The organism is Nocardia tengchongensis (assembly GCF_054781395.1).
Map to the genome: position 1 here is coordinate 453,483 of NZ_BAAGUM010000015.1, position 57,671 is coordinate 511,153.

Here is a 57,671-nt window from a genome sequence, read left to right on the forward strand (position 1 = left end):
CATGCCTGTCGAAATAGGCTGTGGCAGAAGGTATGCGGTGAGGTAGGACCGCAGCGGCAGCAGTCGTGTGAAGAATCCGCTCCGGTCCAGAATTGGGGTCCCGGTGGCGAGGACGACGGTCCCGGCCAGGATCGGGCCGTGCTCGGTCTCGATGAGGTGGTCGCCGGCCGCGGCGGTGTGCACGCCGTGGACAAGGCTGGATTCGTAGATGGGCGCCGTGTGTGATTCCACCTCGGCGGCCAGACTCGCGAGCAGCGACATCGGATTCAACTGAGCCTGCCGCGCCAGCCGCACCGCACCCAGCGCGGGGAACGGTGCATCGATCCGGTCGGTGAATTCCACCGGCATCTCGGCTTCGCGCAGCGCCCCGAATTCCCTTCGGACGAAGGTGAGTTCGCGTTCGGACTGCGCGTATGTGCAGGCGTCTGCGGGCTGCCAGGCGACACCGCGGCGGCCGCAGTACTCCAGAAGCCACTGCTGCCCCGCGTGATTGGCGTCGAGGTACGCGCGCAACACCTCGGCGCTGTGCCGATGCCGAATCCGCTGGGCCCGGATTCCTTGCAGCAGACTGACTTTGGCGGTACTGGCACCGGTGGTTCCGTCGCCGATCCGCCGGGCCTCGACGACGGCGACTTCCACGCCGTTCTGCGCCAGCAGTAGGGCGGTGACCAGGCCGGTGAGCCCGCCGCCGATGACGACCACGTCGTGGCGCTGGCCGGGTGTGACGCGCAGGCGTGCCGGGGCGGTGTTCTCGATCTTCCAGACTGGTGTCATGGTGTTGCTATAGCCCGGTGGCGGCCGCCGAAACGGCCGTGCCACCGCGCAGGGGTAACCCGTACCGTGCGCAACTTCTTGGCCAGGTCTTTCACGCTGAATACGGACCCACCAACTGCCGCCACTGTCATGTTCGCAACCCGCGGTTAGCCGGTATCAGCCCGACCACTCCGTGGCGGGTTGAAAAGAGCCGCGCCGCCGCGTGCGGCCGTGAGGCCGTGCCGGAAATCGACCGAGTCGAGCGAACGCCGACAGACAGCCGGGGCCGGTCAATGGCCTTGCCGAAGCCGGGGCGAGAGGACGCTGCCGCGGTGCCGGCGTCGCCACTCGAGGCCGATAACGGTGATCCCGGCGAGGAACAGTACTGCTGCGGCAATGCCCGAGATCACGGCCCATCCAATGAAGCCGTAACCGCTGGCGACCAAGGTGAGAGCGAGGGCGACGATCGCGAGCAGACTCAGTATCACACCAAGGAAGTTGACCGAATCCTCGATGCCTTCCTCGTCATGTTTGCGGGCGGGCGGGAAGCCGCGTACGGACTGTTTGCGGTGCTGTGTCATAGAGTTCCTCCGTTTCGCTTCGGCCGATTTCCGCCGCCTGTCAGTCGCGGCCGAGCGCGTGCGCGAGCTGGGCCTTCGACATGCTCGAGCGGCCCTTGATATTGCGCTGCTTGGCCTCGTTGTAGAGCTGGTCGCGGGTCAAGCCTTTGGGGCCGCGTCGTCCGGAGCGTTCCCCGCCGCGCTGCTGTGGGGACTTGCCCTGCAGTGAGGTACGGCTGGCGGTCTTGGTCTGGCCGGCCCGCGCACGGTTCTTGTTCACAGTGCGTGCGCCGATCTCCTTGGCGCGCTTCGGGCTTTCGCCGCGGTCCTTCGCTGAATCACGGATGTGCTCGTATTGGCGTTCCTGTTTGTCGGTCCATTCCTTGGGCATGATGGTTCCCTTCTGGCGGGTGATTGACAGCATGGACCCCGGTCAGTGCGTGGTTATCCGGGCGGAGTCCGCACTGCATCGTCGTTACCGGCTACCCACTCACGACCGATTTATCGCTGACCGACGCCACCGATTCGACGTACGGTCCGACGCGACATATCCGGCGACGTCCGCCACGATGCCGGCGGCCTGCAATAGGCAACCTCTGCACGTTGCTGTCCTGATCGCAAATGCCCCAGCGATGACTGAACGGCACTGGCGGCGACGCCATGCTGGGCAACACGTTTGGCAAGCGGTTTCCAGGGAATTCGCGTGCGTATGAGGGATGTACTCGAACGTGAGAGCAAATGGGCGGTCGACCGAGACTTCGCTCTTCCTAGACTCGACGATCTTGTCGAGAACAGCCGCATCGAAGAGGTGCTGGTCGAGCTGACAAGTGTCTACTTCGACACTGCGGAACGAGACCTTCTTTCTCACGACCTGACGTTGCGTCGTCGTGAGGGAGATGACGAATCCGGCTGGCAACTGAAGATTCCGCGTTCGAGCGGTCGCGTCGAGGTCACCGCCCAAGTGTCGGATGAGCTGCCGGACGAACTTGCCCAGATCATTGTCGGTGCAGCGCTGGCGAAGCCTGTGAATGCGGTCGCTAGGATTCACACGCTTCGCCGTCGTCACCGCATCTTCGGTTCGGATGGCGAACTCATCGTCGAGATCGATGATGACCTTGTGGACTCAACCGCAATCGATCGGTCTGCCGAGCTGGTCGCCTGGCGTGAGATCGAGGTCGAACTCGGCCCTCACACCGATAAGTTACCGGCGATATTGCGGGACCGGCTCACTGAGAAAGGCGCGCGTGAGTCGAGCGATCGATCCAAACTGTCCCGCGTGTTGCCGGAGCGATCCGAGCAGTCAACTACTCGTACGCGCGCCGAACGTGCGATGCACGAATACCTCACCACTCAGATCGACCGTATTTTCGTCGGCGACGTCCGGCTGCGGCGAGGTGAGGAACCAATCCACGATACCCGCGTCGCGACGCGGCGACTTCGAAGCACGCTACGCGTCTTCGGCAAGCTGCTGGATCGCGGTGCGGTCGGCGAAATCGACAGCGAGCTGAAGTGGTACGCAGCGCTGCTCGGCGACATCCGTGATTGCCACGTCCAACGTCGACGCCTCGCCGACGAACTCGACGCTCTACCACCCGAACTCGTCCTGGGCCCGGTCGCAGCGCGGATCGACTCGACGCTGCTTGCTCGGCAGTTGCAAAGCCGAAAAGCCCTCGCCGAGGCAATGAACTCACCCCGCTACCTGAGGCTGCTCGCGACGCTGCGGACTTGGAATACAAAGCCGCCGTTCGAGCGACCGATCCGGGGGCGTCAGCTGGTTGTGCGGGCCCACCGGGCCGCCGACAAAGCCGACCGCCGGTTGGCGACCGCGCTCCGCAACCACCGACACGAATTGCTGCACCGCGCGCGTAAGGCCGCCAAACGAGCACGCTACGCCGCCGAACTGCACCAACCCGTTCGAAATCCCGCTCGCGCAAAGTCGGACGTCAAACACTATAAGAAGATTCAGCGCATACTGGGCAGCTACAACGACGGCACCGTCTCGGCCGGATTCCTTTGGCGAACCGCTACGGCCGCCGGCACGACAGGCAACGAGAACGGTTTCACCTACGGCCTGCTCTACGCCAACGCGAGACAAGCCGCCGAGCGTGCGCGCCATAGTGTCGCGGCAATTGCAACCGAAAACCGCTAACACTCGAACGGGTGCAGGTCGATGGTATCGAGAACATGTCTGATGCCGGTGCCGCGCTGATCGTGGCGGAACCACGCGGGCGTGGTGCTGCTGGTGCGGGCGGATGCTGCACCTGGCTTCGATCGGTGGGCGAGTGGTGGGTGCGCGCGGCTGGCTGCGCCCGATGACAGCAGCCGATGGATACGCCGATAGCTTCGCCCAGTGTCTTGTCGGCCGGTGTCCGCGAGTAATCTTCTGGCAATGGACGCGGCCTCGTCGACCGTCGGTGTTGAGGAAGAATTCCTGCTTGTGGATCCGAAGACGGGCGTGCCGGCCCCGAAGAACACCGAGGTGGCGGGCGCTGCTGCCGAGAACGGGCTCGACCTGAAGCTGGAATTCACCCGGTGTCAGGTGGAGACGAACACCCGAGTGCACTCCAAAAGTTCCGAGTTGATCCGGGAATTGCGCCAGCTGCGTCTGGGTGTGTCGTCCTGTGCCGAGCAGAACGGGGCCAGCCTGCTGGCGGTGGCGATTCCTCCGATCACGCCGCACCAGTTCCCGGTCACCGACACGCCCCGCTACCGGCACATCGCGGAAAATTTCGGCCTGCTCGCCCAAGAGCAGGGACTCAACGGCTGCCATGTTCACGTCGGGGTTCCGGATCGGGAAACCGCCCTCCAGGTCAGCAACTATCTGCGACCCTGGCTGCCGCTATTGCTGGCGCTGACGGCGAATTCCGCGATCTACCACAACACCGACAGCGGTTTCGCCAGCTGGCGAAGCATCCTGTGGCACCGCTGGCCCACCGCGGGACCTCCTCCGTATTTCGCGTCAGCCGACGACTACGACGCCATGGTCGAAATGCTGGTGTCCAGCGGCAACATTCTTGACGAAACGATGGTCTACTGGGACGTCCGTCCTTCGTGGAGGTATCCCACCGTCGAGATCCGGGTCAGCGATATTCCCGCCACAACCGAGGAGACGGCGCTGCTCGCCACGCTGGTGCGGGCCGCGGTGATGACCGCCCGAATGTCGTTGGAAGAAGGGATCATCGCGCCCCCGATCCAGGATGAGATCCTGCGCGCGGCGTACTGGAAGGCCGCCCGTACCGGCATCGACGGCGACACTCTCCACCCGGTGGACGGCCGTGTCATCTCTGTTCGCGCGATGCTCACAGAATTCGTTGATCACGTCGGGGCAGCACTCGAGGAATTGGGGGACCGCGCATTTGTCGCCGGTGCCATCAACGCCGTTCTCGCCCGCGGCAACGGCGCACGACGCCAGCTGGAAGCCTTCTGCAAGCATCGAGACATCAACGATGTCGTGACCGCGTTGGCGGCCGCCACCCTCGAGGGCTGCCACCCGCATCCCGCCGGCCTACCGTCATGAAACATGCCGAAGCTGGTCAATGGTTCGCTGCGGCGGACTATTTCGAGTGTAAGTGCCAGTTTCCGGTGCCCGGCCTGGTCTGTCCGGTGGCGGCGAGCCAGGTGGCAACGCTGCACAGGTCGGGCGCTGAGTCCAGAAGCATCCCGCTCCACGCGGCGGCCGGATACGCCAGCACCGGACCTACGGCGGGTTGCGCAGCAGTACATCGAAGGTCCTGCCCGGCAGCACTTTTCGGAAGTCGTCGGGTAGCTTGATGTCGATGCCGCGGAGGCGGCAGTTGAGCCAGGCCGAGGCGAGTGGCGCGGGAGATATCCACTTCGGCGGCGACCGACCTAGCCGCCCGGGCGGCCGCGACAGCGAGCGCGCCGGTCTCCGATTGCAGGTGGAGAACGGCAGGTCGGCCTCGATCAAGTGGGTCAGATGGCCAGCAATCGATCGAGGTATTCGCGGTAGCCGCGCAGCACCATCCTCAGCTCCTCGGTATCCCCGTCTTCACCGCGGGACCACTGATCGTCCAGTTTCTGTTTGCGCTGGGAGAGGGAGGCGGTGAGTCGCTCGAGAGCCTCGGTGACCAGTGAATCGGCCTTCGTGACGGCCTCCTGAGGGCTATCCACAAAGGCACCCTGCAATTCCCTCCACTGCGTATGGAAGCGGTCGAGGTCATGTTGATCGAGCATCGGTGTGGTTTCGTACTCGCCGTCCTCCACCATGTGGGCCGTGCGACCCGCGACCACCGGTCCGGGCCGATTGTCCGTCGGACGGTCCATTCCCGTCTCCGTCGGTGGCGGATCCGAGTCGTAAACTGGCTCTTCGGCATTCACGCTTCGATTTAGCGCCCGGTCTTGTTCGGTACTCATGAGATTGCATCCCTACTTGTGCTGGTTGTGAGCATCACTGTCGAGCAGGTCCCGGAACAATGCCCGGTAGTGCACGAGGGCAGTTCGCCTGTCCTCGGTGGACACGACCGTGCCGGTCGGTCGGGTTGCGATGTGGTGGGCGGCCCGATAGTGGCCGAGGGTCGTCGAATGTTCGACGGATAGGTCAGCGAGCCGTTGGTCGTAGTTCTCGATCGGGTAACCGCGTTCGGCCATGATGGTGGTCACCAGCTGATCCGCCGCTCGAGTGGCATCGGCCGGATCGTCGACGAACTGCTGCTGTACCTCGGCCCACCGCGTTCGGTAGTGCTCCTGGCGATCCGGGGCAAGCTCGCGCAGGTGAAGGTCGGCATGCCTGTGCTCGCGGCCGGTCAGTTCACGTTCGCCAGCGCGGCGGCCGCCGGATTCCTCGACGACACGGTCGTATTCGGGGCCGAACCGGTCACGCAAGCGGCGCCTGCGCAGCATCGGCCGCAAGAACTGAATGGCAACCGCGATCAGCATCGCCACTGCCAAAGCAATAATCGTCCAGCTAACTGTAGACACCGGATCCTCCTTCGACGAGCCTGCCGGGTCACCTCGGTAATGCCACGCTGACATCCGCTCAAACCGTGGCTCAGCTAGGGGCTGGTTGCGACAGGCAGTGCCAGGTCCGCTTCGGAGCGGCGGCCACCGGCATCGCGGGTGAAGACGACCTGCTGGCCTCCGGCAAGGGTTCGGTACCCGCCGCCGATGATGTGGGTGAACTCGATGAACACGGGTCCTGAGCCGTCATTGGGGTGGATGATGCCGAATCCCTTGCGCGCATCGAACCAGGCCACGACGCCGTGGACCCAGCGGACCGGGCCAGCGGTAGCCTGCGATGGCGGAGCGGCGAGCCTGGGGGGCATAGGGTCCTTCCTTTTCGGCGTGCGTGATCCGGATGCCCTGGTGCATCGTTCCGAAACATGATGGCGTCATGCAGGTTTGATCCGAGTAGCCGACCCGGACGTCTGATAAGTGATCCGGTGCGTTTGAACCACCGTCGCGGGGCTATGCGCTGAACATGACGTACACCATCACCCTGCCCAATGTGACGCGCGAATCCGCTACGGCCGTCGAGCGGAGACTACGAGGGCTCAACGGGGTCGAATACGTTGATATCGACGTGCCCTCTGAAACCGTGACCGTGACCGCGACTCTCACCTACAACGAAGTCCTGGCGGCGATCCGAGAAGGCGGTGTCTCGGCAGACTGATCCAATTCTCGACCAGCGCTGATCGATTCAACTTTGGTGGGCGTGAACCCGAAGATCGCTGAGCTCGCCTCACGTGCCGATTGGTTGATCGGTCGCGAGGATGATGGGTCAGGAACGGGCGACCGCCTGCCTCCGTATGTAGGAGTGGAACCGACGGCATTGGTCGCTACCGCTGATCATTGCGCGGTCAGGCAAACACGATAGAAATTGCCGTCGATGCAGGAGCGCCACGCAAAATTCCGACCACGCGACGCATCCGGTCGCGCTGAGGCTCCGAAACCTCTTCAGCTGCAGCATGAACAGCTCGGACAGTCCGGACCCAGCATCGCTCGAGTGCGTCGGTTCCGGTCAACTCGGGTCGGATCGCTTTCTGCTCCTTACCTCGGTCCGCGATGTTCATGCTCGGCGGTCTGTGAGCCTCCGTTTGATTCCCCAGCGGCGGGTACCCCTCGAACAGCAGGCATCGGGTACACCGCCCAGCCAGATATGAGGTACCGACAATGACCAGGGGACAGGCATCGGAGATTCCGCCGCTTGACGGCGCCGCGGACATTTCCCGCGCGACACAGCTGCAACAGGGAGCAGTGCCGGCCGACAACAAGAATTGGGCGGGCTTCGCGTTGGTGCTCTTCGGCGTCCTCGCCACCGCCAGCGCGTTCATCGCTCTGTGGCTGGACCATTCGCGCCTCGGGCTGGTCGCCACGATAGCCGCCGCCGTCGGCCTTCTCGGCGGCACGGTCGTCCTCGCTCTGGAACATCGCGGGCGAACGACCGTGGCGACCGAACCCGATGAGCCGATCGTCTGGAGTTCCGCTGGACCACCTCGGTATTGACGATGACCGATGCGAGGGTGTCAACCCGCGACGGCCGAAGATGCCCCGACATGGAGGACTCGGTGATCGCCGCGTCGTTGGCCCCGACAACTAGCGCTCGTCAACCGACGATCCCGAACAACGCGCCACCGAGCAGAAACCGACACCACCGTCACGATCGCTGGCACCCGGACCCCTCCGCCGATGATTCTGGGCACGAGTACGTAATCTCGAACAACCGCAGCACAATGAAGAAGATGACGGTGTCCACTGTGGCTGGGATCAAATCGAGGACTGCGACCAGTGAAATTGGCCATGAAGTAGCCGGTCGGGATCCGAGCCTGACGCACCGCCGCAACGCGGCCGAACTGCGACTTCGATAAGCAGAGGGCAGGGGTGTACAACCCTGGCCCTGAGGCGTCTACTGGAATACGCAGAAGATCGGGTTGATCGTCGTGGCTTTGTTCTTCCCATGGCAGTGGTCGGGGTGGGCGTACTGAGCGGTGCTGGCCATACGCACATGACGAATACCAGCACCGGAGGGTTTGCCGGGCCCTTCGAACACAGCAGCGAAAAGAATCAGGTAGCCGACCATGATCGTTCTGGGAGTCATCCTCCTTCTGGTTGGGTTCATATTCGGAATCCCGATCCTGTGGACCATCGGGATTGTGGTCCTCGTCATCGGTCTTGTGTTACTGCTGTTGGGGTCCATGGGTCGCGCCGTTGGCGGCCGACGCCACTACTACTGACCACAGTCACATGCGTCGCGGCGACGCGGCGGATTCGCGAACCGAGCTGGACAAGGAATGGGAGCGCGCGATGAAGGTGGCCCGATAGATAGGGCGCCGCCTAGGGTCTCGCATCTTCCGAAATGAGGTGCTTCTTGATCATTCTTGGAGTAGCCCTCCAAATCGCCGGATTCATTTTCGGAATTCCGGCCGTGACGCGATTGCCCGTCGCGGCGACCTGAACAAGGGACGGAAAGGGTTATGCGTCGTCTTGTGCCATTGCTGGTACTCGTGTGGCTGATCATTGGGGTCCTCGCGGTGGGTCAGCGTGGATACTTCACCCACCGGGATGAGAACTGCGCGAGTGCGGGAACCATCGCGGTCACGGTGATCGCCGGGCCCTTGAACTATGCGGGTGTCAACCCCAAGGTCACCAACTGCAACGTTCCGAAGCCCAGCCCCTAGGTCGCCGACCGCACAGCGATCCGCTGATTCCAAGGCCGGCTTCTGGGTACGGTTCCACGCCATGAACGACGGCAACGATCACGGCCGAACCGAGGAGCGCGATACCGCTGAAGGGCCGAGGCCCGGGGAAGCCTTCGCGTTGCAGTGGTCCGACGTGCCCGACCTGAGTGACCAGACGGTCGAGAAGGCTGTCATGCGGGTGGGCGACAGCAGTGAAGCCGTTGTCGGGAGGGCCGGTCTTCAGGCAGAACAAGCGTAAGAAGTGTCGCGAGGGGGAGTGCTACTACATCACATTGCCCAGATGGCTCACAAACGAGCTCAGAGAGTACCGGCGGCTCGTCGCGCCTGAGTCCGAGGCCTCTCCGATGTTCCTGTCTCGGCTGAAGCGAATGGTCGAACCCATGGGGGCTGATCAGAATCTGGCCAAGGCGAAAGCTGATTCGCCAGTGGAGTGGGTGACCTGGGGCAACCTCCGAGACACCGTGGCAACTCATGTGGCGGGCAAGACTGGCGACAAGCGCCGGGCGAGTGCGCAATTGGGACATTCGGACGGTGCCAGCGTTGCGTCGAAGCACTACATTGATCAGGCCGGATACATCCATGTCGTGGTGGATCACGCCGACGAACTCGAGGACCTCGTGCCGGTCAAAGTTGGAGCAAAACTGGAATCCGTGGCGTGGGTGAGCCATTCAGAATGAAACATCGCTGAGTCAACGGTAGTGTGACCAGCTGGAATCCGATTGTTGTCGGATTCGGTACTCGCTCTATTGGGAGATTCATGAAGTACACAAAGTTCGTGGCAACCGCATTCGTCGCCGCGGCCGCGACCGGGATTGCCGCGGGCACCGGTTACGCCGTTCCGCTCGATCAGGCGCCGGTGGTCGAGCAGGCCGCGTCGGGGCTGCACGGGACCCAGCAGGGTGTCGGGTACGACGTCGCGGTGAGCGATGCCAATGACATCGTCACCAAGGTGACCGGCGGGCAGTTCAGCCTGGACGCCACCGGTCAGACCGTGTTCCTGAAGAACGAGGCCGGGGACGTCGTCACCCAGGTGCCGCTGAACGGGGCTCTGGCCGGCAAGCAGTACGGGCTGACCGCGGCCATCGACACCACCGGTACCCAGCTGACGCTGACCTCGGTGTCGGCGCCGCTGGCCACCGCCAAGGACATCGACTCGCAGGGTGACTTCTTCGGGCAGCTGCAGCACGCGGCGCTGGGCGGGATCATCGGCGGGATCCTGGGCGCGTTCCTGTTCGGGATCGGCGCCATCCCGGGCGCGATCATCGGGTTGCTGGTCGTGGGCGGGCAGCCGCTGATCGACTCCGGGTCGGCCTACTTCAGCGGGCAGCCCTGAAAACGTTGATCCTCGGCGGCACCCGGGAAGCCCGGGAACTCGCCGACATCGCGTCCGGTGAGCGAGGATTCGAAATCGTGTCCTCGCTCGCCGGGCGGGTCCGCGCACCCGTGCTGCCGGTCGGCGAGGTACGGGTGGGCGGCTTCGGGGGTGCCGAGGGGCTGCGGGAGTGGCTGGCCGGCAACGGGATCGAGGCCGTGGTGGACGCCACGCATCCGTTCGCGGGCGGCATCACCGCCAACGCGGCGGCCGCGGCGGCCGCGCTCGGACTGCCGGTGCTGCACGTGCGGCGGCCGGGCTGGCTCGAACGCGACGGCGACCGCTGGGTGCGGGTGCCGGATCTGGCGCTGGCCGCGGAAGCGGCTGCGGCGCTGGGGAAACGGGTCTTCCTGACCATCGGCCGCCAAGGTGTGGCGGCGTTCGCGAACTCCGAGGGGTGGTTCCTGATCCGGGCGATCGACCCGCCCGAGGGCGCGGTGCCGCCGCAGCACGAATTGCTGCTCGCCCGTGGACCTTTCAGCGTCGAGGAAGAGATCGCGCTGCTGATCGAGCGGCGCATCGACGTGCTGGTGACCAAGGACAGCGGGGGAGCGCTCACCGAGGCCAAGCTGAGCGCGGCCCGCGAACTCGGGCTGGCGGTGGTGATGATCGACCGGCCGCCGCTGCCCGCGGGCGCGGAGCAGGTGGAAACCGTTGCGGCGGCGCGGGATTGGCTACGCGCCCGGCGCGATTCGGCGATGTGACGCGCAGGCCGGGCGCGGGGTCCGGTCAGGACAGGCGGCTGGTGCGGTCCAGCAGCTCCGGCAGGCGGTCGAACCATTCCAGGACCGCACGCTCGTAGCGGATGCCGAAGTCCAGGGTCGCCCGCTCGTAGGGCGACATCCGTTGCTCGTCGTGGCCGGACAGGTAGCCCGAGAGTCGTTGCTCGTGGACGGTGCGGTTGGCGGCGACGATGCGTTCGAGCCGGCCCGCGTCCACGAACTCCCCGAACGACAGGGTCAGCAGCAGTGGCACGCGGATGGTCTCCGCCCCCGGATCGCGCGCGATCCATTCGGCGAAGGCTTCCCGGCCGTCCTCGGTGATGCGGTAGGGCGTGCGGTCGCGGGCGCCGGCCGCGCCCTTGTCCACCAGGCCGAGCTGGTGCATGGTCGCCAGTTCGCGGTAGACCTGGCTCTGGGTGATGGTCCAGAAGTCACCGATGCGGTCCTGGGCCAGCGCCACCAGATCCCACCCGGACATTTCGCCCGTGTGCAGGAAGCCGAGTAGGGACGCGGCCGTCGAGTTGAGCGGGCGTCGAGCATGGTCTTCTGGCACCGGCACTCCTTCCAGCCTGCAATCACTACGTTCTACATTGGAATATTAGGCTCCGTAGCGGCGGGACGTGAACACCCGGGGTCCACCGGCCGCGTCGAACACGGTCGTGGTGGACGCGCCGACGATCAGCAGCGTGCGCATATCCACCTCGGCGGGGTTCAGCTCGCCCAGCGTCACCACCCGCACCGACTCGGTCGGGCCGCCCACATCGCGGCCGATCACCACCGGCGTCTCCGGCTTACGGTGCTCGAGCGCCAGCTCCCGCATGGCCGCCACCTGCCAGGTGCGCTGCGACGACGCCGGGTTGTACACGGCGAACGCCATGTCCGCCGACGCCACCGCCGAAATCCGTTGCGCCACAGTCTCCCACGGCTTGAGTCGATCCGACAGCGAGATCATCGCGAAATCGTGGCCCAGCGGCGCGCCCATCCGGCTCGCCACCGCGCTGGCGGCGGTCACCCCGGGCAGCACCCGCACCGGCACCTCCCGCCACTGCGGATCCGCCGACTCCTCGACCACCGCCGCCGCCATGGCGAACACGCCCGGATCCCCGGACGACACCACCACGACCTTCGCGCCCTGCTTGGCCATGTCCAAAGCCATACCGGCGCGCTCGGATTCGACCCGATTGTCACTGGCGTGGCGCCGCTGACCCGGCCGCACCGGCACGCGGTTCACATACGTGGTGTAGCCGACGATGTCGGTCGCCTCGGCCAGCGCCTGCGAGACCTCGGGCGTGGTCCACGCTTCGTCGCCGGGGCCGAGCCCGATGACGACGACCTCGCCGACCCGGCCCTCCTGCGCCGCAACCGGATTCGGGGCCGCATGAGCTGCGGGCCCGCCCGTCGACGCTGCGGTGGCGGCCCCCGTCGTGGCCTCCGCACCGGCCGCGACCGAATCCGATCCGGGAAGGACGGCCGCTGCGACGTCGGCCCCGCGTGCGGCAATGCCGTTGGTGGCTGCGGTATTCCGGTCCGTCGTCGCGGCCGGGTCGCTCTGTGCCGTCGCTGTCAGGGCGATACGCGTGGCGGGGGTGGGGCCGGGGACGATCGTGATCGCGAAGTACGGGACGCTCGCCTCCTCCACGTCGGCCGCGCGCAGCACGCGCTGCCGGTCCGAGCTGGCGCGTTCGACGTAGAAGGCGTCGTCGAGGCGGCCGGAATCGGCCAGGGCCTGGCGGACACCCGGGTAGGTGCGGCCGAGCTTCATGATGGCGGCGGCGTCGGTCTCGCGCAGGCGGCGGGTGAGCTCCTCGACAGGCAGGGTGCCGGGCAGGACAGTGAGGACCTGCTTCTCTTCGACCAGCGGCGTGCCCAGGGCGGCCGAGGCGGCGCTGACCGAGGTGACGCCGGGGATGATCTCGGTGTCGAAGCGGTCGGCCAGACGGCGGTGCATGTGCTGGAAAGAGCTGTAGAACAGCGGGTCACCGGCCGCGAGCAGGGCCACGGTGCGGCCCGCCGCGAGGTGTTCGGCCAGGCGCGCGGCGGCCGACTCGTAGAACTCGTCGATCGCGCCCTGGTAGCCGCCGGGATGGTCGGTGGTCTCGGTGGTGACCGGGTAGACCAGGTGCTCCTCGAGCTGACCGGCGCGCATGTAGGGGGCGGCGATGGCGCGCGAGATGCTGCGCCCGTGGCGGGCGCTGTGGAAGGCGATGACATCGGCCTCGCCGATGACGCGGGCGGCCTTCACCGTCACCAGTTCCGGATCGCCGGGTCCGAGCCCGACACCCCAGAGCTTGCTCATTCTTGTTCGCTCGCAATCGCATTGAGGGCGGCGGCGGTGATGGCGCTGCCGCCGCGCCGGCCCCGCACGGTCAGGAATTCGACGCCGCCGTACTCGGCCAGCGCCTGCTTGGACTCCGCGGCCCCGATGAACCCGACCGGAATGCCGAGCACCGCGGCGGGGCGGGGCGCGCCCGCGTCGATGAGGTCGAGCAGGTGGAACAGGGCGGTCGGGGCATTGCCGATCGCCACCACCGCGCCGTCGAGGCGGTCGCTCCAGAGTTCCAGGGCCGCAGCGGATCTGGTGTTGTCCAGCTGGGCGGCCAGGTCGGGCACGCGCGGGTCGTCGAGCAGGCACAGCACGTCGTTGTCGGCGGGCAGCCGCTTGCGGGTGACGCCGGAGGCGACCATCTTGGCGTCGCACAGGATCGGCGCACCGGCCTGCAGCGCGGCCCGCGCCTTGGCGACCACGTCGGTGCTGAATTCCACGTCGCCCGCCAGATCGACCTGCCCGCAGGCGTGGATCATGCGCACCACCACCTGTGACACGTCCGCCGGGAACCGGGCCAGATCGGCCTCGTCCCGAATGGTCGCGAACGAGCGCCGATAGATCTCGGCCCCGTCTTTGAGGTAGCTGGCACGCACGTCGGACATGGCGTCCACCCTAGTTTTCGCCGCCGGAGCGGCGCAGGCCGGGTAGTGCGCCCGGCCACAATGGGTGGTCTCGGTCAGGCGAATCCAGTGGTTTCGGCGCGGGTCAGGTGCGGGGGCGTTCGAGCAGGCGCGACATGACGATATTGCTGCGGGTGCGCCCGACCCGGGCGTTCTCGCGGATCCGCTCGACGGTCGCCTCGATCTCGGCCATATCGGTGGCCATCACGTGGACCAGGGCGTCGGCCTCGCCGGCGATCGTCCACACGCCGACCACCTGCGGGATGGGTTCGAGGCCGCGGCGCAGTTCGGCGGGGGAGATGTTGTCGCGGTAGAAGACTTCGACGTAGGCCTCGGTGCGCCAGCCCAGCGCGGCCGGATTCACCACCGCGGTGAAACCGGTGATCTGACCGCCTGCCACCAGCTTGTCGACGCGGCGTTTGACCGCGGGGGCGGACAGTCCGATCACCGCGCCGATGTCCTGGAACGAGGCGCGCGCGTTCTTCAGCAGATGCGCCAGGATCCGCCGATCGAGATCATCCACGGTCGCTCCCTTCGCGGGGATGCGCGCATCGGCCGCGCTGATGCATGCGCATCGATCGAACGCAACGAATCGCTGGTGGAGAGGCGATCAACGCAACGATTCGCTATTCCTGGCACAACGGTACGCCATTTACCTTCGGGTCAGACCCGTCCGCGCCGCTTCCGAGGGAGTCCCGTTGACGTCCGTAGCCACGCTGCTCGCCCGCGATCCCGCCGCCCGCCGGCCCGTGCCCCGCCGCTACCTGATGTGCCGCCCCGACCACTTCGACGTCACCTACGCCATCAATCCATGGATGGACACCGGTGCCCCCGTGAACCGGGCCCTCGCCCTCGCGCAATGGGATGCGCTGCGCATCGCTTACGAGGTGCGCGGGCATCGGGTCGAGATGATCGAACCGGTGGCGGGGCTGCCGGACATGGTGTTCGCGGCCAACGGCGGACTCGCGATCGGGGACCGGGCGCTCTCGGCGCGCTTCGCCAATCCCGAACGCGCGGACGAAGGCCCGGCCTACCACGACTGGATGGCCGCGCAGCGCTTCACGACCGTGGTGCGTGCCCGCGAAACCAATGAGGGGGAGGGCGATTTCGCGATCGCGTCCGGCCGCATCCTCGCCGGAACCGGTTTCCGCAGCGCTCGCGACTCCCACCAGGAGGTGGCGGATTACTTCGGATTGCCGGTCGTCTCACTGGATCTGGTGGATCCGCGCTTCTACCACCTCGACACCGCGCTCATGGTGCTCGACGACACCATCGCCTACTACCCGGCCGCCTTCAGCGGACCCAGCGCCCGGCTGCTCGCGAGCCTGTACCCCGACGCGATCCTCGCCACCGAGGCGGATGCGAATGTGCTGGGCCTCAACGGCGTCTGCGACGGCTACCACGTCTTTCTCACCGATCAGGCGGTCGACCTGGCTGAGCAGCTGCGCGCCCGCGGCTACGAACCGGTCGGGATCGACCTGTCGGAGCTGCTCAAATCCGGCGGCAGCGTGAAATGCTGCACGATGGAATGGCACGCGGTCAGAACGGCAGCCGGGTCCGGAACGGACTGACGTCGGGATCATTCAGGGGATGGGCCAGGATCAGGAAGCGCAGCAGCATGATCGCGCCGGTGATCTGCAGGACGGCCAACGGGATCTCGCCGATCAGCGCCGTGCCCAGCGAGATCCACACGTCGCTGGCATCGGCGGTGACGATGTCGAACCAGGCGTCCACCAGCAGGAGCAGGCCGGTGCCGAAGGCCGGGAGCAGCAGCACCACGCGCCGCTTCCAGCCGAGGTAGGCGGTGGCCGCCATCATCAGCACCAGTACGATGTCGAAACCGATCCAGGCCAGCGACCAGTTGCGGGCGTGGTATTCGGTCGGCAGTGAGAACCCGAGATACACGATCCACGGAATCAGGCCCAGGCATCCGCCGATCATGAGCGTGAGCCGGACTCGCCGATGCACCCGCACCACTTCAGGGCGGGGCAGGACCCGCTCCGGCGGTGGTTGTAATCGCCGGATCAGCTCGCGGCGCTCCTCGTCGGACATCGCCCCGATCTCTTGATCGCTGAGCTTCGCGATGGTCATGACCGCCTCCCGCCTGCGCTGGTGCCGCCCTGCCCCATCCACTCTGCACCAGCGACCCCGAGGCCTGCACGCCGCACCCGCCGAGGGTCCGGCGACCGCTTCCGCATCCTCGACATCGTCGAAGTCACGGTCTGACTTCACCACGCCGTTCCTGGCTCGCCCCCCGAGAAGTGGGGGCCTCCCGATCTCTTCGAAACGTCTGTATGTCAGATATTGCCGGGCTAGCGTTCAGCGTCCGGCGGACGTCGGGACGATCATGATCAGGGAGTGGATATGACACGGGAAGCGGTTCGCCGAATCGGCTGGGTCGCAACGACAATGGCGCTGGCGGCGACGATTGCCACGGTCACCGCGCCGGTCGGGACGTCCGCCCCCAGCAGCACCTTTCAGGGTGTATGGGTGTTGGACGACAGCGGGTACGTGCCGGCGCATATCTCTGTCGGTGTGCGCTACGTCCTGCACGCCGATGCGGTGGGCCAAACACCCCGCGTGAACTTCTATGACAACTCCGCCTGCCTGGGCAGCACTCTCGCCAAGGTCTTCCGCGACCCGGTCTCGGACGACTACGCGTGGGTGTACTGGGTGCCGACCAGTACCGGAACCCACGTCCTGTCCACCAAACAGGGCGACTGGGAGAACGGTCCGGCCACGGTGCAGGTCGAACCCGCGCCCGCGGGGACTACCCCCGTCGCGCAGCCAAAACTCGATGGTTGCGGCGGGGGCGGCAGCCTCGACCTCAGCAACTACCCCATCGGCTCCGGGAGTTCGACCGCGACTCCCTAGCCGGCGGGGACGATGCGGTAGCCGTCGGTGGTGGCGACGACGTCGGTGACCGCGCCCTTCGGGCGGCCGCAGCGGCGGTCGCAGCCCGACCAGTGCTGCCGGCCCGCGACCACCACGTCGGCGGCGTCGAGGCCCTCGCGCGCGAATCCCGGTGCGCCGGTGGGGAGGACGCGACCGGAGTCGACGGCCTCGGCGACATCGGCGCGGACGTCGGTCAGGGACTTGGCGCAGCCGGGCATGCCCGCGCAGGCGCTGACCTGGAGCCACGGGGAAGCGGCGTCGAAGATCAGGCCCATGGGGGCCAGCACGCGGACCACCTGTTCGGCGGCCCACTCGTCGAGATCGGTGATGACGAGGCTGCGCCAGGGGGTCACGAACACCGGGCGCTCGACGGCTGCGAGGAATTCGGCGGTGCGGGCGGGCAGGGAACCGAGGCGGACGCCCGCGCCGAGGGTGACCCGGTCGTCGGCCTGGGTCATCCAGCCGATCGGAACATCCTGGTGGACAGGCGGTTCCAGGAGGTCGGCGGCGATGTCGAGGCCGGGGTGGCCGGTGCGGAGCCGGTCGGTGAGCCGGGCGGTGCCCTCGGGGATCTCGTGCAGTCGCCAGTGCCCGTCACGCAGGTCGAGGAAGCCGTCGGCCGCGGCGAGCATGAGGTCCACCGCGGTATCGGCGGGCAGGCGCAGGCCGGAGTCCTTGCCCGCCAACAGGAGTGCGTAGGTGTGTTCGCCGAGGGCGTGCACGCCGATGTCGCCGCCGAGGCCGCTGACGTCGCCGCGGCCGTCGTCGAGGGTGAACAGCACCCGGCCCGGCAGTTCCGCCAGGCGTGGTCGCGCGCGCAGGCCCGCGTCGAGGGCGGCGACCAGGGGATGCACGTTGGACCAGCCGCCGACGCGTCCGGACAGCGGCGAGGCGATGATGTTGCGCACCCGTTCGTGGGTGGCGCTGGGCAGCAGCCCGGCGTCGGTGAGCCGTTCGGTAAGGGCGGCCGCGTCGCGCACCTGCCGGAACTGGATGTTTCCGCGCGAGGTGAGTTCGATGTTCCCGTCGCTGAGGTCGGCGGCCGCGCCGGCGAGGGCCTCAAGCTGGGTGGGGGACAGGAGTCCGCCGGGCACCCGGATGCGGGCGAGGGGACCATCGGCTGCTTCGTGCAGGCGCAGCACGCCCGGGCAGGAATCGGGATCGGTTCGCGTCATGACGCCTCCCAGCGTACGGAGGTCGGCGCGGCCGGGCACGAGCTGCCCAGGCGTCGAACCCAGTTCACGTCTATCTGAATCTGTAGATATTGCAATCTAACTATGTGTCGTGGGCATGGCGGAAAGAAGCCGAAAGAAATCCGGGGCCGGGGGAGCCCCGGAATCTCGTTGTCGGATCGGTCGATTCGGCCAGGCCGGTTCAGCCGGCCTGGCGGGGTTCGATGGCCGCGGGGGCGCCGCGGCGGCGGGCGAAGGCGGGACTGACTTCCCAGGTGTCGTTGAGGAGGCTGGGGACGTTGTGGTGGTCGGCGTGGTCACGGTGGACGGTGGTGGTCATGACCGTGAGGCCGAACAGGATGGTCGCCGCGCAGACGACGCCGGCGATGAGTGCCAGCCGCGAGTGACCGGAGCCGGCGGCGGTGAGTGCCATGGCCAGCGTTGCGAAGGCAACCAGTACGCAAAAGTATCCCGACCAGGCAGCAAAGCGGTTCCGCCTGACCCATCCTGGAGTGAGTGGCATACCGGCAGCGTACGCGCCGACCAGTCGGTTCTCTGAGGGGATGAGCCAGGCTTTGCCGCACTGTGATCGGTGCGCGGCCCGGTGATCCGGGCGCGATACCGGTCCGGCGAACGCGGCGCGATAGCATCGGCGAGCTCGTCGAACGGAAGAAAGCCGGTGCAATTCCGGTGCGGTCGCGCCACTGTGACAGTCAGACCTTCCCGGCGGGCGCCGAACCGTGCTGGGCGCGTCACCCTAGGAAGGCCGAACCTGTGATTCTGCTGCTGTCCACCTCCGACACCGATCTGCTGAGCGCGCGCGCCAGCGACGCCGGCTACCGGCTGGCCAATCCGGCCCGCCTGCTGCCGGAGGACCTGCCGGGCCTGCTCGACGGCGCCGAGCTGGTGATCGTGCGCGTGCTGGGCGGCAAGCGCGCCTGGGAGGACGGACTGGAGACGGTGCGCGCCAGCGGAATTCCGCTGGTCGCACTGGGCGGCGAGATCGCGCCCGACGCCGAGCTCATGGAGTGCTCCACGGTGCCGGGCGGCGTGGCCGCCGACGCCCACAACTACCTGGCCGCGGGCGGTCCGCGAAACCTGCTGCAGCTGCACAACTTCCTGTCCGACACGGTGCTCCTCACCGGGCACGGTTTCGAGCCGCCGGTGGAGATGCCGAGCTGGGGCGAACTGGAGCGCGAGGCGCGTCCGGTCGCGGCGGACGCGCCGACCGTGGCGGTCGTCTACTACCGGGCCCAGCACCTGGCGGGCAATACCGCCTACATCGATGCCCTGTGTGCGGCGGTCGAGGACAAGGGCGCGCGGGCGCTGCCGATCTACTGCGCCTCGCTGCGCACCGCGGAACCGGAACTGCTGGCCACGCTGGGTACCGCCGACGCCCTCGTGGTGACGGTGCTGGCGGCGGGTGGCACCAAGCCCGCGACCGCCTCGGCCGGTGGCGACGACGAGGCCTGGGATGTGGGCGCGCTCGCCGACCTGGATGTGCCGATCCTGCAGGGCCTGTGCCTGACCAGCGGCCGCGAGCAGTGGGAGGCCAATGACGACGGCCTGTCCCCGCTGGATGTCGCCACCCAGGTGGCGGTGCCGGAGTTCGACGGGCGCATCATCACGGTTCCGTTCTCGTTCAAGGAGTTCGACGCCGACGGGCTGTCGTCGTATGTGCCCGACGCCGAGCGCGCGGCCCGCGTGGCGGGGATCGCGGTGCGCTACGCGCGACTGCGCCACATTCCGGCCGAGCAGAAGAAGATCGCGATCGTGCTGTCGGCGTACCCGACCAAGCACGCGCGCATCGGCAACGCCGTCGGCCTCGACACCCCGGCCAGCGCCATCCGGCTGCTGACCGAGATGCGTGAGGCCGGATACGATCTCGGCGCGCGCGGGGAGATCCCCGGCCTCGAGACCGCCGACGGCGACGCCCTGATCCACGCGCTCATCGCGGCCGGCGGGCAGGACCCCGACTGGCTGAGCCAGGAACAGTTGGAGGGCAACCCGATTCGCATCGGCGCCGACCTCTACACCCAGTGGTTCGATACGCTGCCCGAGGACCTGCGCGAAGCCGTGATCGAGGCGTGGGGGCCGCCGCCGGGCGAACTCTACGTCGACCGCTCCGCGGACCCGAAGGGCGAAATCGTCATTGCCGCCCTGCGTTTCGGCAATGTGGTGCTGATCGTGCAGCCGCCGCGCGGCTTCGGTGAGAACCCCGTCGCCATCTACCATGACCCCGATCTGCCGCCGAGCCACCACTATCTGGCCGCCTACCGCTGGCTGGCCGCGCCGGAGGGTTTCGCCGCCGACGCCGTGGTGCACCTGGGCAAGCACGGCAACCTGGAGTGGCTGCCCGGCAAGACGCTCGGCATGTCGGCGTCCTGCGGCACCGACGCCGCCCTGGGCGATCTGCCGCTGATCTACCCGTTCCTGGTCAACGACCCGGGCGAGGGCACCCAGGCCAAGCGCCGCGCCCACGCCACCCTGGTCGACCACCTGATCCCGCCCATGGCGCGCGCCGAGACCTACGGCGACATCTCGCGGCTCGAGCAGTTGCTCGACGAGCACGCCAATATCTCCGCGCTGGATCCGGGCAAGCTGCCCGCCATCCGCCAGCAGATCTGGACGCTGATGCGCGCGGCCAAGATGGACCACGATCTCGGGCTGACCGAGCGGCCCGAGGAAGACGTCTTCGACGACATGCTGCTGCATGTCGACGGCTGGCTGTGCGAGATCAAGGACGTGCAGATCCGCGACGGCCTGCACATCCTCGGCCAGGCCCCGGCGGGGGAGGCCGAGGTGGACCTGGTGCTGGCCATGCTGCGCGCCCGGCAGCTGTGGGGCGGCGAGGTCAATGTCCCGGGTCTGCGAGAAGCGCTGGGGCTCAGCGAATCCGGTGACGAGAAGCGCGACCGGGTGGACGCCTTCGAAGAGCTGGCGCGCGAATTGGTCTCGGCCATGCAGGAAGTCGACTGGGCCGCCGACTCCATCGACGCGGTGACCGACGCCGTGTTCGGCGGGGAACTCGCCGCGGCGGCCGGCCTCACCGACGTGGCCGCGCGACTCGACGAGACGCGCCGCGTGCTGGGCTTCGCCGCGACCGAGGTGGTGCCGCGACTGCGGCAGACCGGCGTCGAGATCGCCCGCATCCTGCACGCCCTCAACGGCGGCTTCATTCCGGCAGGTCCCAGCGGCTCGCCGCTGCGCGGCCTGATCAACGTGCTGCCCACCGGGCGCAACTTCTACTCGGTCGATCCCAAGGCGGTACCGTCGCGCCTGGCCTGGGAAACCGGTCAGGCCATGGCGGATTCGCTACTGGCTCGGTATCTGGCCGACCACGGCGAGTATCCGCGTTCGGTGGGTCTGTCGGTGTGGGGCACCTCCGCCATGCGGACCTCCGGCGACGACATCGCCGAGGTGTTCGCGCTGCTGGGCGTGCGGCCGGTGTGGGACGAGGCCAGTCGCCGCGTCACCCGCCTGGAAGCGATCCCGCTCGCGGAGCTGGGTCGTCCGCGTATCGACGTGACCGTACGGATCAGCGGATTCTTCCGCGACGCCTTCCCGCATGTGCTGGCCCTGCTCGACGACGCCGTGCGTCTCGCCGCCGGACTCGACGAGCCCGCCGAATCGAACTACGTGCGCGCCCACGCCCAGGCCGACCTGGCCGAGCACGGTGACGAACGTCGCGCCACCACCAGGATTTTCGGTTCCAAGCCGGGCACCTACGGGGCGGGACTGCTGCAGCTCATCGACTCCAAGAGCTGGCGCACCGACGACGATCTGGCGCAGGTGTACACCGCGTGGGGCGGTTTCGCCTACGGCCGCGACCTGGACGGCGCGCCCGCGGCCGACGACATGCGCACCGCCTACCGGCGAATCGCGGTGGCGGCCAAGAACACCGACACCCGCGAACACGATATCGCCGACTCCGACGACTACTTCCAGTACCACGGCGGCATGGTGGCCGCGGTGCGCGCGTTCACCGGCGCCAACCCCGAGGCCTACATCGGTGACAGCACCCGTCCGGACGCGGTCCGCACCCGCACGCTGTCGGAGGAGACCACCCGGGTGTTCCGGGCGCGCGTGGTGAATCCGCGCTGGCTCGAGGCGATGCGCCGGCACGGCTACAAGGGCGCCTTCGAAATGGCCGCCACCGTCGACTATCTGTTCGGCTACGACGCCACCACGAATGTGGTCGCCGACTGGATGTACGAAAAGCTGGCCGAGTCCTACGTTTTCGACGAGACCAACCGCAAGTTCATGGAGCAGTCGAATCCGTGGGCGCTGCACGGTATCGCGGAGCGTTTGCTGGAGGCGGCGGAGCGGAAGCTCTGGGAACAGCCCGAACGCGAGACGCTGGATCGGCTGCGGCAGGTGTATCTGGAGACCGAAGGCGAACTGGAGTAATCGATTTCGACCGGTCCGTAGGATCGGTGCGGCGTGCCGGGGTGACACACAGGACAAGGGCGGACAACCCCGGCACCTCGGTCTTCCGCGTCCCGAACTCTGAGAGGACCATGAGAATCGTTCCGGACTCGTACTCGGGGGAGGCCCTGATACGTCGGGGAGCACCGGAACACCCGCCGACGTTCCAAAAGCGTTGCGGGGTCTGAAAATTCTATGTGGAATTCTCCGATTCGCCGCGCTGTCGCGCAGGCATCACCGAATTGCGGTGTGCCGGCGTATTCGTGCGGACCCGTCCGCTCGGCCCTGGGGTGAATCGGCACTTCGATCGCAGGGAACCATCATGAGAATCGCCAGAATCGCCACTACCACTTTGTTTTCCATCGCGGCCCTGGCCATCGCCACGGTGACCGCACACGGTGAACCCGCCGTCGCGGCGCCGGGAATCAGCGGCAACGACCGGGGTGTCGACTATTCGATCGCGCTGGCCCAGGATCGCGGCGCGGTCACCACCACGCTCGCCGGGGGTCATTTCGAACTCGCGGGCGGCGCGGTCGACATCGTCTCGCCCACGGGGGAGACCATCGCTTCGCTGCCTTTGCTGTACCAAGCCGCCGATCGCACGGTCACCGTGGTGCCCGAGGTGAACGCCGACGCCACGGAACTGACCGTGCGCCCGGCGAATCCGGCCGATATCGCCGCCCCGAACGCCGAGGTGGCGGCCTTGCAGAATGTCGCCAACGCCGGGTCCATCGTGGCCGGGGCGTTGATCGGCTGCATCGTCGGGGCGGTGATCGGGATCTGGTTCTTCGTGGTCGGCGCGATCATCGGCTGCGGCGTGGGCGGTCTGATCGGCGCGGTCATCGCCGGCGATCAGCCCTGACATCGAGGGCACACCGCGCCGCCGGACCGGTCCCCGCCGGTCCGGCGGCGCGGCGTCGATGAATCGGGTTATGCCGCAGTGATTTCGATGCCGATGGTGCCCGTGCTGCCGCGGCGCACCTTGCTCAGCGTGATGGTGAGCCAGCCCATGATGCCGTACTTGCGCTGCACCAGCCCCCGCGTCCGCTCACTGCCGGCGTCGTCGAGGATCACCGCGCGTCCCTTGACGATCTCCCCGCGGGTCTTGCCCCGCACATCGCAGGCCTGCACCGTCACCTCGGGATTACGGCGGATGCGTTTGACCTTCCAGCTGTCGGTGACGGTCCAGACATACAGCCGGCCCCCGTCGAGTGCGGCCCACAGCGGCGTCCCCACCGGTGTGCCGTCCTTCTTGTAGGTCGTCAGATTCACGTAGTTGGCGGTGCCCACGGGCCCGAACGGGTTGTCCACGCCCGCAGCCTATCCGGTGTGGCCGTCCGCCGCTGCCAGGCGCACGAGCGACCGGGAGGCCGCGAAGTCGGCGACCAGGTCGGCGAACAGCGCGCCGTGGGTGAGCGGCAGATAGTGGCCCGAACGCGGCACGACCAGCAGTCGGGCGTCGGGGGAGGCGCGCAGGAACCGCTGCTCGCCGAGCCGGAAGTGGTCGTGGCCGCCGTTGATCAGGCGTATCGGGCCGGGGTACGCGCGCAGGGCGGCGAGCGGATCGAATGTGGTGAGCGCGGCGGCCACCTCGGGGATCACCTCGGTCGCGATGCCGCCGCGCGCGATGTCGGCGGCCACCCGGGGTGGGAGGACACGGCGGAAGACGCCCTCGCTGAAGGCCTTTCCGCCATCCGGGCGGGCGGACAGCAGCCGGTGCACGAGCAGGAACGGGGTCGCGAGCGGCCGTCCCGAAGTCAGGGTCGCGCCCGCGACCACGAGTCCGGCCACCTGATCCGGATGGGCCGCCGCGGCGGCCATCGCGGTGAACCCGCCCAGTGAATGCCCGACTACCAGTGCTGATCCGCCGAGTTGATCGATACCCGCGCGGACGGTCTCGATCGCGCCCGGCAGTGTGAACCGCTCATCGCGGCGTTCGCCGTGCCCGGGCAGATCGATGGCCAGTACCGGATGCCCGGTTCCGAGCTGTTCGCTCACCTGACCCCAGCAGGCACTGCTCAAACGAATGCCGTGGATCAGCAGGATCGGAGTTGTCGTCATGGTGTGCCTCCCGGTTCAAATGCAACGCTACGTTGCGTTGCAATTGAAGCAGGCATGGCTGTGCAACGCAACGTTGTGTTGTATTTTGGGGTGGTGACGACACCGCAACGGCGATCGACGGGCGGGCCGCGGCAGGCGGCCGCCATCTTCGCGGCCACCCTGGAACTGCTGGCCGACAAGGGATATGACGGCCTGACCATGGAGTCCGTCGCCGCCCGATCCGGGGTGAACAAGACGACCCTGTACCGCTGGTGGCCCGCCAAGGACGCACTGCTGGCCGCGGCGCTCACCGACTCCGACCTGCTGAGCTTCCCGATGCCCGACACCGGCAGTCTGCGCGGTGACCTGCTGGCCCTGGCGCACGCCATCGCCGAACTGCTCACGGGTCAAGCGACCGCACCCATCGCGACCGCGGTACTGGCCGCCGCGCCCGCACGGCCACAGCTGGCGCAGGTGGGGGCGGCGTTCTTCGCCGAACGGCTCGGCCGCGAACAGCCGGTGTTCGAGCGGGCCGTGGCGCGCGGCGAACTCGACGCGAGCTGCGATCCGGCGGCCATCATGGACCTGCTGGGCGGGGCGATCTGGTTCCGGCTGCTGCTGCGGGGACAGCCGCTGACGCCCGAGTACCTCGCTCGCGCGGTGGATCTGGTCGTGGACGGGCTGCCCGGCGCGAGCTGAGGGTCAGGCCGGGGGCGCGCCTACCAGGCGCAAGGCCAGCACCGCGTAGTCGGCGCCGATCTGGTCGGGGGTGCGGCGGTACTCGGGCTGGTACCAGCGGGCGGTGTCCACACACAGCGACATCAAGGCGAGGGTGACGGCATTGGTGTCGGCGACCTCGAAGACGCCGGCGGCGCGGCCCTGATCGACCAGATCGCGGACCAGGCGGTGAATGCCGATCTGAATGGCCGCGACCTCGGTGCGGTGCTCGGCGGTGAGGTCGGTCAGGTGGTGCAGCACCACGCGCACCGATGCGGCGTGCTCGGCGTGCCAGACCGTCAGATCGCGCACCACCGCGGCCAGCCGGTCGGCGGCGCTGCCGGAGACCGCGGCCGCGGTCATCGCGACCTGGTGGGTCAAGCGCATCGACGACAGCGAGATGCGGTACAGCACTTCCTCTTTCGAACCGAAGTGCACATACAGCCCGGCCGGGCTCAGACCCGCGCGGGCGGCGATATCGCGGGTCGTGGTGGCGTGGAAGCCGCGCTCGGCGAAGGCGTCGATCGCGGCCAGGAAGATCCGGCGCTGCCCTTCGGGGAAGCGCCGCTCGGTGAGCTCCTGATGCGCGACCGCGGCGGTGCCGCGACCGTCATCCCCGGCCCGCGCCGCCGTATCGTCGTTACCCATCGAACGAGTATCTCCCAGAGCAGGTTTCATACGGTGACCGGCCGGGCTTCCCGGACGCCCGGCCGGTGCGGGCGGGTCAGGCCGCCGGTTTGGGGGCGGGCGGGGTGAACGGCGCGTTGATCGTGGTGAAGTACTGGATCGCGGCGGCGACCGCCACCGGGGCGGTCACCAGCAGCTGACCGCCCAGCGTGCCCAGGAAACCGACCGCCGCCGCGCCGCCCACACACCCGGCCAGCGGGCCCGCGCCGAACAAGGCCAGCAGCGGGGCCGTCGCGACACCCGCCAGGCCCGCACCCACCAGGCAGCCCACCGCGGCCCCGCTCAGGCCGCCGACGAAGGTGCCGATGGTGGCGCCCATGCCGACGGTGTCGCGCAAGCGATTCCAGGCGTACTGCTCGCGCTCGAACTGGCTGCGGAAACCGGCTTGATCCTCGTACGGCAGGGACACCGGCTGGTAGAGAGCGTGCTCGCGGTCGAAGCGCGGGATGAGGGTCGCGGTGTGGTCGTGGATGTCGGCGGTGATCGGGAAGACGAAATCGTCGACCCGGAACGACAACTCGGTGCCCGCGAGCACGGTGCCGTCGGCGGCCTCGATGGTGAACACGCCGTTGTCGACGGCCAGGGAGCCGGCGTCGGTGGTGAGCACGGTCGCGCCCGCGGCGTCGGTCGTGGCGGTGTAGTTCACCGGGGTCACCTCGGCGGGCGCCGGGGCGGCCGTGGCCTGTCCGCCGAGGACGGCGGAGCCGATCAGCAGGGCGGACGTGGCGGCGATTTTCCTCATCTGCGGTCCTTCGAGAGCGTGCACCGGTGGGGTCCGGGTGCGGTGATTCGGCCGGGGTCGCCGACGTCGGTCGACGTGGCGTGCTTCACAAAATGACTAAGCGGGCGCTTAGTCTGGCGAGACGTTAGCTGGATCACAGTGCCGAGGTCAAGGCTTCGTAGTCATAGAGGAACTGAGCGGGCGCTCATATTCGTCGCAACGGTGGGCGGGGGTGTGGAATCGGCTCGGTGCTGGACGCGGTCGAATGCCCGGCGGTCTACCGCTGCGTCGGCCGCCGATACACCAAGCGGGCGCTTAGTCATGAACGAGGGTGGGCGACCGTAGGTTGGAAGTCGAGCCCACCGCACGGGCGACGGTCAGGGAAGGGACTCTTGTCGATGAGCGATCGGACTTACGTGGTGAGCAGCGGCGCGGCGGACATCATCTTCACCGGCGGACCGATCGTCACGGTCGCGGGCGCGGCGCCGGAAGTCGAGGCGCTCGCGGTCACCGGCGGCCGGATCGGTGCGGTGGGGACGGAATCGGAGGTGCTGGCGCAGCGCGGACCCGGCACCACGATGGTCGATTTGGGCGGGCGGGCGCTGCTGCCCGCGTTCGTGGAGCCGCACAGCCATCCCTCGCAGATCGCGGCCGCGCTCGCACCACCCGCGGTCGACGTGCGACCCTTCACCGTGCCCACCGGCGACGGGGTGGCGGCCGCGCTGACCGCGGCCGTGGCGGCGGCGAAACCGGGGGAGCCGATTCTGCTCTACGGCATCGACGTGCTGCTGCAAACCGGACTCGCCCTGCCGACCGTGCAGAGCCTCGACGCCGCCGCGCCCGCGAATCCTGTTGTCCTGGTATCCAACAGCGGGCACGCGGCCTACGCAAATACCGCGGCGCTGACCCAGGCGGGCATCACCCACGACACCCCGAATCCGCCCGGCGCGGAATACGTGCGCGGACCCGACGGCGCGCTCACCGGGGAGGCGCGCGAGGCGGCGGCGATCCTGACTTTGACCGAACCGTTGAAGGCGACGGTCAGCGGCGCCATGCCCGACCGATTGCGTTGGGCCTACGCGCAATTGGCGGCCGCCGGCTACGCCACCGCCAGTGAGCACACCGGCAGCGCCGACTCCGGCACGCTCTACGCCGCGCTCGCCGCGGATCCGAACTGCGCGTTGCGTATTCGCTCCTACACGATGGGCACTCCCGAACTGGCCGCCGATCCCGCGAACGTGCCCGGTCAGGGTGTCGCCGCGGACGCGCTCTACGGGGTCATCGGCATGAAGCTGTGGGCCGACGGATCGCCCTGGCAGGGCAACATTTTCACCACCTTCCCGTATCTGACGACCGAGGCGACCGCCCGGATGGGTCTGAAACCGCACCATCACGGCGGCATGAACTACACCGCCGAACAGCTCACGCAGTTGGCGACGGCGTTCGTCGGGCAGGGCTGGCAGCCCGCCTGCCACGTGCACGGGGACGCCGCAGTCGATGTCGTGCTCGACGCCTACGAGAAGGCCCTCGCGCACACGAGTGCCGATCTGCGGCCGCGTCTCGAGCATTGCGGGGCCATGCGGCCCGATCAGTTCGCGCGCGCCGCGCGGCTCGGGGTGACGGTCAGCTTCTTCATCGAACACGTCTACTACTGGGGTGACGTGCTGATCGACGAACTGTTCGGCCCCGAGCACGGCGCGCACTGGATGTCGGCGAAATCGGCCCTCGACGCCGGACTGCGGATCTCGTTCCACAACGACGGCACCGTCACCCCACCCGACCCGATCGGCAATATCGCCACCGCGGTCACCCGCACCGCGCGCGGCAGCGGCCGGGTCCTGGCCGCCGACCAGCGCCTGGACATCGACGCCGCCATCAAGGCGCAGACCCTCGACGCGGCCTGGCAGCTGCACCTCGACCACGAGATCGGCAGCCTGGAGCCGGGCAAGTCCGCGGATCTGGTGGTGCTGTCGGGCAATCCGCGCACCCGGCGACCGGAATCGTTGCGCGAGTTGACCGTCGAGGCCACCTACTTGCGGGGCCGCCAGACCTTCGGCGAACCGCTGACCTGAAGCCCGGCAACCGGATTCGCGGCGCTCAGAACTGGGCCTCTTTGGGGAGCTTGGCACATGATCATGTCCCACCGGCTTGGAGGCACTCGGCGGCGGTGCTCAGTCCAGGCGGGTCAGGATCTGCGGGCCGGCCTCGGTGATGGCGATGGTGTGCTCGGAATGCGCGGTGCGCGAACCGTCGGCCGAGCGCAGGGTCCAGCCGTCGGGATCGGTGACGATGCGGTCGGTGCCGCGAGCGAACCAGGGTTCGATGGCGATGGTCAGCCCCGGCCGCAACCGGAAACCGCGCCCGGGCCGCCCGGCATTGGGGATGTTCGGATCCTCGTGCATGGTGCGGCCCAGGCCGTGACCGCCGTATTCGGTGTTGACGCGATAGCCGTGGGCGCGGGCGACTTCGGCGATGGCGGCCGAGAGATCGCCGACGGTGTTGCCCGGTTCGGCCACCGCGATGGCGGCGTCGAGGGCGGTTTCGGTGGCGCGGATCAGGCGCGCGTCCTCCGGATCGGCGGCGCCGATGATGGTGGTGACCGCGGAGTCGGCGACCCAGCCGTCGATGCCGACGGCCAGATCCATACTCAGCACGTCACCGTCGCGCAGTGTGTAGTCGAACGGAAGTCCGTGCAGCACCGCGTCATTGACCGACAGGCAGACGGTGTTGCGGAACGGGCCGCGCCCGAAGCTGGGGGAGTAGTCCCAGTAGCAGGAGACCGCGCCGCGTTCGCGGATGCGGGCGCGGACCACGGCCTCGAGGTCGAGCAGATTCACCCCGATCTGGGCCTTGTCCTTCAGTTCGGCGAGTACGCCGGCCACGAATCGGCCGGTCACGCGCATGCTGTCGATTTCGGCGGGGCTCTTGAGTTCCACCATGACTACCTCCATCAATCGGTATTTTTATACCGACCATAGCGGCTTGCGGTATTTAAATACCAAACGTAGGGTGACCGGTATGGTCCGACTGCCCCTCACGCCCGCCCAGCTCGAGGCCGGACGCCGCCTGGGCGGCGCGCTGCGCACCGCCCGCGCCGGCCGGGATCTCGCGGATGTGGCCGCACACGCGGGCATCTCGCCGGAGACGCTGCGCAAGATCGAATCGGGACGGCTGCCGACACCCGCGTTCGGGACGGTGGTGGCGTTGAGCCGCGCCCTGGACATCCCCCTCGACGAGCTGGCCGAGGTCTGGCACCCCGGCGACACCGCGCAGCGCTCGGCCTCCTGACCGCGTCGGTCGCGGTTCAGTCGCCGGTGAGTTCGACCGGCACCGCGAGCACATCCACCATCGCGCCGTTGCGCAGCACCGTCACCGGCAGCGTGCGCCCGATGGCGTCGGCGAACAACTGCCGTTGAATGCCCTGCGCGTCACGAATCTCGGTGCGCGCGATGCTGAGCACCAGATCCCCGCGCCGCAACCCCGCGCGTTCGGCGGGCCCGCCGCGCACCACCTCCACGATCCGCAGCCCCGCGTCCTGACCGGTGCGGGCGGCGACCGCGGTGGGCAGGGGCGCGGGCACCCCGACCACGCCCAGGTAGGCACGCCGGACCCGGCCCTCGGTGAGCAGGGTGCTGATGATGCGGCGGGTGGTGACGTTGATCGGAATCGCCAGACCCAGCCCGATCCCGGCGACCGCGGTATTGATCCCCACCACCCGGCCCGCCGAATCCGCCAGCGCCCCACCGGAATTGCCGGGGTTGAGGGCGGCGTCGGTCTGGATCACGTCCTCGATGACGCGCGCGGTGCGGCGATTGCCGACGGGCACCGAGCGGCCCAGCGCGCTCACCACGCCCGCGGTCACCGACCCGGCCAGCCCCAGCGGGCTGCCCACGGCCACCACCAGCTGCCCGACCACCAGGGTGTCGGCGTCGCCGAGCCGCACCGCGGCCGGAGCCCCACCGCGGGCGCGCAGCACCGCCAGATCCGAGAGCGGGTCCACGCCCACCACGTCGAAGCTCGATTCCAGTCCGTCGGCGAAGACCACGGTCCCCTTGGACGCCTCGCCGACGACGTGGGCGTTGGTGAGCAGGAAGCCGTCGCCGGTGAACACCACCGCCGAGCCGCCGCCGCGGCGGGTCTGCACGCTGGCCACGTGCGGGGTCACCGAAGCGGCGACCGCGATCACCGTGCGCGAGTAGGCGTCCAGGGCCGCGGCCTCGGCGGGTTCGAAGCCGGGCGGCGGCCCGGACTCGGCGGGATTCGGGGTCTCGTCCCAGGACGAGAGGGCAGCTTCGTCGTCCACGACGACCACCATCCGATTACGTGATTACAAGGTGTGTAATCCCAGCATGCGCGCGATTCGGGCACCACGACAACCGGTTCGCCGACAGCGCAAACCCGCCGGTCAGCGGATGCGGTACTGCAGGTGGGTCACCCGGGAGCCGGCCACGATCTCCGGATCCTCCAGCAGCACCGGAGCATTCGACAGCGCACCCAGCAGTGGCACCCCGCCGCCCAGCAGCACCGGCACGATATCGACCCAGATCTCCTCGAGCAGCCCCTCGTCCAGGCACTGGCGGGCCACATCACCGCCGCTGACCCCGACCAGCTTGTCCCCGGCGATGCCGCGCGCCACCTCGATCGCCTCCTTCACCCCGCCGGTGACGAAGGTGAACGGCGCGTCCGGATGCTCGGCGATCCACTGCTCGGGCACGGTGTGGGTGACCACGACGATCGGCTTGTCGGCCGGATGCACCCCGCCCCACCCGTTGGTCAGGGTGAACAAACGCTTGCCGACCACGTACACCCCGACCGCGTCGAGCCAGGCCCGCAGATATGCGGCATCGGAGGCGGTCAGGGAGAACGGGATTTCGGGATGGGTGCTGGCGATCGGCACGTCGCCGCTCTGATACCAGGCGAACAGGTGCTCGAAACCGGTTTCGCCGGGGCCCGCGATGAAGCCGTCGAGGGACATGCTCGCGCCGGTGACTACCTTGCTCATGGCCGTGCTCCTTCGAGAAGGGAATGATCGGCGTGCATCGCCGTCTCGCAAGGAAGTCGGCGCCGCTTTCCGGAAATCATCGTTCATCGCGACACGGATTTTCCGGAAAGCGGCTACGGGTCAGGTCGCCTGGCTCACCGAGGACATGTGGAAATCGGGAATCCGCAACGGCGGCATGGCGGTCCGGGTGAACCAGTCCTTCCACTCGCGCGGCAGGGTGATCTCGGTGCGGCCCGCCTCGGTGACCCGGCGCAGCAGGTCCAGCGGGCTCTCGTTGAAGCGGAAGTTGTTGACCGCCGCGGTGACCTCGCCGTTCTCGACCAGGTAGACGCCGTCGCGAGTGAGACCGGTCAGCAGCAGCGTCGCCGGATCCACCTCGCGGATGTACCACAGGCAGGTCAGCAGCAGACCGCGTTCGGTGCGGGCGATCATGTCCGCGAGCGTGGCGTCGCTACCGCCGGTCAGGAGCAGGTTCTCGCCGGGAACCGTGACGGGGGCGTCGAATTCGGCGGCGGTGGCGCGCGGATACACCAGCGACTCGATCACGCCCTCGCGCACCCAATCGGTGCGCTGCGCGGTCAGGCCGTTGTCGAACACCGACAGCGACTCCGACGACGACGGCGTCGCCACGAACGGCCGGTACTCGAGGCCCGCCGCGCTCGGATCCGAGGACAGCGTCAGCGGAATCCCGGTGAGCCGCTCCCCGATTCGGGTGCCGCCCGCCCTGGCGAAGGCGGTGTGGCCCTCGTGCGCGCCGCGGCCCTCCATGGTCCAGGACATGTAGATCATCAGATCCGCGACCGCCGAGGGCGGCAGCAGCGTCTCGTATCGGCCCGCCGGCAACTCGACGCGGCGCTTGGACCAGTCCAGGCGGCGCGCCAATTCGCTCAGCAGGCCCGCGGTGTCGACGTCGGCGAAATCGGTGGTGCCGGTACCGACCCAGGCGCTGGCCAACTCCGCGCCCTCGCCGCGCTTGCCGTTGATCTCCACCGAACCGGTCGGCTGCACCCAGCGCCGGCGCAGACCCGTGGAGGTGCCCAGCCAGGTGGAGTGCATCTGGTGGTGGGCGAAACCGTAGAGGCGGTCCGCGCCGTCGAAACCGGTCGCCAGATCCTGTGCCAGCGTGGTGAACACGCCGATGTCGGTGGTGGCCGGGTCGCCGTCCCAGTCGAGCAGCCGGTCGAGGGTGTCGGCGTCGACGGCATCGGGATCGAGCAGCGGCATGGCGTCGCGCGCGGGCTCGGCGTCGCGGGCCGCCTGTTCGCTGGCGCGCACCACCGACTCGATGTCGGCCGGATCGACGCTGGTGGAACCCACGCTGCCGACGCGCGCGGCGGTCGGGCCGTCGCGGAACACCGAGATCACCGCCCAGTCCCGGGCCACCGAGGAACCGTTGGTGGTCATGGAATTTCCGGCCCAGCGCAGCGACGCCTCGTGCGCGTCGGTGACGATCACCATGGCCTCGTCCGCGCGCGACGCCCGCAGCGCGCGTTCGACGACCTCGGGGGCGGGGAGCACACTCACCGTGTCGGTCCTTTCCTACTGTCCGGCCTCGGCGCGGGTATTGAGAATGTTGATGCCGCGCACCAGCACCGACGGGCAGCCGTGCGAGACCGCCGCCACCTGACCCGGCTGCGCCTTGCCGCAGTTGAACGCCCCGCCCAGCACCCACGTCGAGGGTCCGCCGACGGCTTCCATCGAACCCCAGAAGTCGGTGGTGGTGGCCTGATAGGCGACATCGCGCAGCTGCCCGGCCAATTCGCCGTTGCGGATGCGGAAGAAGCGCTGGCCGGTGAACTGGAAGTTGTAGCGCTGCATATCGATCGACCACGACTTGTCGCCGGCGATGTAGATGCCGTTCTCGACGCGGGAGATGAGTTCGGCGGTGCTGGTGTCGCGGTCGGGATCCGGTTGCAGCGACACGTTGGCCATGCGCTGGATCGGGACGTGGTGCGCGGAGTCGGCGTAGGAGCAGCCGTTGGAGCGCTCCAGGCCCAGCTTCGGCGCGAACACCCGGTCCAGCTGGTAGCCGACCAGCACGCCGTCGCGCACCAGATCCCACTGCTGCCCGGCCACGCCCTCGTCGTCCCAGCCGACGGTGGCCAGGCCGTGCTGCTGGGTGCGGTCGCCGGTGACGTGCATGATCGGGGTGCCGTAGCGCAGGGTGCCGAGCTGGTCGGGGGTGGCGAACGAGGTGCCCGCGTAGGCGGATTCGTAGCCGATGGCGCGGTCGTATTCGGTGGCGTGGCCGATGGATTCGTGGATGGTCAGCCACAGGTTGGTCGGGTCGATCACCAGATCGGTGGGCCCGGCCTCGACGCTGGGGGCCTTCACCTTCTCGGCCAGCCACTCCGGCATGCGCGCGAGTTCGCCCGCCCAGTCCCAGGTTCCGTCCGCGCCGGTCACGTACTCCCAGCCGCGCCCGGCGGGGGCGGCCAGGGTGCGCATGGTCTCGAACACCCCCGCCGCCGGGTCGACGGTGATGGCCTCGAACTGCGGGTGCAGGCGCACCCGCTGCTGGGTGATGCGGGAGCCGAAGGTGTCGGCGTAGAAGGTCTGCTCCTTGACCTGCAGCACCGATGCCGTCACGTGATCGACGCCGTCGGCCGAGCGCAGCCGGTCCGAATAGTCCAGCAGCAGCGCGACTTTCTCCGGGGTCGGCACCTCGAATGGGTCCACGTCGTAGGCCGAGACGTACTCGGTGCCGTCGTAGCGCGGCTCCGGAGCCAGTTCCACGCGTTCGCGATTGAGCGCGCGCAGCGTCGTCGCCACGGTCACCGCGCGGCGCGCGACCTCGGCCGCGGTGTCGGCGGTGAGGTCGGCGTGCGAGGCGAAACCCCAGGTGCCGTCGACGATCACGCGCACTGCGAACCCGAGATCGGTACTGTCGGACACCGATTCGACCCGGCCGTCGCGCAACCTGATGGACTGCTGCACGAGTCGATGCACACGCAGGTCCGCGTACTCGGCCCCGGCCGCGCGGGCCGCGCTCAATGCGGCGTCGGCGAGCGCGGACAGCGGCAGCGCGCGGAACTGGCCGTCGATGACCTTGGTAGCGATGCTCACCCGCACCACGCTAGAGGGCGACACGCCGGGCGGCCAAGAAACCACGCAGCCCGATCGAAATTCATCGTCCGCAAACCTGCATACGCTGCAACAATGCGCGAAGTGTGAAGTAGCACAGCGGGAAACGGCACGCTCAACGGCTGGACATTCCGCGGATTGCCCGGCGGATGCCGTACTGTCTGCCCGCGTGCCGCCATCCGCACTCCGCGATCGCAAACGGGAACGCACCCGCCGAGCCCTGCTCGAAGCCGCCGTAGAACAGTTCGAGAGCCGAGGATACGAGGCGGCCACCGTCGCCGAGATCGCGGCCGCCGCCGAAGTCGGCACCCGGACGTTCTTCAACTACTTCGCCAGCAAAGAGGAACTGCTGTTCCCCGAGCCGGACGAACGGGTGCAGGCCGCCGTGCGCGCCATCGCCACCCGCCGCCCCGGGGAACGCCCCGTCGAGGTGCTGCTGCGCGCCCTGCGCGCGGCCGGCGACAACCCCGGTGATCACCTCGGAGACAACCTCGCCGCCCGCATCGCGGTGCTGCGCGCCCAGGTCTCGCGCACCGTCCCGGCCGTGTCCGGGCGCGCCGCCTACGCCCAGCTCGCCTCCCAGCAGGAGATCGCGCGCCAGCTGCGCGCCGCCTTCCCCGAGGAACTCGACGACGTCGGCGCGGCCGCCCTGGTCGGCGCGGTCGTCGGTGCGGTATCCGGGGCGCTGACGGTGCTGTTCCAGCGCCCGGGTCTGGAGGACGGTGAAGCGCTGCAACGCAAGATCCAGGAGACCACCTCGAAGGTGCTGGCGCCGTGGCTGTCCCAGCCCGCGCCGGAGCTGCCCGCCGATCACACACCGGTGATCACCGAGGTTCCTCCGCTACGTCCGGAGCCGGAAGCCTTCCGCCCCTTGACCTCGGTGCATAGGCTCGCCCGCGTCTGAGGTGGGTCAGCCGAACTGTTGCCAGCCGAGGCGAACGACCATGGCGGTCACCACCACCAGCAGGACGATGCGGACGAAACCGGCCCCCTTGGCCAGTGCCATCCGTGAACCGACCACCGACCCTGCGACATTCGCCACGGCCATCGACAGGCCCAGCGCCCACAGCACGTGCCCGGTGCTCGCCAGGAACAGCAGTGAGCCCAGGTTGGAGCCGCAGTTGATGACCTTCGCCATGGCGGCGGCGCGCACGAACTCGGTGCCGAGCATCGTCGCGAAGGTGATGATCAGGAACGTGCCCGTGCCCGGCCCGAGCAGCCCGTCGTAGAGGCCGATCAATCCCGCGGCCAGCGCCACCACCAGGATCGTCTTGCGCCGGGTCGGGCGATGGGTGGCCATGGTGACCCCGATCGAGGGCCGCAGCGTCACGAACACCGCCACGCCGATCAGCACCACCATCACGATCGGGATGAAGTACTTGCGGTCGATCAACGCCACGGCCGCCGAACCGCACGCCGCGGCCACGGCCGCGATGACCGCGCCGGGGACGAGCACCTTCCAGCGCATCGGGACCTTGCGGCTGAAGGTGAGCACCGCGGCGCTGGTGCCGGAGAAGGCGGCGATCTTGTTGGTGCCCAAGGCCGTCTGCGGGGCCAGGCCGGGCAGCACCACGAACAGGGTGGGCAGCACGATCAGGCCGCCGCCACCGACCACGGCGTCGACCCAGCCGGCCGCCGTCGCCGCGGTCAAAAGGACCGCCCAGTCTGCAAGGCTCACGGGCCGACCCAACCAGACGCCACCGCCGCGAACCAAACCGTCGGGTGCGTCAGAGAGTCGCCGGCTACCGGGCCCGTAGGGTGGACGGGTGCGCCGGTTCAGTCTGTGGCTGCGCGGAAAACCGCTGATCACCGATTCGGCGGTCGCGCTGCTGTTGTTCGTCATCGATGTGCTCGCCCTGAGCAACAGTCAGTACAAACCCACCTACCTCGTGCTCAGCGTGCTGCTGCCGCTGCCGATCGTGTTCCGCCGCACCCACACCCGCGCCGCCGCGGTCGCCATGGTGGCGCTGTCGATGCTCGGCTCGCTCGTGCACTGGACGGTCGGCGACCACGCCGTGCACCCGGCGCTACTGGGCCTGGGCATCATGCTCTACACCCTGGTCGCCTACGTCGGGCGCCGCCAAGGACTCGTCTACCTGGTCATCCTGGTGCTCGACGGCTTCCTCGCCGCGGCCGCCGTCGGCAAACCACAGGGCGCCGACATCGTCTTCAACGCCCTCTTCTACGCGCTGTGCTGGACCCTGGCCGAATTCGTCGGCGCCCGCCACGCCTACGACGCCGAGGTCGCCGCCCGCCTGGCCGTCGCCGACTACGACCGCGAACGCCGCGCCCACGACGCCGTCGCCGCCGAGCGCACCCGCATCGCCCGCGAACTGCACGACGTGGTCGCGCACGCGGTCAGCGTCATCATCGTCCAAGCCGACGGCGCCCGCTTCGCCCTGCGCCACGACCCCGACACCGCCGAACAAGCACTGTCCACCATCGCCGGCATCGGCCGCGAGGCCCTGCGCGAACTGCGCCGCACCGTCGAACTGCTGCGCACCGACCATGCGCCCGAACAACTTCCGCAACACGGCACCGCCGGCATCGCCAAGGTCGTCGAGATGATGCGCAGCGCCGGCCTCGAGGTCACCCTCGAACTGCGCGGCGAACTCGACGCCGTCACCCCCGAGGTCAGCCTCGGCATCCACCGCATCGTGCAGGAATCGCTCACCAACACCCTGCGCCACGCGGGCCCGGACCCGCAGGCCGACGTGCGTGTCACCCGCCGCGACACCGACGTGCTGCTCGACATCACCGACACCGGCGGCGCCCCGCTCACCACACCCGAACCGGGCGGCTGCCCCTCCGCCTCGGCCACGCGCTCGCTCACCCCGGCCCGCATCCCCGGCAGCGGCCTCGGTCTGGTCGGCATGCGCGAACGCATCGCCGTCCTCGGTGGCACCCTCACCGCGGGCCGGAACCCGCACGGCGGCTGGACCGTCCGCGCCACCATCCCCCTCGAACGCGCCGACATCCTCGACTGACCGGCCCCACCTGCACCGACCGGAGCCGTCCGCCGGCGGCTCCGCCCTGTCCGCCGTGCGCGCCCGGCGGCCGGATAGGTTGGGGGCGTGCCGATCACCGTGCTCGTCGTCGATGACCAGGAACTCATGCGCGCCGGATTGCGGATGGTGCTCGGCGCCCACCCCGACATCGAGGTGGTGGGGGAGGCCGACAACGGCGCCACCGCCATCGCGCGCGCCACCGAACTGCGGCCCGACGTGGTGCTCATGGATGTGCGCATGCCGATCACCGACGGCGTCACCGCGACCGCGCGGATCATCGAATCCGGGTGCGGCAGCCGCGTTCTGGTCATGACCACTTTCGACCTCGACGAGCACGCCCTGGGCGCGCTGCGCGCCGGCGCCAGCGGCTTCCTGCTCAAGGACACCCCGCCCGAGGACCTCATCTCCGCCATCCGCAGCGTCGCCGCCGGCGACGCCGTCGTCTCACCCAAGGTCACCAAACGCCTGCTGGACCGGCTCATCGCCGAGGACCCCGCCGCCGGCCGCGACCCGGGCCTGCTCGAGGTCCTCACCGCCCGCGAACGCGAAGTCCTCGAACACATCGCCGCCGGCCGCTCCAACGCCGAGATCGCCGGCGCCCTGTTCCTGTCCGAGGCCACCGTCAAGACCCACGTCGGCCGGGTGCTCACCAAACTCGGCCTGCGCGACCGGGTGCAGGCCGTGGTCCTGGCCTACGAAACCGGCCTGGTCCGCCCCGGCGGGGCCTAGCCCGATGTGACCGGTGCCGCACCCGGGAGAAAATCCGGGGCGTCGCGCGTTGCAGGGGGTAGACCGATCGAAAGGATCGCCTGATGCCTGCCCTGTTGTTCCTCGCCTGGTTCGCCGCCGAGATCGCCACCCTCATCGGGGTCGGCCACCTCATCGGCGTGTTCCCCACCATCCTGCTGCTGCTGGCGGGCTCGGCCGTGGGTCTGGTGCTGGTGCGCTCGCAGGGGCGCCGCGTCTTCGAAGGGTTCCGGCGCGCCGCGCGCGGCGAACTCGAACCGAGCACCGCCGTCGCCGACGGCGCACTGGTCGGGGTGGGCGCGGTCCTGATGTTCGTGCCGGGCCTGCTCACCACCGCCCTCGGACTGCTGGCGCTGCTGCCGTTCACCCGATTCCTGCTCCGCCCGGTCGTGGCCGCCTTCGCCGCCCGCCGGCTGAACCGGGTCGCCACCGCCGTCGGACCCTACGGATACCGCAATGTCGTGATCGACCCCGACGGGGAGGTCATCGACGCGACCGTGGTCACCGAGTACTACGACGACGGACAGGGCAACGGCTACAAGATGATCGATCCGCGCTGAGCGCAGACCGCCGCGTCGCCCGCTGAGCGGGAACGACCACGTCATCCCTACCGGCCGCGGGGCCGATCACCACACCGGTGATCGGCCCCGCGCCGTTGTACCCGGGCCGCGGTGTCCGGCGGGCAGAGATCTCCTGGTCACACTCGGCGAGTGCGATTGCCGCGGCGGGCGGCCCGTGCGGCAGACTGGGCAGTCGTGAGTACCCAGTTGCTGGTCGGCGGCCGTATCTACAGTTCGAGCAATCCCGACGCGACGGCCATGGCCGTCACCGACGGAACCGTGGTGTGGGTCGGGCTCGACAAGCCGGGGCGCGCGCTGCACCCGGACGCGGAGATCATCGAACTCGACGGGGCGTTCGTCGCACCCGGATTCGTCGACCCGCACGTGCACGTCACCGCCCTGGGGTTGAAACTGACGGGACTCGATCTGGCACCGGCCGGTTCACTCACCGAATGCCTGGAACTGGTGCGCGACTTCGCCGCCACGCACCCCGACGGCGTCGTCCTCGGCGAGGGCTGGGACGAAACCCGCTGGAGCGAAGCACGACCGCCCACCCGCGAGGAACTCGACGCCGCCGCACCCGGACGCCAGGTGTATCTGGCTCGCGTGGACGCGCATTCGGCCATCGCCTCCACCGCACTGCTCGACGCGGTCGCCGGGATCACCGAGGCGAGCGGCTTCACCCGCGGTGAGCCGCTGCGCGGCGACGCCCACCACCGCGTGCGCGCGGCCGCCCTCGGCGCGCTGAGCCGCGCACAACGCGACACCGCGCGACAGGCCGCCCTGGACTCCGCGGCCGCCAACGGGGTTGTGGCCGTACACGAATGCGCGGGACCGGAGATCTCCGGCGCCGACGACGTGCGCGAACTCCTCGACTTCGCCCACGGCGTCGAGGTGCGCGCCTACTGGGGCCAAGCCGTCCGGACCGCCGACGAAGCCCGCACGCTGGTCAAGGAACTCGGCGTGCACGCCCTCGGCGGCGACCTGTTCGTGGACGGGGCCATCGGCTCGCACACCGCGTGGCTGCGCGCACCGTATGCCGACCGCGACACCGTCGGCACCCCCTACCTCGACGCCGAAGCCGTTGCCGCACACGTGCTCGCCTGCACCGAGGCCGGTATCCAGACCGGCTTCCACGTCATCGGCGACGCCGCCATGGACGCCGTCGTCACCGGATTCGGGCGCGCGGTGGACGCGCTCGGCGGCCCGGCCGTCGCCTCCCGCGGGCACCGCCTCGAGCACGCCGAGATGATGACCCCCGAACAGATCACCGCCCTCGCCGCCTGGGGCGTGATCGTCAGTGTCCAACCGGGATTCGACGCCGCCTGGGGCGGCCCCGACGGCATGTACGCCACCCGCCTGGGCGCCGAACGCGCCGCCACCCTGAACCCGTTCGCCGCCATGGCCGCCGCGGGCATCTCCCTCGCTATCGGCTCCGACGCCCCGGTGACCGCCCTGAACCCGTGGGAAGCGTTGCGCGCCGCGGTCAATCACCGCACCCCCGGCCACCAGATCTCCCCGCGCGCCGCCTTCGCCGCCGCCACCCGCGGCGCGTGGCGCGCCGGCGGGGTCCGCGACGGCGTCGCGGGCACCCTGGTCCCGGGAGCCCCCGCCTCCTACGCCATCTGGGATTCCCGCGACCTGGTCGTCGCCGCGGCCGCCGACACCGTTCAGCGCTGGTCCACCGACCCCCGTTCCCGCGTCCCGGGCCTGCCGCCGCTCACCCCGGACGCGACCCTGCCGCAGTGCCTGCGCACCGTGCACCGTGGGGTCACCATCCATGAAGCCTGACACCGAGCCCGGGAACGCCTCGGCCGCACCGGCTTCCGGCGGCCCCGAATCAGGGACCGATGAGTCCGGGGCACGTCGCGCGACGGCGGACAACGTCGGCGCATCCGGTGATGGTGCCGCCGGCGTGAACGGCACCGGTCAGCAGGGCGCCGCCGCACTGGAAGGCGATGCCGCCGTGGCGGGTTCGGGTTCCGAGCATGACGCGGCTGCCTCACGAGCAGGTGATGGTTCGGGTCCTATGGGCCGGATGGTCGCGTTCGCCCTGGCCCGGCCGCGGCTGACGCGGCTGCCGGCCGCGGTGGTGTCGGGGCTGTTGTTGTACGCCAGCTTCCCGCCGCGGACGCTGTGGTTCCTCGCGCCGGTGGGGATCGCGATCCTGACGCTCGCGGTGCGTGGAACGGCCCGGGCGCGTGCGGGATTCGGGTACGGGTATGTGGCGGGGCTGGCGTTCTTCCTGCCGCTGCTGCCGTGGACGGGGATCTATGTCGGGCCCGCGCCGTGGATCGCGCTCTCGGCGGTGTGCGCGGTGTATGTGGGCTTGTTCGGGCTGTTGACCCGCTGGGTGGCGGAGCTGCCGGGGTGGCCGCTGTGGGTGGCGGCGGTGTGGTCGCTGACCGAATGGTGCCGCGCCAGTTTCCCGTTCGGCGGGTTCCCGTGGGGGAAGCTGGCTTTCGGGCAGGCCGACGGCTGGTACCTGCCGTACGCGATGGTCGGTGGCGCGCCGCTGGTGAGTTTCGCGGTGGCGCTGACCGGTACGGGGCTGGCGGGCCTGGCCGTGGGGTCGCTGCGCCGGCTCACCGCGCGCGGCGACGATAGCGGAGGAGTGGCCGGGACCACATCCGATTCTCCCAGATGGGGAGTACTGCGTCTCACATCCTGGAACCGGATTGTTGCTGCGGCAATGCTTGTGGCTATAGTTCCCCTCGCCGGAGTGATCCTCCGGACCGCGCTGCCCGGCCCGGAGGACGGCAACCGGCCGATCACGGTCGCCGCCATCCAGGGCAGCGTGCCGCGCCTGGGCCTGGACTTCAACGCCCAGCGCCGCGCGGTTCTCGACAATCACGTCAAGCGCACCGAGGAACTCGCCCGCGACATCGCGGCCGGGAAGGTCCCGCAGCCCGACGTGGTCATCTGGCCGGAGAACTCCTCCGACATCGACCCGCTGCGCAATGCCGATGCGGCCGAAGAGATCTCCCAGGCCTCGGTGGATGTGAAGGCCCCCATCCTGGTGGGCGCGGTCCTGGTCAACGCCGACCGCACCACCACCAACTCGGTCATCGTCTGGAACGGTGCGGCCGGGCCCGGGGAACGGCACGACAAGAAGATCATCCAGCCCTTCGGCGAATACCTCCCGTACCGCGAGTTCTTCCGGCACTTCTCCGAATACGCCGACCGCGCGGGCTATTTCGTGCCCGGCCACGGCGACGGCGTGGTGCACGTCCGCACCGCGGGCGGCCCGGTCGCGATCGGGGTGGCCACCTGTTACGAGGTCGCCTTCGATCGCGCGTTCGAGGAGTCGGTGCGCGCCGGCGCGCAACTGTTGACCGTGCCGTCCAACAACGCCACCTTCGGCCGCTCCGAGATGACCTATCAGCAGCTGGCCATGTCGCGGGTGCGCGCGGTGGAACACGGGCGCGCCGTCGTGGTGTCGGTGACCACCGGCGTCAGCGCCATGATCACCGCGGATGGCGAGATCCGGCAGCAGACCCCGCAGTTCGAGCCCGCGGCGCTGGTGGCGACCTTGCCGTTGCGTGACAACCTGACCATTGCGTCGCGTTTGGGACCCGCGCCGGAGGCTGTTGTGTGTATTCTGGCCGCGGCTGCTACAGCGGCCGCGCTGATCCGCAGGCGCAACCGCACCCCGCGCGGGTGAGATCTGGAACGGTTGCGACCGGGCGGAGAGCCGGACCGATCATCCGGCGTGGTACCGCGGGCACGTGTGTGAGGGCCGTCCCCGCGTCGGCGACGTAGATTCGCCGGTTTTCCTCAGTTCGCTACCGTGTTGCCTGGACTTGTCGGATTCTCGATACGTCCGAGATTGCGCCATTCGTTATGCGAGTTGTACGCATAGTGCGAGGTTTGCTATGAGGTAACTGGACTAAAATTTCGTTCCGCTCACGCTGTTTGTCGCGGACAACTCGAGATCACCACCGATCCGGTCGGCGGGATGCTCCGAATCATAGGACGTGGATCACGTCCTACGGCTCGCGCATGCGCGCGCACGCCGGGATTCCAGGACCTGGTGATCGATTTTCGGGGCTCGGGGAGTTGCGTCTATCAGCGTCAGAACGGAGTGTTTGATGAGTTCATTGGCCACCGACCGTGTCGACCAATGTTCTTCGGGTGAATTCTCGGCCCAACCTTTCGTACTCTCTCCGGCGCAGTCAGCCCTCTGGTACGCCCAGCGGATCAGGCCCGACATCCCGCTCACCATCGCGCAATACGTCGAGATCCACGGCGACCTGGATGTCGGCCGCCTGCTCTACGCCATCGAACGCTTCGGCGCCGAGACCGAGGTCGGCCACGTCCGGCTGCTCGAGATCGACGGGGTGCCGCACCAGCTGGTCGACCCCACCTGGCGGCCCGGCTGGGGGCGCGTCGACCTGCGCGGCGAAGCCGACCCGCGCGCCGCGGCCGACGCCTGGATGCACGAGCACGCCAGCTCGCCCATCGACATCGAACACGACCCGCTCACCATCAACGTGGTGCTGCAGCTCGGCGACGCCGACTGGATCTGGTACACCCGCGGGCATCACATCGTCATCGACGGCTACGGCGCCATGAACGCCACCACCCGCGCCGCCGAGATATACACCGCCCTGGAGGACCGGACCGAACCCGTCGTCTCCCGCGCCACCCCGCTCGCCACCATCTACGGCGACGAGAACCGCTACCGCGACACCACTCGCTTCGTCTCCGACGGCGACTACTGGCGCAGCCAGCTCGAAGGCGTCGGCGAACCGATCACCCTGTCCAGCAACGGAACCCTGGCCGCGGTGTCCGACGGCGGCCGCCGCAGCGCCACCGCCGTGCTCACCCCCGAGGTCGAGGCCGCCATCGAGGCCGCCGCGACCGCGTTCGGCTCCAACAGTTCGGCCCTGTTCGTCGCGGCCCTGGCCGGATACGTGCGCGCGGTCACCGGCACCCAGGACGTGGTGCTGAGCCTGCCCGTCTCCGCGCGCACCACCGTGGCCCTGCGCCGTTCGGCCGGCGTGGTGTCCAACGTGGTGCCCATCCGCGTGCGGTTCACCGGGAACGACACCGTCGCCGACACCGTGCGCGCCATCGAACTGCAGATCACCGGCGCGCTGCGGCACCAGCGCTACCGCAGCGACGACATCCGCCGCGACTGCGGCTACTCGCGCGACTCGCGCGGCTTCTTCGGTCCCATGGTCAACCTCATGCTCTTCCACAGCGAGCTGAAGTTCGGCAGCCTCATGGGGTCGATCAACGTCCTGTCCACCGGCCCGGTCGAGGACCTGTCGATCAACCTGTACAACGGCCTGGGCGACCGCATCCACATCGACTTCGAAGCCAACCCGCGCCTCTACGGCGACGATGAACTGTCCATGCACCACGGCCGCTTCCTGGACTACCTGTCCCGATTCGTCAGCGCCGCCCCCGACACCGTCGTCGCGGACATGCCGGTGCTCACCGATCTGGAACGCGAACGCGTTCTGCGCGAATGGAACTCGACCGAGGTCCCCCGCCAGGAGGGCACCCTGGCCGGGCTGTTCGCCGACCGGGTCGCCGGCTCCGCCGACCGGATCGCCCTCGACTTCGAAGGCGAGACCCTCACCTACGCCGCCCTCGACGAGCGCGCCAACCGCCTGGCCCGCGAACTCATCGAGCGCGGCGCCGGCCCCGACATCCAGATCGGGCTGGCCATCCGCCGCAGCCTGGACCTGCTGGTCGGCATGTACGCCATCGTCAAGGCCGGCGCGGCCTACCTGCCCATCGACCTCGACCACCCGGCCGACCGCATCACCGCCGTCCTGGACCAGGCGCGCCCGCTGTGCGTGCTCACCACCGCCCGCGACGGCATCGAACTGCCCGGCGGCGCACCACGATTCGACATCGACACCGCCGACACCGCCGCGCACTCGGGCGAGCCCGTCACCGACGCCGACCGCACCGCCCCGCTGCGCGCCGACCACCTCGCCTACGTCATCTTCACCTCCGGCTCCACCGGCAAGCCCAAGGGCGTGGGCGTCAGCCACGCCGCCATCGTCAACCGGCTGCGCTGGATGCAGCACGCCTATCCGCTCGACGCCGACGACGTCGTGCTGCAGAAGACCCCCGCCACCTTCGACGTGTCGGTGTGGGAGTTCTTCTGGCCCTTGCAGATCGGGGCGCGCCTGGTCATCGCCGCCCCCGACGGGCACCGCGATCCCGGCTACCTGGCCCGCGTCATCGCCGAACAGGGCGTCACCACCGCGCATTTCGTGCCGTCCATGCTGTCGGTGTTCCTCACCGACACCGAGGTCGGCGACTGCACCGGCCTGACCCGCGTGTTCTGCAGCGGTGAAGCGCTGCCCGCGGCCACCGTCGCCGAATTCCACGCCGCCCTGGGCACCGGACCCGAAGCGCCGCAACTGCACAACCTCTACGGCCCCACCGAAGCCGCCGTCGACGTCACCGCCTGGCACTGCACGCCGGGCAGCACCGAGGTGCCGATCGGCGCGCCCGTCTGGAACACCCGCACCTACGTGCTCGACGCTCGCCTGCAGCCCGTCGCCCCCGGCGTCGTCGGCGAGCTCTACCTGGCCGGCGTCCAGCTCGCGCGCGGCTACCTGGGTCGCGCCGCCCTCACCGGCGACCGGTTCGTCGCCGATCCGTTCACCCCCGGCGAGCGCATGTACCGCACCGGCGACCTGGTGCGCTGGCGGGCCGACTCCGGTGCGGGCGTGCTGGAATACCTGGGCCGCAGCGACTTCCAGGTCAAGGTGCGCGGCCTGCGCATCGAACTCGGCGAGATCGAGGCCGCCCTGCTCGCCGACACCCGCGTCGCGCGCGCGGTGTGCGTGGCCCGGCGCGGGCGCGGTGGCGACGAACTCGTCGGTTACGCGGTCGCCGCCCCCGGCGTCGAGGCGCTCGACCCGGCCGAGCTCACCGCCGGGCTGCGCCGCAGCCTGCCCAGCTACATGGTGCCCGCGGTGCTCATCGTGCTCGACGAACTACCGTTGAGCGCCAACGGCAAGGTGGACCGCAAAGCGCTGCCGGAGCCGCCCGCGGGCGCCCGCCGCCCCGACCGGCCCGTCGCGGCGCCCAGCACCGCGATGGAACGTCAGCTCACCGACATCTTCATCGAGGTGCTCGGCACCGACGAATTCGACGTCCAGGACAGCTTCTTCGACCTGGGCGGCAACTCGCTGACCGCGGCCCGCGCCATGGCGCGCGTCAATGCCGCGCTCGGCGCCTCGCTCACCATCCGCGACCTGTTCGAAACCTCCACCATCGCCGCGCTGGCCGCCCGGCTCACCGCCGCGCAAAAGGACGGCAGCGCCCGCCCCGAGCAGGCCTCGCCGCAACTGGTGGCCGGGTCGCGGCCGCACCACATTCCGCTGTCGCTGGCCCAGCAGCGGCTGTGGATCCTCAACCGGTTCGCCGAGCACGCCGCCGCCTACAACATGCCGTTCGCGGTGAAACTGACCGGGCCACTGGACATCGCGGCCCTGCGCGCCGGACTCGTCGACGTGCTCGAACGGCACGAGAGCCTGCGCACCACCTTCCCCGACACCCCCGACGGGCCCTGCCAGCTGATCCACGCGGCCACCGAGATCCCGCTCACCCTCGACCCGATCGACGCCACCGCCGGCGGCGACGCGGTCGGGTTGGCCACCGAATTCGCCGGGTACGGTTTCGATCTGCGCAGCCAGGCGCCCGTGCGGGTGGCCCTCTACCGCATCGGCCCCGACACCCACCTGCTGCTGGTGGTGCTGCATCACATCAGCGGCGACGGCTGGTCGGTCGACCCGCTCACCCGCGACCTGATGACCGCGGTCGGCGCCCGCGCCCAGGGCAACGCGCCCCACTGGACCCCGCTGCCGGTGCAGTACGCGGACTTCGCGCTCTGGCAACGGGAACTGCTCGGCGACGAGGCCGACCCGGCCAGCGCCCTGGCCCGGCAGCTGGCCTACTGGCGGGCCGCCCTCGCGGACCTGCCCGACCTGCTGGACCTGCCCCTGGACCGCCCGCGCCCGCGGCAGCGGTCCACCGACGGCGGGACCGTCGAATTCACCATCCCCGCCGAGACCCGCCGCACCCTGGGCGCCGTCGCCGCCGAGCGCGGGGTCAGCACGTTCATGGTGCTGCACGCGGCGCTGGCCGTGGTGCTCGCCCGCCTGTGCAACACCGGTGACATCGCCATCGGCACCCCGATCGCCGGGCGCAGCGATCCCGCGCTCGACGATCTGGTCGGCATGTTCGTCAACACGCTGGTACTGCGCACCCGGGTCGACCCGGCCGCCGGATTCGACCGCATGCTCACCGAGGTCCGAGACACCGACCTCAACGCCTTCGCCAACGCCGACGTGCCCTTCGAACGGCTCGTCGAGGTGGTGAACCCGGAGCGCACCGCGGCCCGGCACCCGCTGTTCCAGGTCATGCTGTCCTACGACAGCAGCCCCGAACTGCGCGTCGATCTGCCCGGCGTGGACTCCGAGGTGGTGCCCCTGGCCACCGACATCGCCAAGTTCGATCTGCAGCTGACCGTGCACGAACCCGCCGGAGTGCCCGGCGAGGGAGCCGTGCTGACCGCCGAATTCGGCTACGCCGCAGATGTTTTCGACCGCGCGACGGTGGAGGCCATCGCCCGCCGCTTCAGCGCGGTGCTGGCCGCGGCCGTCGCCGACCCGTCCCTGCCGGTCGGTGATCTGCCCCTGCTGGATGCTCGCGAGACCGCGAGATTGGTGCCCATCATGGGTGCCCCCGCCGAACCCGCCACCACCCTGGCACGGCTGCTCACCGACACCGCCGAACGGCTGCCCGACGCGGTGGCCGTGCGCTACCGCGGCGAGGACACCACTTACCGCGAACTCGACGAACGCTCGAACCGCCTGGCGCGGGTACTGATCGAGCACGGCGCCGGCCCCGAGGTGGTGGTGGCCGTCGCGCTGCCGCGCAGCCTGGACAGCATTCTCGCGGTGTGGTCGGTCGCCAAGACCGGCGCCGCGTACGTGCCCATCGACCCCGACTACCCGTCCGACCGCATCGCGCACATGCTCGCCGATTCGGGCGCCATGCTCGGCATCACCAATGCCGAACGGAGCGAGGACATGCCGACCTGGCCCGGCAGCCGCGGCCGGCACCGCAAGAGCTATGTGGACTGGCTGCTGCTCGGCTCCGAACAGCTCGCCGCGGAATGCGCGCAGTTCCCCGACACCGCCGTCACCGACGCCGACCGCCACCACCCGCTGCGCACCGGCGGCCCGGCCTACCTCATCTACACCTCCGGCTCCACCGGCAAGCCCAAGGCCGTCGTGGTCACCAACACGGGCATCGCGTCGCTCGCGCACGAGCAGATGCACCTGTTCAAGGTCACCGATTCGGCTCGCACCCTGCACTTCTCGTCACCCAGTTTCGACGCCTCGGTGCTCGAACTGCTGCTCGGATTCGCGGCCGGAGCCACCATCGTGGTCGCGCCGGCGGGCGTCTTCGGCGGCGCCGAGCTCGCGCGCATCCTGCGCGAGGAGCACGTCACCCACGCCTTCGTCACACCCGCCGCCCTGGGCACCGTCCCCGCGGCGGAACTGCCGGAGCTGGAGGCCGTCATCGTCGGCGGCGAGGCCTGCCCCGAGGACCTCGTGAAGGTCTGGACCGCACCGGATTCGCGGCCCGGCCTGCCCGCCCGGCGCATGCACAACATGTACGGCCCGTCCGAGGCCACCGTCGCCGCCACCGCCACCGGACCCATGGTGGCCGGGCAGCCGGTCCCCATCGGCCTGCCCGTGCGGGGCATGCGGCTGTTCGTCCTCGACACCCGCCTGCACCCGGTGCCGCCGGGCGTGGCGGGGGAGCTGTACCTGTCCGGGCCCGGCCTCGCGCGCGGCTACCTGGGCCGGCACGGCCTGACCGCACAGGCCTTCCCGGCCAACCCACACGGCCGCCGCGGTGAACGCATGTACCGCACCGGCGATCTCGTGGTCGCCGACGGCACCGGGCAGCTGCGCTTCCTGGGCCGCGCCGACCACCAGATCAAGATCCGCGGCTTCCGCATCGAACTCGCCGAGATCGACCATGTGCTCGCCGCGCACCCGGGTGTGACGTTCGCGCTCACCCTGGTGCACCACGACGAACGCGGAATCCCGCGCCTGGTCGCCTATCTCACCGCCGACACCGCGCTCGACCCGGCCGCGGTGCTGGAAACCGCGCGCGGGCGGCTGCCCGGCTACATGGTGCCCGCGGCGCTCGCCGTGCTCGACGCCATGCCCGTCACCCCGTCGGGCAAGCTCGACCGCAAGGCGCTGCCCGCACCCGAATTCGTGGCCGCCGCACCCACCCGCGCCCCGGAAACCGAACTGGAACAACAGGTCGCACTCGTCTTCGGCGGCATCCTCGGCGGGCTCGCGCCCGGCGCGGAGGACAACTTCTTCGAGATCGGCGGCAACTCGCTGCTCGCGACCCGCCTCACCGCGGCCCTGCACGCCGAGTTCGGGGTGGAACTGCCGGTGCGCGAGATCTTCGAAGCGCCCACCGTGGCCGGCGTGGCCGCCCGGCTCGCGGCGGTCAACACGGAGGCGCCCCGGGAGCAGCGTGTCGCGCTGGCTGTGCACTCGCCGCGCCCGGAGCGCGTACCACTGTCGCTGCCGCAACAGCGACTGTGGTTCCTCAACAGGTATTCCCCGGAATCGAGCGCTTACAACATCGCATTTGTCCTGCGGATCGACGGCGATCCCGACCTCGACGCCTTGCGGGCCGCGCTCGCCGACGTGGTGGAACGCCACGAGGTGCTGCGCACCGTCTTCCCCGAGGACGAGCAGGGCGCCTACCAGGTGGTCCTGGACACCGCGCGCTGCCTGCCGGTGCTCGACGCGGTCGAGACCGACGACGTCGGCGCACGCACGGCGCTGCGCTCGCTGGCCCGGCGCGGCTTCGACCTGGCCCACGAGATCCCGCTGCGCATGACGTTGCTGCGCACCGGAACCCGCCGGCACCTGCTCGGCATCGCGCTGCACCACATCGCCGCCGACGGCTGGTCGCTGGGCCCGCTCACCCGGGACCTGGCCATCGCCTACGCCGCCCGGCACGGCGGCGCGGCCCCCACCTGGACGCCGCTGCCGGTGCAGTACACAGACTTCAGCCTGTGGCAGCGCGAGGTCCTCGGCGCCGACACCGACGCCGAGAGCGCCGCGTCCGCCCAGCTCGCCTACTGGCGGAACGCGCTGGCCGATCTGCCCGAGGAACTGCCGCTGCCCTACGACCGGACCCGTCCGGCCGAACCCAGCGGCCGGGCCGGAACGGTGCGCTTCGAGGTGCCGGAGGCGTTGCAGCGCAAGCTCGCCGAGGTCGCGCGCGCCCACGGCGTCAGCATGTTCATGGTGCTGCGCTCTACCCTGGCCGTGCTGCTGCGGGTGGTCACCGGCGGACGCGACGTCGTCATCGGCACCCCCATCGCCGGGCGTACCGACACCCGCCTCGACGACCTGGTCGGCATGTTCGTCAACACCCTGATCCTGCGTTCGGACGTGGACCCCGACCGCAACTTCGCCGAACTGCTGCAGGCCGACCGCGACACCGAACTGGCCGCCATGGCCAACGCCGAGGTGCCCTACGAGCGGGTCGTGGAGGAACTGGCCGCCAGCGACGACCGGCAGCGCCGCTACGGCGCGAGCCCGCTGCTGCAGGTCGCGCTGACCGTGCAGGACACCCCCGCGCCCGCGCTGCGACTGCCCGGACTGTCACTGCAGGCCGAGGAGCTCGACATCGCGCTGGCCAAGTTCGACCTGGAACTGCGGGTGCTGCCCGGCCTCGGCGCCGACGAGCGGGTCTTCGAATTCGTCTACGCCGCCGAACTGTTCGAGCAGTCCACCGTCACCATCCTCGCCGAACGCCTGGTCCGGGTGTTCGACGCGGTCACCGCCGACGCCCGGGTCCGGGTCCGCGACATCGACGCGCGCACCGAACTCGAACGCCAGATGTTCACTCCCGCCTGGGGTCCCGCGCCGGAACCGCAGTGCAGCCTGGCCGCCTACTTCGCGGCCACCGCGCACCTCAACGCGGACCGGGTGTTCCTGAGTTTCGAGGACACCGAACTCACCTACCTGGAATCCGACGTCTACTCGAACCGCCTGTCGCGGGCGCTGATCGACCGCGGCCTGGGCCCCGGTGATCGAGTGGCGCTGGGCCTGACCCGGTCGGTGGAATCGGTGCTGGCGGCGCTGGCCGTCGCCAAGTGCGGCGCCGCATTCGTGCCGGTGGACCCCAACTATCCGGCGGATCGGGTGCGGCACATGCTCACCGACTCCGGCTGCCGGGTCGGCATCAGCATGACCGAGCACGCGCCCGCCCTGCACGCCGCCGCCGGCGACCACCCGGTGGACTGGCTGCTGCTCGACGACGCCGAACTCCTCGACGAACTCGAGGTGCTCGACGACGAGGCCATCACCGACGCCGACCGCATCAGCACCCTGTGGACCGCGGACCTCGCCTACATCATCTACACCTCCGGCTCCACCGGAAAACCCAAGGGCGTGGCCGTCACCCACGGCGGTCTGTCCAACTTCGCCGACGAACTGCGCGAGCGCATGCGGTCCGACCGTGACTCGCGGACCATGCACTTCGCGTCCCCGAGCTTCGACGCGGCCATCCTGGACCTGCTGCTGGCGATCGGTGCGGGCGCGACGATGATCATCGTCCCGCCCGACGTCTACGGCGGCGACGAACTGGCCGCGCTGATGGACCGCGAACGGGTCAGCCACCTCTTCATGACCCCCGCGGCCCTGGCCACCATCGACCGCGACCGCTGGGAGCTCCCGCACCTGCGTTCGGTCATGGTCGGCGGCGAGGCCTGCGGACCGGAACTGGTCGCGCGCTGGGCGCCGGGCCGCCTGATGTTCAACGGCTACGGACCCACCGAGACCACCGTCGTCATCACCATCGCCGGACCGCTCGCCGCCGGGGAACCGGTCACCATCGGCAACCTGGTGCGCGGCGCGCGGGCACTGGTCCTCGACGAACGGCTGCGCCCGGTCCCGGTCGGCGTCCCCGGTGAGCTGTACCTCGGCGGACAGGGTTGCGCGCGCGGCTATTTCGACCGCCTCGCGCTGACAGCCGCCCGCTTCGTGGCCGACCCGTTCGGACCGCCCGGTGCCCGCGTCTACCGGACCGGCGACGTGGTGCGCTGGACCGCCGACGGCGACATCGTCTACCTGGGGCGCAGTGACCACCAGGTAAAGGTGCGCGGGTTCCGTATCGAGCTCGGCGAGATCGACGCCGTGCTCACCGCGCATCCCGCGATCCGCTTCGCGCACACCGAGGTCCGCGAGATCGCCGGGGTGCGGCGCATCGTGTCGTTCGTGCTGCCCGCCGACGGCGCGGCCACCGAGCTCGAGCAGCTGCGCGCGCATTGCGCCGAACGTCTACCCGCGCACATGGTTCCGAGCTCGCTCACCGTGCTCGACCGCATTCCGCTCACCCCCGTCGGCAAACTCGACCGTGACGCGTTGCCGCAGCCCGCGGCCGTCGTCGTCACCGTCTCCCGCGAGCCGGAGACCGACACCGAACGCCTGGTCGCCGAGGTGATCGGCGAACTGGTCGGGACGCAGGGTGTCGGCGCGGACGACAGTTTCTTCGAGATCGGCGGAAACTCGCTGCTGGCCACCCAATTGGTGGCCCGGCTGGCCACGGCCACCGGGGTGCGGCTCGAGGTGCGCGCCGTGTTCGCCGCACCCACCGTGGCCGGACTGGCCGCCGCGCTGGACGCCGGCACCGCCACCGCGGACCTGCGCCCCGAACCGCGCCGCCGCACCCGGCCCGCCCGCATCCCGCTCTCGGCCGCGCAGCGCCGGCTGTGGTTCCTGGAGCAGTTCAACGCCTCCGGGGAGCACGGAGAAGCGCTGGGCGCGTACAACGTTCCGGTCGCCCTGCGCCTGCACGGCGAACTGAACGTGGCGGCCCTGCGCGCGGCCCTGCACGAGGTGCAACAGCGCCACGAGACGCTGCGCACCGTGTTCCCGGAGATCGACGGCGAACCCTGCCAGCAGATCCTGGAACCCGGCGACGCCGTGATCGGGCTGCCGGTGCGCACGGTCACCGAAGCCGAGGTGCCCGCCGAGATCCGCCGCGTCACCGCCAACGGTTTCGACCTGGCCACCAGTGTGCCGGTGCGCGCGGCGCTGCTGCGCCTGACCGGCAGCCCGACCGAGCACGTGCTGGTGCTGGTCGTCCACCACATCGCCATGGACGGCTGGTCGCTGCAACCGCTCGCGGCGGACGTGGCCGCCGCGTACCGGGCGCATGTGGCCAAGCAGAGCCCGGAATGGCCCGAACTGCCCATCCAGTACGCCGATTACACGCTGTGGCAGCAGGACGTGCTGGGCAGCGAGGATGATCCGGAATCGGTGATCAGCCGCCAGCTCGACTACTGGCGGCGCGCCCTGGACGAGGTGCCCCCACTGCTCGCGGTGCCCGCCGACCGGCCCCGCCCGCCCGCGCCGACCTATCGGGGCGGCACGGTGGACTGCACCCTCGACGCGTACACCCACCGCGAATTGCGGTCGCTGGCAGCCGAACACGGGGTCACCATCTTCATGGTGCTGCACGCGGCCCTGGTGACGCTGCTGCATCGGGTGACCGCCGGCGACGACATCACCGTGGGCACGCCCATCGCCGGGCGCGGACACCCCGCGCTGGACCGCCTGGTCGGCATGTTCGTCGGCACGCTGGTGCTGCGCACCCGCGTCGACGGCGACATCACCTTCGCCGACCTGCTGCGCACGGTCCGCGACACCGATCTCGAGGCCTTCGCGCACGCCGACGTGCCCTTCGAGCGGCTCGTCGAGGTGCTCAACCCGGTCCGCTCGCAATCGCACCATCCCTTGTTCCAGGTCATGCTGTCGGTGCAGAACCAGCCGGCGCGGGTGCTCGAACTGCCCGGCATGCGGATCGAGGCCGACGACGCCGACCCCGGCATCGCCAAGTTCGACCTGCAGTTCACCCTCACCGAATCCTGGACGGCAGCTCGCGAACCCGACGGCATCACCGTGTCGGTCAACTACGCCACCGACCTGTTCGAGGAGGTGAGCGCGCACCGGCTGGCCCAGCGGTTCGTGCGGCTGCTCGGCGCGGCCGCCTCCAACCCGGCCACCGCCGTCGGCGATCTGGAACTCCTCGACGCCGCCGAATGGTCGGCGCTGGCGCCGGTGCGCGGCACCGAACCCGGGCTGCCCATCACCTTCCCGGAGGTGTTCGAGGCCGCCGCCAACCTGAACCGGGCGGCCATCGCGGTTCGCTCGGCCGGCACCCAGATCTCCTACGACGCCCTCGACCGCTGGACCAACCGGCTCGCCCGGGTGCTCATCGGCTACGGCGTCGGACCCGAAACCCTGGTCGCCATGGGCATTCCGCGCTCGGCCGAATCGGTGGCGGTCACCCTCGCCATCGCCAAGGCCGGCGCCGCCTTCGTGCCCGTCGACCCCGGCTACCCGGAACAGCGCATCAGCCACATGCTGCTGGATTCCGGTGCGGCCGTGGGCATCACGCTCTCCACCCATCGCGAGCGCATGCCCGACGGGGCCAACTGGACCGTGCTGGACTCGCCGTCGTTCCGGCGTCGCGTGCTGGCCACCTCCGACGCCCCGATCCGCGACGGCGAACGCACGAACACGCTGCGCATGGACCACCCGGCCTACGTCATCTATACCTCCGGGTCCACCGGCATCCCGAAGGGCGTCGTCGTCACCCACGGTGGTCTGTCCAACTTCGCCGCCGAGACCGCCCAGCGGTTCGACGTCGGGCCCGGCTGCCGCGTCCTGCACTTCGCCACACCGAGTTTCGACGCGGCCATGCTCGACACGCTGTTCGCGCTCGGCGGGGCGGCGACGCTCGTCATCACCCCGCCCGGCGTGGTCGGCGGCGATGGGCTGGGGCGGGTGTTCGTCGAGGAGGGCATCACCCATGCCTTCATCACCACCTCGGCGCTGGGCACCGTCGACCCGACCGGCGTGACCGCGCTGCGGCACGTCCTGGTCGGCGGTGAGGCGCTGCCGCCGGACCTGGTCACCCGGTGGGCTTCCGGCCGCAGGCTCTACAACGTGTACGGGCCCACCGAAACCACCATCGTGACGGTGATGTCGCAGCCCCTGACGCCCGGCGGGCAGATCTCCATCGGCGGACCCATCCGCGGTGTCGGCGCGACCGTCCTGGACGCCCGCCTGCACCCGGCGCCCGCCGGGGTCACCGGTGAACTGCACCTCGCGGGCGTGGCCCTGGCCCGCGGCTACCTGCGCCGCCCGGGCCTGACCGCGCAACGGTTCGTGGCCAACCCGTTCGGCAAGCCCGGCGCCCGCATGTACCGCACCGGCGACCTGGTCCGGTGGCTCGAACGTGACGGCCGCGCCCAGGATCTGGAATACGTGGGCCGCACCGACCACCAGGTCAAGATTCGCGGCTTCCGCATCGAACTCGGCGAGATCGACGCGGCGCTGGCCAAACACCCGGCGGTGGAGTTCGCGACCACCATCGGGCACCGCACCGCGGCCGGCTCCACCGCGCTGGTGGCCTACGTGAAGCCGCGCACCGGAACCGCGCCCACCACCGCCGAACTCACCGCGCACGTGGCCGAACTGGTGCCCAACTACATGGTGCCGCAGTCGATCATGCTGCTGGACCGGTTGCCGCTGTCGCCGGTCGGCAAGCTGGACCGCAAGGCGCTGCCGGAACCGGTGTTCGCGGCCCGCGAGGGCTACCGGGCGCCGTCCGGGCCGATCGAGGAGGCGCTGTGCGCGGCCTTCGCCGAGGTGCTGGGCATCGAGTCCGACCGTCGGGTCGGCGCCGACGACGGGTTCTTCGAACTCGGCGGCAACTCGCTGCTCGCCACCAAGGTGGTGGCGCACGTGCGGGCCGCCGGCATCGACCTGCCCGTGCAGGCCATGTTCGGCGAATCCACCCCGGCCGCCATCGCCGCGCGCCTGACCGCCGCCGAGGGCGACGCCGGGGCCGCGCTGACCGCCGCCCTGGGCCCGGTGCTGCCGCTGCGTACGAGCCCGGATTCGACGGTGCCGCCGCTGTTCTGCATCCACCCGGCGATCGGCCTGTCCTGGTGCTTCGCCGGACTGCTGGCGCAGCTGCCGCCCGAACGGCCGGTGTACGGCCTGCAGGCGCCGCACGTCTCCGGCGAGAACAGTCACCGCTCGATCGGGGAGGCCGCGAAATACTATGTGGCGCACATGAAGTCGGTGCAGCCACACGGTCCCTACCAGGTGCTGGGCTGGTCGCTGGGCGGGCTCATCGCCCATGAGGTGGCCGTGCAGCTGCAGGAGGGCGGCGACGAAGTCGCGCTGCTGGGCATGATGGACAGCTACCAGCTCTCGGATGAATTGCTCGACCAGGCGGTGCCGTCGGTGGCGTCCATCATCGCCGAATTCGGATCCGACCTGCTCGCCGGCGACGCCGACCTCGATCCGCGGATGACGCTGCAGGAGGCGGCCGAACTGCTGCGCGGCCGCGCCGGGCCGTTCGCGGCGCTCACCATCGAACACCTGGAACGGCTCTACACCGGATACGAGAACGGTGCGGCACAGGCGCACGGGTTCACCCCCCGCGTCTTCGACGGCGACCTGCTGTTCTTCACCGCCGCCGACGACGAGATCAACCGGGCCGACCCGCAGCGGTGTGCCGCCGCCTGGCAGCCCCACGTCACCGGCGCGGTGCACGACCAGCTGGTGCGCTGCACGCACGCCGGCATGACCACGCCCGAATCCCTCGCCGTCATCGGGCCGGTGTTGCGGGATCAGCTGGCGGCCATCGAAGCCCGGCGGGAAGGGACGCGATGAGTCTGGCCGTGGAAGTCCAAGGGCTGGTGAAGTATTACGGCAAGGTGCGGGTGCTCGACGGGATCGATCTGGAGATCCCGTGCGGCACCGTGATGGGACTACTCGGGCCCAACGGCGCGGGTAAGACCACCACCGTGCGCATCGTCACCACCCTCTTACGCCCGAGCTCGGGCAGCGTGCGCGTCGCGGGCGTGGACGTGCTGAAGCATCCGGCGCGGGCCCGTACCCGAATCGGCCTGTCCGGGCAGTACGCGGCCATCGACGGCAACCTGTCCGGGTTCGAGAACCTGCGCATGGTGGCCCGGCTGTACGGCATGAACCACAAGGACGCCGCCGAACGCGCCACCGAACTGCTCAGCGTGCTCGGCCTCGAACAGGCGGCCGGGCGGCGGGCGGGCACCTACTCCGGCGGTATGGCGCGGCGGCTCGACCTGGCCGGGGCGCTGGTGTGCCGGCCCCCGGTGGTGGTCCTCGACGAACCCACCACGGGCCTGGATCCGCGTGGGCGACTGGACATGTGGCGCGTCATCGGCGAACTCGTCGACGACGGCACCACCGTCCTGCTCACCACCCAGTACCTGGAAGAGGCCGACCTGCTGGCCGACCGCATCACCGTCATCGACCGCGGGCGCGTCATCGCCCGCGGCTCGGCCGACGAACTCAAGACCTCCATCGGCGGCGACAAGCTCACCGTCACCCTCGCCGCCGGACAGCATCCCGCGCCCGCCCGGCGGGTACTGGCCGGGGTCGGTATCGGCGAACCCGGCTTCGACGAGGCCGCCGACACGCTGACCGTGGTGGTCGGCGACGGCACCCGCA

General features: G+C 69.6%; 49 protein-coding genes and 1 riboswitch (2 of these 50 cut by a window edge). Of the genes, 25 read left to right on the plus strand and 24 right to left on the minus strand.

Going from position 1 to position 57,671, the window contains the following annotated elements; translation table 11 throughout:
- From ACYVKL_RS28645 to ACYVKL_RS28655, 3 genes are all read right to left on the minus strand, one after another.
- On the minus strand, window positions 1–819 hold the 5' portion of the coding sequence (locus ACYVKL_RS28645) for an FAD-dependent oxidoreductase (RefSeq protein ID WP_379166237.1). It extends 765 nt beyond the left edge of the window; the window shows 819 of its 1,584 coding nt (coding positions 1–819); it begins with the start codon at window positions 817–819; the stop codon falls past the left edge of the window.
- Between the two features lie 224 nt (window positions 820–1,043).
- The gene (locus ACYVKL_RS28650; protein WP_379166238.1) at window positions 1,044–1,334 is read right to left on the minus strand and encodes a hypothetical protein; all 291 of its coding nucleotides are present in this window, start codon (window positions 1,332–1,334) and stop codon (window positions 1,044–1,046) included.
- Window positions 1,335–1,374: 40 nt separating this feature from the next.
- A complete protein-coding gene (locus tag ACYVKL_RS28655; protein WP_379166239.1) occupies window positions 1,375–1,704 on the minus strand; it encodes a plasmid stabilization protein in 330 nt (109 codons plus the stop codon).
- A 318-nt stretch (window positions 1,705–2,022) separates the two neighbouring features.
- On the opposite strand from ACYVKL_RS28655, the gene ACYVKL_RS28660 reads away from it, so the two are divergent.
- Together ACYVKL_RS28660 and ACYVKL_RS28665 are read left to right on the plus strand one after the other, a co-directional pair.
- Entirely contained in the window at window positions 2,023–3,462 is a 1,440-nt protein-coding gene (locus ACYVKL_RS28660) for a CYTH and CHAD domain-containing protein (RefSeq protein WP_379166241.1), read from the plus strand.
- 240 nt (window positions 3,463–3,702) lie between these two features.
- Window positions 3,703–4,830 (plus strand): glutamate--cysteine ligase 2, encoded by a 1,128-nt coding sequence (locus tag ACYVKL_RS28665; protein WP_379166242.1) that lies wholly within the window; start codon window positions 3,703–3,705, stop codon window positions 4,828–4,830.
- A gap of 416 nt (window positions 4,831–5,246) precedes the next feature.
- On the opposite strand, the gene ACYVKL_RS28670 is transcribed toward ACYVKL_RS28665, so the two are convergent.
- The 3 genes from ACYVKL_RS28670 to ACYVKL_RS28680 are packed head-to-tail and all read right to left on the minus strand — an operon-like array spanning window position 5,247 to window position 6,595.
- The gene (locus ACYVKL_RS28670) at window positions 5,247–5,687 is read right to left on the minus strand and encodes a hypothetical protein (RefSeq protein ID WP_379166245.1); all 441 of its coding nucleotides are present in this window, start codon (window positions 5,685–5,687) and stop codon (window positions 5,247–5,249) included.
- A 12-nt stretch (window positions 5,688–5,699) separates the two neighbouring features.
- Entirely contained in the window at window positions 5,700–6,305 is a 606-nt protein-coding gene (locus ACYVKL_RS28675; RefSeq protein ID WP_379166246.1) for a hypothetical protein, read from the minus strand.
- Between the two features lie 20 nt (window positions 6,306–6,325).
- Window positions 6,326–6,595 (minus strand): cold shock domain-containing protein, encoded by a 270-nt coding sequence (locus tag ACYVKL_RS28680; protein WP_379166247.1) that lies wholly within the window; start codon window positions 6,593–6,595, stop codon window positions 6,326–6,328.
- Window positions 6,596–6,750: 155 nt separating this feature from the next.
- Between ACYVKL_RS28680 and ACYVKL_RS28685 the strand changes: the two genes are divergently transcribed.
- Both ACYVKL_RS28685 and ACYVKL_RS28690 read left to right on the plus strand, forming a co-directional pair.
- Entirely contained in the window at window positions 6,751–6,942 is a 192-nt protein-coding gene (locus tag ACYVKL_RS28685) for a heavy-metal-associated domain-containing protein (protein ID WP_379166248.1), read from the plus strand.
- A gap of 500 nt (window positions 6,943–7,442) precedes the next feature.
- The gene (locus tag ACYVKL_RS28690; protein ID WP_379166249.1) at window positions 7,443–7,775 is read left to right on the plus strand and encodes a hypothetical protein; all 333 of its coding nucleotides are present in this window, start codon (window positions 7,443–7,445) and stop codon (window positions 7,773–7,775) included.
- 400 nt (window positions 7,776–8,175) lie between these two features.
- On the opposite strand, the gene ACYVKL_RS28695 is transcribed toward ACYVKL_RS28690, so the two are convergent.
- Window positions 8,176–8,367: a hypothetical protein gene (locus ACYVKL_RS28695; RefSeq protein WP_379166738.1), complete on the minus strand. Its 192-nt coding sequence runs from the start codon at window positions 8,365–8,367 to the stop codon at window positions 8,176–8,178.
- On the opposite strand from ACYVKL_RS28695, the gene ACYVKL_RS28700 reads away from it, so the two are divergent.
- The 6 genes from ACYVKL_RS28700 to ACYVKL_RS28725 all read left to right on the plus strand — a co-directional run bounded on the left by ACYVKL_RS28700 (window position 8,348) and on the right by ACYVKL_RS28725 (window position 11,044).
- Window positions 8,348–8,503, plus strand: coding sequence for a DUF6131 family protein (locus ACYVKL_RS28700; RefSeq protein ID WP_213555842.1), 156 nt, complete (start codon window positions 8,348–8,350; stop codon window positions 8,501–8,503). The two genes, ACYVKL_RS28695 and ACYVKL_RS28700, sit on opposite strands and share 20 nt — an antisense overlap.
- A gap of 240 nt (window positions 8,504–8,743) precedes the next feature.
- A complete protein-coding gene (locus ACYVKL_RS28705; RefSeq protein WP_379166250.1) occupies window positions 8,744–8,947 on the plus strand; it encodes a hypothetical protein in 204 nt (67 codons plus the stop codon).
- 61 nt (window positions 8,948–9,008) lie between these two features.
- Window positions 9,009–9,206: a site-specific integrase gene (locus tag ACYVKL_RS28710; RefSeq protein ID WP_379166251.1), complete on the plus strand. Its 198-nt coding sequence runs from the start codon at window positions 9,009–9,011 to the stop codon at window positions 9,204–9,206.
- Window positions 9,207–9,336: 130 nt separating this feature from the next.
- A complete protein-coding gene (locus ACYVKL_RS28715; RefSeq protein WP_379166252.1) occupies window positions 9,337–9,645 on the plus strand; it encodes a hypothetical protein in 309 nt (102 codons plus the stop codon).
- A 98-nt stretch (window positions 9,646–9,743) separates the two neighbouring features.
- The gene (locus ACYVKL_RS28720) at window positions 9,744–10,301 is read left to right on the plus strand and encodes a DUF8020 domain-containing protein (RefSeq protein WP_379166253.1); all 558 of its coding nucleotides are present in this window, start codon (window positions 9,744–9,746) and stop codon (window positions 10,299–10,301) included.
- Entirely contained in the window at window positions 10,298–11,044 is a 747-nt protein-coding gene (locus tag ACYVKL_RS28725; RefSeq protein ID WP_379166704.1) for a cobalt-precorrin-6A reductase, read from the plus strand. Before ACYVKL_RS28720 ends, ACYVKL_RS28725 begins: the two co-directional genes overlap by 4 nt.
- 25 nt (window positions 11,045–11,069) lie before the next feature.
- On the opposite strand, the gene ACYVKL_RS28730 is transcribed toward ACYVKL_RS28725, so the two are convergent.
- The 4 genes from ACYVKL_RS28730 to ACYVKL_RS28745 all read right to left on the minus strand — a co-directional run bounded on the left by ACYVKL_RS28730 (window position 11,070) and on the right by ACYVKL_RS28745 (window position 14,531).
- The gene (locus tag ACYVKL_RS28730) at window positions 11,070–11,615 is read right to left on the minus strand and encodes a PadR family transcriptional regulator (RefSeq protein ID WP_379166254.1); all 546 of its coding nucleotides are present in this window, start codon (window positions 11,613–11,615) and stop codon (window positions 11,070–11,072) included.
- A gap of 45 nt (window positions 11,616–11,660) precedes the next feature.
- A complete protein-coding gene (gene cobJ, locus ACYVKL_RS28735; protein WP_379166255.1) occupies window positions 11,661–13,358 on the minus strand; it encodes a precorrin-3B C(17)-methyltransferase in 1,698 nt (565 codons plus the stop codon).
- Complete coding sequence (locus ACYVKL_RS28740) at window positions 13,355–13,990, minus strand: precorrin-8X methylmutase (protein WP_213555810.1); 636 nt, start codon at window positions 13,988–13,990, stop codon at window positions 13,355–13,357. Before ACYVKL_RS28740 ends, cobJ begins: the two co-directional genes overlap by 4 nt.
- A gap of 103 nt (window positions 13,991–14,093) precedes the next feature.
- Complete coding sequence (locus tag ACYVKL_RS28745) at window positions 14,094–14,531, minus strand: Lrp/AsnC family transcriptional regulator (RefSeq protein WP_379166257.1); 438 nt, start codon at window positions 14,529–14,531, stop codon at window positions 14,094–14,096.
- Window positions 14,532–14,706: 175 nt separating this feature from the next.
- Between ACYVKL_RS28745 and ddaH the strand changes: the two genes are divergently transcribed.
- Window positions 14,707–15,579: a dimethylargininase gene (ddaH, locus tag ACYVKL_RS28750; RefSeq protein ID WP_379166258.1), complete on the plus strand. Its 873-nt coding sequence runs from the start codon at window positions 14,707–14,709 to the stop codon at window positions 15,577–15,579.
- On the opposite strand, the gene ACYVKL_RS28755 is transcribed toward ddaH, so the two are convergent.
- On the minus strand, window positions 15,548–16,099 hold the full coding sequence (locus tag ACYVKL_RS28755; RefSeq protein ID WP_379166259.1) for a hypothetical protein: 552 nt from the start codon (window positions 16,097–16,099) through the stop codon (window positions 15,548–15,550). The genes ddaH and ACYVKL_RS28755 overlap by 32 nt on opposite strands.
- A 273-nt stretch (window positions 16,100–16,372) precedes the next feature.
- Here ACYVKL_RS28755 and ACYVKL_RS28760 point away from each other — a divergent pair, with 273 nt between their 5' ends.
- Window positions 16,373–16,882 carry a hypothetical protein gene (locus ACYVKL_RS28760; RefSeq protein WP_379166260.1) on the plus strand — a complete coding sequence of 170 codons (510 nt, stop codon included), beginning with the start codon at window positions 16,373–16,375 and terminating at the stop codon, window positions 16,880–16,882.
- Here the strand turns inward: ACYVKL_RS28760 and cobG are convergent.
- Together cobG and ACYVKL_RS28770 are read right to left on the minus strand one after the other, a co-directional pair.
- Entirely contained in the window at window positions 16,879–18,078 is a 1,200-nt protein-coding gene (gene cobG / locus ACYVKL_RS28765) for a precorrin-3B synthase (protein ID WP_379166261.1), read from the minus strand. The genes ACYVKL_RS28760 and cobG overlap by 4 nt on opposite strands.
- 199 nt (window positions 18,079–18,277) lie before the next feature.
- Window positions 18,278–18,508 carry a hypothetical protein gene (locus tag ACYVKL_RS28770; RefSeq protein ID WP_379166262.1) on the minus strand — a complete coding sequence of 77 codons (231 nt, stop codon included), beginning with the start codon at window positions 18,506–18,508 and terminating at the stop codon, window positions 18,278–18,280.
- A gap of 225 nt (window positions 18,509–18,733) precedes the next feature.
- A riboswitch (adenosylcobalamin-variant (AdoCbl-variant) riboswitch) is annotated at window positions 18,734–18,805 on the plus strand.
- Window positions 18,806–18,849: 44 nt separating this feature from the next.
- Here ACYVKL_RS28770 and cobN point away from each other — a divergent pair.
- Both cobN and ACYVKL_RS28780 read left to right on the plus strand, forming a co-directional pair.
- Window positions 18,850–22,485 (plus strand): cobaltochelatase subunit CobN, encoded by a 3,636-nt coding sequence (cobN, locus tag ACYVKL_RS28775; RefSeq protein ID WP_379166263.1) that lies wholly within the window; start codon window positions 18,850–18,852, stop codon window positions 22,483–22,485.
- 340 nt (window positions 22,486–22,825) lie between these two features.
- Window positions 22,826–23,365, plus strand: coding sequence for a DUF8020 domain-containing protein (locus ACYVKL_RS28780; RefSeq protein ID WP_379166264.1), 540 nt, complete (start codon window positions 22,826–22,828; stop codon window positions 23,363–23,365).
- Between the two features lie 68 nt (window positions 23,366–23,433).
- Here the strand turns inward: ACYVKL_RS28780 and ACYVKL_RS28785 are convergent, their stop codons facing one another.
- Together ACYVKL_RS28785 and ACYVKL_RS28790 are read right to left on the minus strand one after the other, a co-directional pair.
- Entirely contained in the window at window positions 23,434–23,814 is a 381-nt protein-coding gene (locus ACYVKL_RS28785; RefSeq protein ID WP_379166265.1) for a PPOX class F420-dependent oxidoreductase, read from the minus strand.
- A gap of 9 nt (window positions 23,815–23,823) precedes the next feature.
- Entirely contained in the window at window positions 23,824–24,564 is a 741-nt protein-coding gene (locus ACYVKL_RS28790; RefSeq protein WP_379166266.1) for an alpha/beta fold hydrolase, read from the minus strand.
- 93 nt (window positions 24,565–24,657) lie between these two features.
- On the opposite strand from ACYVKL_RS28790, the gene ACYVKL_RS28795 reads away from it, so the two are divergent.
- Complete coding sequence (locus tag ACYVKL_RS28795; RefSeq protein WP_379166267.1) at window positions 24,658–25,242, plus strand: TetR/AcrR family transcriptional regulator; 585 nt, start codon at window positions 24,658–24,660, stop codon at window positions 25,240–25,242.
- 3 nt (window positions 25,243–25,245) lie between these two features.
- On the opposite strand, the gene ACYVKL_RS28800 is transcribed toward ACYVKL_RS28795, so the two are convergent.
- A complete protein-coding gene (locus ACYVKL_RS28800; protein ID WP_213555799.1) occupies window positions 25,246–25,908 on the minus strand; it encodes a TetR/AcrR family transcriptional regulator in 663 nt (220 codons plus the stop codon).
- Between the two features lie 76 nt (window positions 25,909–25,984).
- Window positions 25,985–26,689: a DUF8020 domain-containing protein gene (locus tag ACYVKL_RS28805; RefSeq protein WP_379166268.1), complete on the minus strand. Its 705-nt coding sequence runs from the start codon at window positions 26,687–26,689 to the stop codon at window positions 25,985–25,987.
- Window positions 26,690–27,066: 377 nt separating this feature from the next.
- On the opposite strand from ACYVKL_RS28805, the gene ACYVKL_RS28810 reads away from it, so the two are divergent.
- Entirely contained in the window at window positions 27,067–28,740 is a 1,674-nt protein-coding gene (locus ACYVKL_RS28810; RefSeq protein WP_379166269.1) for an amidohydrolase, read from the plus strand.
- A 99-nt stretch (window positions 28,741–28,839) separates the two neighbouring features.
- On the opposite strand, the gene map is transcribed toward ACYVKL_RS28810, so the two are convergent.
- Window positions 28,840–29,607 carry a type I methionyl aminopeptidase gene (gene map, locus ACYVKL_RS28815; RefSeq protein WP_379166270.1) on the minus strand — a complete coding sequence of 256 codons (768 nt, stop codon included), beginning with the start codon at window positions 29,605–29,607 and terminating at the stop codon, window positions 28,840–28,842.
- A gap of 79 nt (window positions 29,608–29,686) precedes the next feature.
- On the opposite strand from map, the gene ACYVKL_RS28820 reads away from it, so the two are divergent.
- Window positions 29,687–29,956, plus strand: a complete 270-nt coding sequence (locus ACYVKL_RS28820) for a helix-turn-helix transcriptional regulator (protein WP_379166271.1) — start codon at window positions 29,687–29,689, stop codon at window positions 29,954–29,956.
- 16 nt (window positions 29,957–29,972) lie between these two features.
- On the opposite strand, the gene ACYVKL_RS28825 is transcribed toward ACYVKL_RS28820, so the two are convergent.
- From ACYVKL_RS28825 to ACYVKL_RS28840, 4 genes are all read right to left on the minus strand, one after another.
- Complete coding sequence (locus ACYVKL_RS28825) at window positions 29,973–30,875, minus strand: S1C family serine protease (protein ID WP_379166706.1); 903 nt, start codon at window positions 30,873–30,875, stop codon at window positions 29,973–29,975.
- A gap of 198 nt (window positions 30,876–31,073) precedes the next feature.
- Window positions 31,074–31,670, minus strand: a complete 597-nt coding sequence (locus ACYVKL_RS28830) for a dihydrofolate reductase family protein (RefSeq protein ID WP_379166272.1) — start codon at window positions 31,668–31,670, stop codon at window positions 31,074–31,076.
- A 120-nt stretch (window positions 31,671–31,790) separates the two neighbouring features.
- On the minus strand, window positions 31,791–33,188 hold the full coding sequence (locus ACYVKL_RS28835; protein ID WP_357197536.1) for a metallopeptidase TldD-related protein: 1,398 nt from the start codon (window positions 33,186–33,188) through the stop codon (window positions 31,791–31,793).
- Window positions 33,189–33,209: 21 nt separating this feature from the next.
- Window positions 33,210–34,736, minus strand: a complete 1,527-nt coding sequence (locus ACYVKL_RS28840) for a TldD/PmbA family protein (protein ID WP_379166273.1) — start codon at window positions 34,734–34,736, stop codon at window positions 33,210–33,212.
- 187 nt (window positions 34,737–34,923) lie between these two features.
- On the opposite strand from ACYVKL_RS28840, the gene ACYVKL_RS28845 reads away from it, so the two are divergent.
- The gene (locus ACYVKL_RS28845) at window positions 34,924–35,658 is read left to right on the plus strand and encodes a TetR/AcrR family transcriptional regulator (protein WP_379166275.1); all 735 of its coding nucleotides are present in this window, start codon (window positions 34,924–34,926) and stop codon (window positions 35,656–35,658) included.
- A 6-nt stretch (window positions 35,659–35,664) separates the two neighbouring features.
- Here the strand turns inward: ACYVKL_RS28845 and ACYVKL_RS28850 are convergent, their stop codons facing one another.
- Window positions 35,665–36,432 (minus strand): TSUP family transporter, encoded by a 768-nt coding sequence (locus ACYVKL_RS28850; RefSeq protein ID WP_357196996.1) that lies wholly within the window; start codon window positions 36,430–36,432, stop codon window positions 35,665–35,667.
- 88 nt (window positions 36,433–36,520) lie between these two features.
- On the opposite strand from ACYVKL_RS28850, the gene ACYVKL_RS28855 reads away from it, so the two are divergent.
- The 7 genes from ACYVKL_RS28855 to ACYVKL_RS28885 all read left to right on the plus strand — a co-directional run.
- A complete protein-coding gene (locus tag ACYVKL_RS28855) occupies window positions 36,521–37,741 on the plus strand; it encodes a sensor histidine kinase (protein WP_379166276.1) in 1,221 nt (406 codons plus the stop codon).
- Window positions 37,742–37,828: 87 nt separating this feature from the next.
- Complete coding sequence (locus ACYVKL_RS28860; protein ID WP_379166277.1) at window positions 37,829–38,491, plus strand: response regulator; 663 nt, start codon at window positions 37,829–37,831, stop codon at window positions 38,489–38,491.
- Window positions 38,492–38,574: 83 nt separating this feature from the next.
- Window positions 38,575–39,069, plus strand: a complete 495-nt coding sequence (locus tag ACYVKL_RS28865) for an FxsA family protein (protein WP_213555789.1) — start codon at window positions 38,575–38,577, stop codon at window positions 39,067–39,069.
- Between the two features lie 195 nt (window positions 39,070–39,264).
- Complete coding sequence (locus ACYVKL_RS28870) at window positions 39,265–40,860, plus strand: amidohydrolase (RefSeq protein WP_379166278.1); 1,596 nt, start codon at window positions 39,265–39,267, stop codon at window positions 40,858–40,860.
- A 247-nt stretch (window positions 40,861–41,107) separates the two neighbouring features.
- Window positions 41,108–42,733, plus strand: a complete 1,626-nt coding sequence (gene lnt / locus ACYVKL_RS28875) for an apolipoprotein N-acyltransferase (protein ID WP_379166709.1) — start codon at window positions 41,108–41,110, stop codon at window positions 42,731–42,733.
- Window positions 42,734–43,160: 427 nt separating this feature from the next.
- Window positions 43,161–56,852, plus strand: coding sequence for an amino acid adenylation domain-containing protein (locus ACYVKL_RS28880; protein WP_379166279.1), 13,692 nt, complete (start codon window positions 43,161–43,163; stop codon window positions 56,850–56,852).
- A protein-coding gene (locus ACYVKL_RS28885; protein WP_379166281.1) for an ATP-binding cassette domain-containing protein crosses the window boundary here: on the plus strand, window positions 56,849–57,671 show its 5' portion. It continues 170 nt past the right edge of the window; only the first 823 of its 993 coding nucleotides appear in the window; the start codon lies at window positions 56,849–56,851; the stop codon falls past the right edge of the window. Before ACYVKL_RS28880 ends, ACYVKL_RS28885 begins: the two co-directional genes overlap by 4 nt.

Coding starts and splice junctions, on each gene's coding strand:
- ACYVKL_RS28670 (WP_379166245.1), bottom strand. CDS start 5,687: ATGAGTACCGAACAAGACCGGGCGCTAAATCGAAGCGTGAATGCCGAA.
- ACYVKL_RS28665 (WP_379166242.1), top strand. CDS start 3,703: ATGGACGCGGCCTCGTCGACCGTCGGTGTTGAGGAAGAATTCCTGCTT.
- ACYVKL_RS28705 (WP_379166250.1), top strand. CDS start 8,744: ATGCGTCGTCTTGTGCCATTGCTGGTACTCGTGTGGCTGATCATTGGG.
- ACYVKL_RS28700 (WP_213555842.1), top strand. CDS start 8,348: ATGATCGTTCTGGGAGTCATCCTCCTTCTGGTTGGGTTCATATTCGGA.
- ACYVKL_RS28810 (WP_379166269.1), top strand. CDS start 27,067: ATGAGCGATCGGACTTACGTGGTGAGCAGCGGCGCGGCGGACATCATC.
- map (WP_379166270.1), bottom strand. CDS start 29,607: ATGGTGGAACTCAAGAGCCCCGCCGAAATCGACAGCATGCGCGTGACC.
- ACYVKL_RS28660 (WP_379166241.1), top strand. CDS start 2,023: ATGAGGGATGTACTCGAACGTGAGAGCAAATGGGCGGTCGACCGAGAC.
- ACYVKL_RS28680 (WP_379166247.1), bottom strand. CDS start 6,595: ATGCCCCCCAGGCTCGCCGCTCCGCCATCGCAGGCTACCGCTGGCCCG.
- ACYVKL_RS28675 (WP_379166246.1), bottom strand. CDS start 6,305: ATGTCAGCGTGGCATTACCGAGGTGACCCGGCAGGCTCGTCGAAGGAG.
- ACYVKL_RS28690 (WP_379166249.1), top strand. CDS start 7,443: ATGACCAGGGGACAGGCATCGGAGATTCCGCCGCTTGACGGCGCCGCG.
- ACYVKL_RS28710 (WP_379166251.1), top strand. CDS start 9,009: ATGAACGACGGCAACGATCACGGCCGAACCGAGGAGCGCGATACCGCT.
- ACYVKL_RS28770 (WP_379166262.1), bottom strand. CDS start 18,508: ATGGCACTCACCGCCGCCGGCTCCGGTCACTCGCGGCTGGCACTCATC.
- cobG (WP_379166261.1), bottom strand. CDS start 18,078: ATGACGCGAACCGATCCCGATTCCTGCCCGGGCGTGCTGCGCCTGCAC.
- ACYVKL_RS28685 (WP_379166248.1), top strand. CDS start 6,751: ATGACGTACACCATCACCCTGCCCAATGTGACGCGCGAATCCGCTACG.
- ACYVKL_RS28780 (WP_379166264.1), top strand. CDS start 22,826: ATGAGAATCGCCAGAATCGCCACTACCACTTTGTTTTCCATCGCGGCC.
- ACYVKL_RS28800 (WP_213555799.1), bottom strand. CDS start 25,908: ATGGGTAACGACGATACGGCGGCGCGGGCCGGGGATGACGGTCGCGGC.
- ACYVKL_RS28650 (WP_379166238.1), bottom strand. CDS start 1,334: ATGACACAGCACCGCAAACAGTCCGTACGCGGCTTCCCGCCCGCCCGC.
- ACYVKL_RS28755 (WP_379166259.1), bottom strand. CDS start 16,099: ATGACCATCGCGAAGCTCAGCGATCAAGAGATCGGGGCGATGTCCGAC.
- ACYVKL_RS28880 (WP_379166279.1), top strand. CDS start 43,161: ATGAGTTCATTGGCCACCGACCGTGTCGACCAATGTTCTTCGGGTGAA.
- ACYVKL_RS28820 (WP_379166271.1), top strand. CDS start 29,687: ATGGTCCGACTGCCCCTCACGCCCGCCCAGCTCGAGGCCGGACGCCGC.
- ACYVKL_RS28830 (WP_379166272.1), bottom strand. CDS start 31,670: ATGAGCAAGGTAGTCACCGGCGCGAGCATGTCCCTCGACGGCTTCATC.
- ACYVKL_RS28865 (WP_213555789.1), top strand. CDS start 38,575: ATGCCTGCCCTGTTGTTCCTCGCCTGGTTCGCCGCCGAGATCGCCACC.
- ACYVKL_RS28740 (WP_213555810.1), bottom strand. CDS start 13,990: ATGTCCGACGTGCGTGCCAGCTACCTCAAAGACGGGGCCGAGATCTAT.
- ACYVKL_RS28655 (WP_379166239.1), bottom strand. CDS start 1,704: ATGCCCAAGGAATGGACCGACAAACAGGAACGCCAATACGAGCACATC.
- ACYVKL_RS28805 (WP_379166268.1), bottom strand. CDS start 26,689: ATGAGGAAAATCGCCGCCACGTCCGCCCTGCTGATCGGCTCCGCCGTC.
- lnt (WP_379166709.1), top strand. CDS start 41,108: ATGGTCGCGTTCGCCCTGGCCCGGCCGCGGCTGACGCGGCTGCCGGCC.
- cobJ (WP_379166255.1), bottom strand. CDS start 13,358: ATGAGCAAGCTCTGGGGTGTCGGGCTCGGACCCGGCGATCCGGAACTG.
- ACYVKL_RS28715 (WP_379166252.1), top strand. CDS start 9,337: ATGGTCGAACCCATGGGGGCTGATCAGAATCTGGCCAAGGCGAAAGCT.
- ACYVKL_RS28695 (WP_379166738.1), bottom strand. CDS start 8,367: ATGACTCCCAGAACGATCATGGTCGGCTACCTGATTCTTTTCGCTGCT.
- ACYVKL_RS28760 (WP_379166260.1), top strand. CDS start 16,373: ATGACACGGGAAGCGGTTCGCCGAATCGGCTGGGTCGCAACGACAATG.
- ACYVKL_RS28790 (WP_379166266.1), bottom strand. CDS start 24,564: ATGACGACAACTCCGATCCTGCTGATCCACGGCATTCGTTTGAGCAGT.